Raw genomic sequence first — 57671 nt, forward strand, 5'->3', positions numbered from 1 at the left:
TCGTCAAGAAGCCATCGGCCAGGGTATTGCTGCGCGGAAAATCGCCCTGCCAAATATTGCACCGGTGTTCCCCTCCTGGCTCTAACTCGTCTCCCCAGGCGTAGCGTGCACCGGAAAGACCGCCGCGCGCCATGTACTCCCACTGCGCCTCGGTGGGAAGCGAGCGCCCGGCCCAGGAGCAGTAGGCAAGCGCGTCGAAATGCGAAACGTGGACCACCGGGTGATCCAGCACATCCAGATAAGAACTGTGCGATCCGGCCGGGTTCCGCCAACTCGCCCCGCGCACGTTCAGCCACCACGGCACTCCTGATACCGGGGCGATGACCTCGGCTGCCTCACCCTTAAAAGCCAAGTGAAAGACCGCCGAAGACCCGTACTTTTCCGAGTCGGTGCGGTACCCGGTGTCTTCCGCAAACGCGGCGAACTGCCGGTTGGTGACGGCGTACGCATCCACCGAAAACGGTGACAGCGTGACCTCATGCACCGGGGTTTCGCCGTCGGCCGCGTACCCCTCGCCAAAGGCATCTCCCATGGCAAAGGAGCCCCCCGGGAGATCGATCGACACATGCTCAATACCCGCTCCATGAGCGGGGATGCCCTCGGGCGCGGCATTGGATTCGGGATCGGAGGGACGCTGCGGGGAGCAACAAGACATGGGAAACCTTTAGGAAAAATGGGTACTTCCACCTTTGATAATACGGAACACTTGCGCTATCACCCGCACTCATGGTTTTATTGTGTGAATCGATTAACAGTGACCCCCGTCACATGCAATCCTGCTGAGGTTCTATTGAGTTCACACACCGAAACGGCACCGCCCGCCGCGGCCGCCCCCAACACGTCGACGCCGACGCCCGGGGCCAAGAAGCCGTCCAGAAAGCAACGCAAGTCCGGCGCTCAGGCCGTGAAACTCCCATTCAAGGTCCGTTGGGCCAAGGACTGGCAAATGGTGCTCATGATGGTGCCGGGCGTCCTCTTCCTACTTTTCTTCTTCTACATCCCGATCCTGGGCAACGTGATCGCCTTCCAGGACTATCAGCCGTTCCTCGGCATCGGCGGCAGCGAATTCGTCGGCCTGCAAAACTTCATTAGCCTGTATGACAACCCGGACTTCTGGAACGCCTTCTGGAACACCCTGAAGCTCGCCGCGGTCCAACTGCTCTTCTTTTTCCCGATCCCGCTGATCCTGGCAATCATCGTCGACTCGCTGGTCTCCAACAAGGTCCGCCGCACCTTCCAATCCATCGCCTATCTGCCGCACTTTTTGTCCTGGGTGCTCGTGATCACCCTGTTCCAGCAAATGCTCGGCGGCGCGGGATTCGTCAATAACACCCTGGAAGCGATGGGCACCGGCCCCATCCCCTTCATGACCAACCCGGACACCTTCCCGCTACTGGTGGTCGCACAGTTGATTTGGAAGGACGCCGGCTGGGCGATGATCATCTTCCTTGCGGCTCTCGCCAGCGTGGACGTCAACCTCTACGAAGCCGCCGCCGCGGACGGCGCGGGCCGCTGGCGCCGGCTCTGGCACATCACGCTTCCGGCGCTGCGCACCGTCATCATCTTGCTTTTGATCCTGCGCATTGGCGACATCTTGAGCGTCGGTTTTGAGCAACTCATTTTGCAACGCGACAACGTGGGCGCCGGTGCCGCCGAAGTGTTGGACACCTTCACCTATTACGCCGGCGTGTTGGGCGGCGATTGGAGCGCCGGTGCCGCCGCAGGCCTGGCTAAGGGCGTCGTCGGAGCGCTGCTCATTTGGGGCGCAAACACCCTGGCCCACCGCTTCGGCGAACCCGGTATCTTCCAAAGGAAGGCGAGCTAACCATGTCATCCACCGTTCTCAAGTCCGGGCTGCTGCGCCGATCCCAGCGCCCCATCTGGCGGGAGAAAGCCTCCCCGCTCTACCAGTTCATCAAGTTCCTGGTGCTCGGCGGGTTCGCGATATCCATCATCGTCCCGATCCTGTTGGTGGTCTCCACCTCGCTGGCGGACCAGGAACAGCTCAACGCCGCAGGCGGTTACGTGCTGTGGCCCGAGCGCCCCACTTTCCAGGCCTATGAGACGATCTTCTCCGGCAACCTGATGTTCCGGGCGATCTGGGTCAGTGTGGTCGTCACGGTCGGCGGCACGCTCATCGCGCTCTTCACCACCGTCACCATGGCCTACGCAACGAGCCGCCCGGTGCTCTTTGGCCGCCCGGTCCTCCTGGCCGTACTCTTCACACTGCTCTTTGCCCCGGGCCTCATCCCGATGTACCTGATGGTGCGGGAGCTCGGCCTGCTGGACAGCCTGTGGTCGCTGATCCTGCCCGGCGCGCTCAGCGCCTTCAACTTCGTTGTCATGCGCGCCTTTTTCATGAATATCCCCAAGGAACTCATTGAATCCGCGCGAATCGATGGGGCGAATGATTTCACTATTTTGTGGCGCATAGTCTTGCCGCTGTCCAAGGCGGTCATCGCCGTCGTAGGTCTTTTCTATGCGGTGGGATTCTGGAACGCCTTCTTCAACGCGCTCCTGTACATCAATGACACCGCGAAGTGGCCGATCCAGGTGATGCTGCGTACCTACGTTCTGCAGGGCACCTCGCTGACCGCGGACCAGCTCGGTATCGCGCAAGCGGCGCCCTCCCAAGCCATTCAGATGGCCGTGGTGGTGGTGGCGCTGGTGCCGATCGCGCTGGTCTACCCCTTCCTGCAACGTCACTTCAACAAGGGCGTCATCACCGGCGCCGTCAAGGGCTAAGCCCTGCACACCCAAGGAGAAACAATGTCCACATCAACCAGCTTCAGCCGCAGATCGTTCCTGGGATTCACCGGGCTTTCGGTAGCAAGCGTCGCGACCCTCACCGCCTGCGGCGGCGGGTCAAGCAACAATGGGGGAGCGGCCGCCAGCGCCGACGTGAAGCTCCCCACCTACAAGGAATTCACCGGGGTCACCCCGGACCTGCCGGGCAACGCCGAGGGCCTGGTGCCGGGGTTCTTGAAGTTCCCCTCCGAACTGGTCGCCTCCACCACCGAGAAACCGGCAAAGGGGCCGATCAGCGGGCTGTCCGAAACCTTCACCACCCCGCCGCCAGCCATGAATGACAACCCGTTCTGGCAGCGCCTCAACGAGGCGCTGGGCGGCGAGTTCAACCTGACCATCGGCACCGACCCCGGCTACCCGGAAAAGTTCGCCACCATCCTGGCCAGCAATGACCTGCCAGACATGATGTGGCTGCCGCCAAACCAGGGCATCCCGAACGTCGGTCCCATGCTGGAGGCCAAATTCCAGGACCTCACCGAGTACTTGAGCGGCGATGCCGTGCTGGAGTACCCGAATCTGGCCGCGCTCAAGCCCGCGTCCTGGAAGACCGCTGTGGTCAACGGCAAGATTTGGGGCGCGCCGATCCCCAGCACGCCCTTTGGCCAGGTCATGATCGGCAATCCGAAGTATTGGGAACCCCTCGGCGGCTTCCAATGCAAAAACGCGCAGGAGTTCTATGACAAGTGCGTCGAGTTCGGCAAGCGCCCCAACTCCTATGCCCTGCAGCCCGCATACATCAACATCCTGCACATGGCGACCGAGTGGTACGGCGCGCCAAACGGCTGGAGGGTCAATGAGGACCGCACCCTGACCAGTATTTATGAGACCGACGCGTACAAGCAGGGCCTGGACCTGTGCGCCCGGCTGTTCGCGGCCGGATGCTTCCACCCAGACACCAACATGTCTGAGGCCAACACCGGGCCCTATGCCGCAAACGGTACGCTCGGTGCCGAGGTGGTCGCCGGCCCTACCGGCGCGGCCAAGTACCGTCTGCAATTCCCGGACCTCTTCATGGACACGATGATCCCCTTTGGCGCCGAGTCCGGCATCACCCCGTCCTATGACATGGGTTACGGCACCGTCGGCTTCACGCCCTTCAAGAAGGCGGACGAGTCCAAGATTCGCGAACTGCTCGCGGTGATCAATTGGCTTTCCTCGCCCTTTGGCACCAAGGAATGGTTGCAAAAGGGTTATGGCACCGAAGGCAAGGACTTCGAATTCGATTCCTCCGGCGCGCCGCAGCTGACCGAGTCCGGCCGCACCAACGCGCCCGGGCTGACCGGCGCGCTGGGAATCATGGCATCGCCCGAATCGGTACTCTTCAGCGCGATCCCCCAAGACACGCAGTCGATTTACGACACCTCGAAAGAGTTGCTCAAGAACGCCAAGCGCAACCCGACCAACGGTTTGTACTCGGACACCAACTCCAAGGTGGGCCCGAAGATCCGCCAAAACCTCTACGACAAAGTCACCGACATCATCACCGGCCGCGCCCCGGTCAGCGACATCGACGCGGCCGTCAAGCGCTACTTCAACGATGGCGGCGAGAAGATCCGGCAGGAGTTCCAGGAGGCACTGCCCTCGGACACCCCAGTAGGCTAATCGCAAGAGAATCCGCACTACACGGGGCGCAGAGAATAGCGATGAAAAAGCACGACGGCGATGACACTCACCCGGGTGCCGGGGAACCAACCCCGGCGCCCGTGGTGACTGCGCCACACAATGGGGAAGGCCGCAACGGGACAACCCGTAACGGGGCAAGCGCGAACGGGGCAACGGCGAAGCCGGTGTCTATCCCCGGCTCCAAGTCCGGGCGGCCCACCATGAAAATGGTGGCGGAGGCCGCGGGGGTGTCCACGGCCACGGTGTCCTATGTGTTTTCCGGGCGTCCGGGCAGCAGCAAGAAGGATTATGGCGTCGCCGAAGAAACACGCAAGCGCGTCACCGAGGCGGCCGAGGCGTTGGGCTACCAAACCAACCTGGCGGCCAGGGCGGTGCGCACGGGGCGTAGCGACCTGATCCTGTTGCGCCTGATCATGCTTGCCGACCCGTGGGCGCTGGAAATCGCGCAAAGCGCCTATCAGCGCTTTGCCGATGAGGAGAAAACGGTGCTGGTGCTCCCGGACGGCGATTGGCGAATCCCGCTGGAACAGCACCAGATCGATGTCGCCTTCATCGACGGTCTGAGAGATCGTGAAGCAGAGGCCCCGGTGTTGACCGATTTGGGTGCGAAGGGCAGACGCATCATCGTGTTTGACGAAAGGGTGGAACCGGACGGCTTTGACGTGGTGCGCTCCGACGCGATACCGGGGGCGCGCCTGCTCCTGGATTACCTGCTGGAAAAGTATCCGACCGTCGCCGCACTGGACGGTAGCAATAATCCCGAGGGGGGCCGTCTGCGCGTGTACTTGGATGCCGTGCGCAAGCGCGGGCAAGAGCCGGTGTGGGTGGGCGTCTCGCCGCGAGATGAGGCGGCTGCCTTCCGGGGAGCGATCGAGCTGTTGACGCGCCCGGATCGGCCGCGTGCGATCTATGCCACCGCGGACTACCTGGCCATTGCCGTGATTCACGCCGCACATTACTTGGGGCTGTCGGTGCCCGGGGATGTCGCGGTGGCCGGGCTCGGCAACACCACCGCCGGGGAGGAGCTCACCCCGTCGCTCACTTCGGCTGGACCCGAACGCTTCGTCGAGAAGGTGATTGATCGATTCCACGAACTAGCCACCGACGCCGATGCGCAGCCGGGAAAACTGTTGGACTTCCCCTGGCGGGTCTTTGAACGCGATTCGGCTTAAATACGCCGGCCAGGGCAGCCAGGCCCGTACCCGGCGTCACACCGACCTGAATATATGTGAAATGAGGAGCACGAGAAATGACAACACTTAAAGTCGGCATTCTGGGATACGGCATGCGCGCGGGGCTGTCCCGCAGCGTGAACGCCCCCGGCAATGACGCCGAAATCGCGATGATTTGTGAGATTAGCGAGCGCGGCAAGGCTGACGCCGCCAAGGCATACCCGTCAGTCCCGATCACCGAGAGCACCGATGAGTTCTTCGCCGCTGTGGATGCGGTCATGGTTCTCCTACCGGATAACTTGCACGCCGAGTATTCCATCAAGGCGCTCAACGCCGGGGTCGCGGTGTTCTGCGAAAAACCGCTCGCCACCACGGTGGAAGACGCCGACGCCGTGTTGCGCGCCGCCTATGAGTCCGGTTCCAAGCTCTATGTCGGCCACAATATGCGTCACATGCCGGTCGTCACCGCGATGCGGGAGATCATCCAATCGGGCCGGATTGGGGAGGTCAAGGCGGTATGGTGCCGTCACTTTGTCGGTCACGGCGGCGACTTCTACTTCAAGGACTGGCACGCCGATCGGTCCAAGTCCACGTCCCTGCTTTTGCAAAAGGGCGCACACGATATCGACGTCATTCACTGGCTCGCCGGCGCCTACACCAATCGCGTCTCCGGGATGGGTGAGCTCAGCGTGTACGGCGACCTGCCCCGCGGCGGCCAGCCCGAGGGCGCGCGCATGTTTGACTGGTACAGCCTGGACAACTGGCCGCCCACCGAGCAGGACGGTTTCAACGATGTGGTGGACGTCGAAGACATCTCCCAGGTGAACATGCGTTTGGACGGCGGCATCCTCGCCTCCTACGAACAGTGCCACTTCACCCCGGACTATTGGCGCAATTACACGGTCATCGGCACCAAGGGTCGCATTGAAAACTATGGTGACGGCTCCGGCGACACGATCGGGCTGTGGAACAAGCGCCACGCCGGGTTCGCCCAGCCGGACGAGGTGATCGAGGTTCCCGAAGCCGAAGGCGGTCACGGCGGCGCCGACCCGCGCCTGGTCGCAGAGTTCATCCGCTTTGTCCGCGAAGGCGGCGCGACAAACACCTCCCCGATCGCGGCCCGCCAGGCCGTAGCCGTGGGTGTCCTGGCCGCTGACTCCATTCGCACCGACCAGGGTGCCCGCGAGGTGCCCGCGCTTCCCGAAGAACTCGTCGCATACTTCGAGCAGGGTCAACCAGCCCGGGAGAACGCATGAGCGCGCAGCCCAATATTCTGCTGATCATTTCCGACGATCACGGTTACGCCGACCGCAGCGCCACCGGCAACGCCCCGGATGCGCACACCCCTGGCTTGGACCGGCTCGCCGCGCGCAGCACCGAATTCACCAATGCCTATGTCAGCGCGCCGATTTGCTCGCCCTCGCGCGCCGGGCTCATTGCCGGGGCGTACCAAAAACGCTGGGGCGCGGGCTGGTTCGGGACATCCGAGTTCCCGCCCGAGGACTACCGGGTGTTGCCCGAGCACCTGAAAAACCTTGGCTACCGCACCGGATATTTCGGGAAGGTGCATTACGGTTCGGAGAAACCCGGAGACCGCGCCTGCCCGGATCAACACGGTTTCGATGAGAGCTACTACGGTCTCGCCGGCATGCAAACCGGACGCCTGAACTACCTGCATCACGGCGAGGCGGCGGAAGAAAAGTATGGGGAAGCCTCCCGGTACATGGCGGTGCTGCCCATGATCGAAAACGGCACCGAGGTGCCGCTGGAAGGGTTTCTCACCGATGAACTTGCCGGGCGCACCCGGGATTTCATCACCGAGAGCGTGGAGAACGACGGCGATGCCCCCTTCTTCGCGATGCTCGCCTTTAACGCGGTGCACAATTTTTGTTGGCAGCTTCCCGAAGAGGAGTTGCGGGCGCGTGGGCTTCCGGCAAAGTCCGATTGGTTCCCGCCGGGTAGCGAGCTCAATGAAAGCGGCGAAGGCTACGAGGAGTGGTACCAGGAAGCGATTTCGCCGAACCTGGAGCACGGCCGCGAGTACTACCTCGCGCAACTGGAGCTCATGGACCGGCAGATCGGGCTGACGCTGGATCATCTGGACGAGTTGGGTGTTGCCGAGAATACGATCGTCATTTACCTCACCGACAACGGCGGCTCGACCTGCAACTACGGCAATAACGCGCCGCTAGCCGGAACCAAATACACGCTCTGGGAGGGCGGGATCCGGGTGCCTTTCCTGGTGAGCTGGCCCGGCGGCGGCGTCCCGGAAGGGGCCACCAACGATTCGCTGACCATCAGCCTGGACATCCTGCCGTCCCTGGTGGCGGCGGCCGGAGGAGAGATTCCCCACACCACTGACGGAACGGATCTGCTGAAGCGGGCGCGTGGGGAAGAATCCGGGGCCGGACGCACCCTGCACTGGGACACCGAATGGCAGTGGGCCGTTCGCGACGGTGACTGGAAACTCACCTGGGTCGAGGACAAGGACGGCGGCTGGTCGGACCAGATTCGCACCTACGAGCACGCCGACGCGGGCCGCGGTCTCCGACTCTTCAACCTCGCACAGGATCCTGGCGAATCGGATAACCTCGTTGAGGCGGAACCGGAGAAGGCCGCCGAACTATTGGACAAGCAACGCGGCTGGCTCCTCGAGGTGGCGGGCCCTGGCGCGAGGCTTCCCGAAACGAAACTTGAGGTATAAAACTCCATGAAGGCGTTGTTCAAGCCAAACCCGGGACCCGGGTTTGAATTGGTTGATCGGCCGGAGCCAACACCGGGCCCCGATGACGTAAAAATCCGAGTACTCACTACCGGTATCTGCGGTACCGACCTGCACCTCTTGGAATGGGATAAATCGGCACAGTCGATGGCTCAGGCGCCAATGATCGCCGGACACGAGTTCTATGGCGAAGTTGTCGAGGTCGGCTCCGATGTGCGCAAGGTCAAGGTCGGGGACCGGGTCTCCGGCGAGGGGCACATTGTGTGCGGGGTGTGCCGCAATTGCCGCGCCGGGCGCCGCCAAATGTGCATTCACACCAGTTCGGTCGGTGTGCAGCGAGACGGCGCCTTCGCCGAATTTGTGGTCATCCCGGAAACCAATACCTGGGTCCATCACGGTGACATTTCGCCGGAGCTGGGCGCCATTTTCGATCCCTTTGGCAACGCCGTGCACACTGCGCTCGCCTTCCCTCTCCTCGGCGAAGACGTGTTGATTACCGGAGCCGGTCCCATTGGCCTCATGGCGATTGCCGTGGCGCGTCACGCCGGTGCCCGTAAGATCGCCATTACCGATGTTTCGCCGACCCGTTTGCGCATGGCAGAGGACCTGGGCGTCGACGCGGCAATCGACGTCTCGCAGAGCCGGATTGCCGAGGTGCAAAAAGAACTCGGCATGGTGGAAGGCTTCGATGTCGGGCTGGAAATGTCCGGCCACCCCACCGCGCTTGGCGAAATGATTGAGAACATGAACCACGGCGGCAACATTGCGATTCTCGGTTTGCCCACCGGAGACATTTCCATCGACTGGGCGAAGGTTGTCACGCATATGCTGACGCTCAAGGGCATTTATGGCCGGGAAATGTATGAAACCTGGTACGCCATGAGCGCGATGCTGGGCTCGAATCCGGCGCTGCGCACCGCGATTTCCAGCATTGTCACCGACGTGTTCCCGGCCGCCGAGTGGGAGCAGGCGTTTAGCGCGGCCAAGAGCGCCGGTCGGGGTAAGGTCGTTTTGGATTGGAGCAAGGTATAGACATGTTTGGCGAGATGAAAACGCAGTTGCAAGAAGAACTGCAAGAGATAAAAGACTCCGGACTGTACAAGGCAGAGCGCGCCATCACCACGGCGCAGGCTGGCCACATTAAGGCGACCTCGGACCTCTCTGGCAACACCGCAGCCGAAGAGGTGCTGAACTTCTGCGCTAACAATTACCTGGGTCTCGCCGACCACCCCGAGATCATCGCCGCGGCAAAGCAGGGCTTGGATGAGCGCGGCTTTGGTATGGCCTCGGTGCGTTTCATTTGCGGCACTCAAGACATCCACAAGGAACTCGAGTCCCGGGTCTCCCGGTTCTTAGGAACCGAAGACACGATCCTCTTCTCTTCCTGTTTTGACGCAAACGGCGGCGTCTTCGAGTCCTTGTTTACCAAGGATGATGCGATCATTTCCGATGCGCTCAATCACGCCTCGATCATTGACGGGATTCGGTTGTCCAAAGCGGCCCGCTACCGCTACAAGAACCGGGACATGGCAGATCTTCGCGCCCAGTTGGAGGCCGCACGGGATGCGGGCGCCCGCCGCACTGTCATTGTGACGGACGGCGTATTCTCCATGGACGGGTACCTGGCACCTCTGCAAGAGATCTGCGATCTCGCCGAGGAGTTTGGCGCACTGGTCATGGTGGATGACTCGCACGCGGTTGGCTTTATGGGGGAGAGCGGCGCCGGTACGCCGGAGCACGCCGGGGTCTCGGATCGCGTGGACATCTATACCGGTACCTTCGGCAAGGCGCTCGGCGGCGCTTCCGGCGGGTATGTCTCCGGGCGTGGCGAAATCGTCGAGATGCTCCGCCAGCGCGCACGCCCGTACCTGTTCTCCAACTCGCTCGCCCCGGCCATTGTGGAGGCCACCATGAAGGCGTTGGATCTGGTGGAAAACGCCGGCGAATTGCGTGAGAAGCTCTTTGCCAATGCCGAACGGTTCCGCACCGGCATGAGCGAGGCCGGGTTCGAGCTCCTCGATGGCGAGCACGCCATTGTCCCGGTCATGTTCGGCGACGCCGTGGTGGCCAGCAAGGTTGCCGACGCCATGCTAGAAAACGGCGTGTACGTCACGGCATTCAGTTTCCCCGTGGTGCCGCGCGGTGAAGCGCGTATCCGAGTGCAACTCTCTGCCGCGCACACGCCCGAAGACATCGACCGGTGCGTTGCCGCGTTTAGCGAATCGCGGCGCCAAGTTGAGAGCGCAACGGCATAGCGTCCTCGACTCCCAACGATTCCAACAGCACAAGCGCCGCTCCCACGAGCGGCGCTTGTGCGTTCTCGACCTGAATTGCGGGGCGGGTAGCGAGTTCTGCGCGTACCCGCTGGCCCACCGGGGAAGACGGGTCCAAGATGCTGCCCGCCAGTACCACGGTCAAATGTTCGGTGGATTCTCGATTCGCGCGTTGCACCACGCTGTCCAAAGTGATCAGCAACTCCCTGGCGGCTCGCTCCACGATATCGAGCGCAATCGGGTCCCCGTCTTCGGCGGTGCTCATGACCATCGGCGCCACTCTCGCCAAGGAGACCGGGCGGTCTCGATACACTTCGGTGAGCAGTTCTCGATACACCGTCGGGCGGTCGGGGGACAGCGTACCCACCAGGACGGCCGCCAAATTCTGGGTGAGCGCCGTGGGCTGGCCGCGGCCGAGCAGATCGTTCACCGCGGCCCGCAACCCCTCTTGCGCAAGCCAGAACCCGGAACCGTAATCGCCGACAAGCCAACCGGCGCCGTCGCTAAAGTCCACGATGTCCCAGTTGTCGACAGCGCTGGCCACCGCGCCGGTTCCGGAGGCGAGCACCACTCCGGTGCGGTTCATGGTGCCGGACACGTATGCGGCCAGCATGTCGGAGCGAAACGATACCGTCCTGGCGAGTCCCTCGCGCTCCAATATGTCTGCGACCGAACGGTTCAGACCGCCATGCGCGGCCCCGGCCATGGCAAGTAGCGCCGTCTCTGCAAGAAGCTGAGGATCGGCGCTGGAGTTCTCGCCATCGGATCTCGCCGCGCGCCCAAGGGCCTGGCGAGCCGCGAGGAGGATATTGTGCGCAGCGGCTTCTGCTCCCACCGCGTTGGGGTTCCCGCCTGCAGCCTTGCCAAAACCGAGAACTGCCCCGCCGTCGGTGACGGCGAGGCAGCGGGTGTTGGTGCCGCCTACGTCAAAGGCTAAATGTGTGCGCACCTGGACCTTTCCTGACGCTAGCGGCTGGTTCCTTGAGAGACGGATCCTTGAAGCTGACGCTGGAAAATGATGTACACAATCAGGATCGGCACCACGGTAATCACGAGCGCCGCAAAGAGCGCACCGTAATTGATGTTGTAACCGGCCGTCCCCAAGAACGCGCCGAGAGCCTGGGCCAACACCCGGTTCTCCGGCGCCGCCGGATTCAGTGTGACCGCCAACAGGTACTGATTCCACAGTCCCAGGAAGTTGAAGATCGCAATCGAAGCCAGCCCGGGGCGCGCCATCGGCAACATGACCTGGAAGAAAGTGCGCCAGTTTCCAGCGCCGTCCAATTGTGCGGCTTCGGAGAGCTCAAAGGGAAGCTGCTTGAAGAACGCGTACAAGAAGAAGACGGTAAACGGCAGCGCGAAAGCCACGTAGGCCACGACCAAACCGTACGGTGCCGGAATGATGCTATTCGCTCCAATGATCCCGGTGCGCTGCATGATGAGGTTCAGCGGCACCACGGCGAGGATGACCGGGAAGGTCAGCCCGGCAAGCATGGCCCAGTAGATCAATTGCGAGCCTCGGAATCTAAACCGGGCCAGCACGTAGGAACACATCGATCCCAAGAGCATCACCAGGAAGAGCGCTAGTCCCACCACACCAATGGTGTTGATGAACGCGCTACCGATGTCGGTGCGGTCCCAGGCGCTGACGTAGTTGTCGAAGTTCCAGTTCGCGGGAAGCGAGAATGGGGACTGGAAAATTTCGGAACTCGTCTTGAACGAGCTCATCACCATCCACAGCATGGGCAGGATGACAATGATGGACCAAATGATCAACAAAATGTGCGCGACGGTGGCGAAGGCCTTGTCGCCGGCGGTGTTCTTCGGCCCCTTGTTCTCGGCCGGGTAGCCGCGCCGCGAGGTGCGGGTGGATTCGGCGGTTGTCGTACTCATACCAGGTTGCTTCCTTTAGATCCGCCGGTCAGTTTATTGATGAGTGCCACGAGCCCGGCAAAGGCGAGAGTCAAGAGAGCCAACACCACTCCCATGGCACAGGCAATGCCAAACTGGCCCTTCCCGAAGCCGACATCAATGAGGCGCTGCGCCATGACCTCGGTCGCGTACTCGGGCCCACCGGTCGGATTCAGCGCGGCCATAAAGACGTATGCATCCAGCGCGAAAATGCCGATGTAAATTGCGGCCGTCTGCACGTTGTCGCGGATGAGCGGCAAGGTCACATTGAAAAGCATGCGGACCCGCCCGGCGCCGTCAATGCGGGCCGCCTCATACAGTTCGGCCGGAATGCTCTTAATGGCGGCGATGAAAAGCAACATGTAGAACCCGACCATGGACCACACCATGACGAAGATTGATGCGCCCATCGCGGTGTTGCCGTTACCAAGCCAATTGAATCCGGCGAAGTTTTCCAGACCGAGCGAGGTCAGGATGCCGTTGAGCAAACCGTTGTTGGGCTGGTAAATCTGGCCCCACAAGATTGCGATGGCAATGGCTGGAACCGCATAGGGGAAGAAGGAGACAATGCGGTAGAAGCTAGACCCCTTCAGTCCGCGCACTTGACCCTTGCTGCTGCCGCCCACGGTAATGAGCGTGGCCAGAATCAGCGCCAACACGATCGTGACAATCGGCAAGACGATCGCCAAGAGAATGTTGTTGCCCAGCGCCTTCATGAACACCTGGTCACTGAAAATGCGTGCGTAGTTATCTAATCCCACAGGTTCAACTGCAGGGTTGAAACCGCTCCAGTTCGTGAAGGAGTAGTAGATGGCCTGCGCAAACGGGGAGACCACAAAGAGCAAAAAGAGAATAAGTGGAAGGCCCAAAAACACGGCAAAGAAGCTGATGTTGTCAAAGGTCCACTTGGGCTTTTTGCGCCGGGCCGGAGCTTTGCCCTCCGTGCCCGGCGCAATGCCTGGTTGTACAGCGGTCACTTGACCTCGACCTTGTTAATGCTGGAATCGTTGGCAATCTTGTCGAACATGTCCTGGGACCGGTTGATGACATCGTCGACCGACGCCTTGCCGTCCAGGAAGGAGTTCCACAACACCAGGGTGTCCGCGTTGGTGCCGTATAGACCCGTGAACTTAATGTTGAACACGTTCTCGCCGGCGGTATTGAGCATGGACATCATCGACTTGAGCGCCGAGGAGCCAAAGCCATCTTCGGGGACGGTGTCCTTGACGATGGTGGGGCTCTTGATCTTTTCGGCGAAGTTGGTCGCCGCGTCCTTGGAGAGCATGACGCGCATGAACTCCTTGCCGCCGGCCAGGTTCTTGGCCTGGCTGGGCAACAGGAACGGCTCGCCCGCGCTCGCGTGAATCGCGTCTGGTAGCTTCGCGTCGGAGGAGACGATCGGCGCCGCAACAACCTGCATCTCGAAACCGGACTTGGTCTGGTCCTTCATTTCGTTCTCGATCCAGGAACCCGAAGGGTAAAGAATCGCGTCCTGGTTATTGGACCACTGTGCCTGCGCCTGGGTGAAGCCGGTGCCCGAACCTCCGGGAACAAAGTAGCCCTTGTCCACGCATTCCTTCATCTTCTCCAGCACGGCCTTAATGGCCGGATTCTTCCAGGCGTTTGGCTTCAGGTTCTCCAACTCCAGGCGAAGCTCGTCACCGGCCTGCTTGATCGCGGAGGTAATGAGCAACTCGTTGTAGTAGGAGGCTGCTTCCTTGCCCCAGACAAAGAGCTTCTTGCCTTTGCTGTCCGCTTGTGCGCCAAGCTCGATGACCTCGTCCCAGGTGGTCGGCGGTGTCCAGCCGTTCTCGTCAAAGAGCGACTTGGAGTACCAGAGCCCGAACACCGCCATGACGTAGTTGATCTGCGCGTACTTGTCACCGAGTAGACCGGAGTCAATGGCCCCTGGGTACAGGGTGTCCTTGATGACGGTGCCTTCCAGGTTCTTCGCGTTGAAGACCTCCATGACGTCACTGAGCTGATCCACAATGATGTTGTTGCCAATGGACTTAGCGCCGGAGTTGTCAAAGCAATCCGGCGGGTTCTGCTGGCTGAAGCGCGGCTGTAGCTCGCCCGAGATGTCGTTTGACGGGCTCACCTTCGCCTTGGTGTTGAGGTTCTTGTTCATCAGGTTCGCGGCAAACTCCGCGTATTCGGTGCCGTAACCGCCGTCAAACACCACAATGTCAACGGAGGAGCCTTCGGCCACGCCGAAGGGGTTCGCGTCAGAGACGGTCCCGGTTTGCTGTGCGCCGCCACCGGTTCCGCCACCTCCGGCAGCACAGGAGGCGAGCGAGGCGCCCATGGGTGCCAGGACGGCGGCAGCAAGGGTTCCGCGCAAGAACACGCGGCGATCGAGTGATTTTTTCTCCAGGTTCATGATTGCCTTCCTTCAAGGTTCATCTGGATGAGTGGGGAAGGATCGGCACCCGGTGCAAGAGCGCATGAGCGCGGTGCAAACCGCAGCACGGGTCAACCTTGACCCGATGACACTCATTTCGCCTCATATGAGAATCCTCGCCATATCCCCATGGTGAAAATTTGTTTCTTACCAATGGCTGGTTTTAGCAAACTATTCTTAGAGTGTGATCTGTGTCAAGTGACCTGGCCGCTTGGTTACCCATTCGCAACCTTCCCGATGTGGCCAGACCTCAGACGTTGACAATGTGTGATCTAGGCAATATTTTTCAAGATAAGCCTCCCACTGAGAAAGTTGTTTTCAATGTCGACCACGCCGGAACCGCAACCCGCGGCACCCAAGCCAGCTGGCGCCGTCGAACATCATATTCGAGCCGAACTTCCCAACCTCTCCGTTGCCCTCGCCAGCGTGGGCCGCTGGCTATTGGAGAACCTTGATGCGCCCTTGCGGATGAGCATCGTGGAACTTGCACACGCCGCACACACCAGCCCCTCCACCATCACCCGCTTTTGCCGTCAGATCGGCTTCGAGGGCTACGGCAAATTGAAGGTCGCGCTCGCGGCGGATCTCGGTCGGAGCTCCGCCACGGATTCCTGGGCAAGCGCTGTCGCCCAGGAAATCGACACCGAGCAACCGCTCGGCGAGATGTTCGCCGACCTCATGCGGCATCACCTGGAAACCCTGCAAAACACCGCGCGCCAAGTCGACCTCGAGGTGGTCGCTAGGGTCGCCGAGGCGTGCGCCAAAGCTCGGCACATCGACCTCTACGGCATTGGCGGCAGCGCCTTGATCGCCCGCGAATTGCAAGAGCGGCTGTATCGCATCGGGTTGACCGCGTATGTGTGGGAGGAATCGCACATCGGGGTGACGAGCGCGGCGCTCCTGGACGAACATTGCGTCGCGATTGCGGTGTCCTCGAGCGGCCGCACCCGCGAAGTGGTGGACATGGTGAGCCGTGCGGCCGCGGCCGGGGCGCTCACCGTGGCGGTCACCCATCATCCAAACTCGATCGTGGCCGATGTGTGTGACTACACCATCAGCACCGTGGTGGCCGGGAACTTCATGGAGCCCTACGGGCTGAGCTTCCGCCACGCGCAGTACCTTTTGGCCGACATCCTCTACTTGGCCATTGCGCGCGAGAACATGAAACGCACCTCGCGGGCGCTCGAGGTCACGGCACAGGCCGTCGCGCATCTGCGATACCCGGAAAACAAGGGGAGCGACGCCGAAGTGGTGCGTCTGCGCAGCCCCCATCAGGCAGCAAAACCGAGGGAGAAACAATAATCGTGCTCACCGCAACGGAGTTTTATGACCAGGTCACCTCGCGCCTAGCGGCGTTGATGGAGCCGGGCCCGCAAGCCGAGATTGACCGCGCTGTCCAGCTTCTGGTGGAGGGGCTGGATGCCGGAGGCGTGCTGCATGCCTTTGGCACCGGCCACTCCGAGGCGTTCGCCATGGAGATTGCCGGGCGCGCGGGCGGCCTGATCCCCACCACGAAAACCTCCTTGCGGGACCTCGTCATCTTCCTCGGCTACGACGCCGACGGACTGACTGAATCAGACCTGGAACGCCGGCCCGGTATCGCTGCCGAGCTCTATGAACTCGCACGCCCGAACCCCGCGGACGTCTTCTTGATCGCCTCCAATTCCGGGGTGAACAACTCCATTATCGACATGGCGCTCGTGGCCAAGGAGCATGGACACAAGCTCATTGCCGTGACCTCCCTGGAGCACACTCAGGCGGTCACCCCGAAGCACGCCTCGGGAAAGCGGCTCGCAGACATTGCCGACGTTGTCATCGACAACCGGGCCCCCTACGGGGACGCCACCCTCGATGCGGGCAACGGCGTGAAAGTCGGCGCCGTGTCCTCGATTACGGCGGCGTTTATCGCCCAATTGCTCACGCTCGGAGTGGTGCGCGCCTTTACCGAACGCGGAGACGTGGCACCGACCTACATTTCCGCCAACATTCCCGAGGGCGATGCGCACAACCGGGCACTGGAGGAAAAATACGCGGGCCGGCTTCGCCGCAGCAAAAACCCCGCCTAGGCACGCAAATACGCGAGCACCGCGCGCACGCGACGCGAACTCTGGGCTAGGTCAGAAGACAGTTCCAGCTTTGTGAAGATCTGATTGATGTTCTTGGCAACCGCCTTGGGCGTGACCACCATGGCCAGGGCAATCGCCTCGTTGGATTCGCCCTTGGCCATCAAGGTGAGCGTCTCTAACTCGCGTGGCGAAAGCCGTGCCAACTTGTTTTCGTGCCGCTGCGCCGCCAACATTTGATCCACCACCTCGGGATCCATGACGGTCGCACCCGAGGCAACGTGGCGCAAAGTGCCCACAAACCCGGCCGCGTCGAAAACCCGATCCTTGAGCAGGTAACCCAGCCCTCCGCCGTCGTTCTTCTCCATCAATTCATCCACGTACAGCCGCTCCACGTACTGCGAGAGCAGCACGATCGGCTGCGCGGGGTCGGCGCGCCGGATGCGCAGGGCCGCTTGCAAACCCTCGTCGCGGTGCCCGGGCGGGAGCCGAATGTCCAGGAGCATGAGGTCGGGGCGGTGCTCGGCGTGCGCGTCGAGAATCCCCGGTCCGTCCTCAACCGCGGCGACCACCTCTACGCCGTGCGCGCCGAGCAGCTGGGTTAGACCCTCGCGCAAGAGGAACTGATCCTCGGCAATCACGACTCGCATGACACTCATTCTAGGCAAGTGTGGTGCCTGCACCACTGCGGCAGGAGGTGCCCGCTTGGCAGAGTAGTGGAAGAATAGCCGTACCGAAGGGGTGTCAAGATGCTGGCTCGCTGTGTCCGTTGGTGGGTGAGAGAGAATCCACCGGTTGCTGTGTTGCGCCTGGTGCGCAGTTTCTTCATGGCGGTGGGGAACGCGATTTTGATTCCGTTTTCCATCTGGATTTTTGTCTGGCTGATTGCGCCGCCGCTGACCTTGGTCTCGCTCGCGTTGATGGGCCCGTGGCTCACGCTGCTGCGCGCGAATGCGAACCTGCAGCGCGAGGTGACCTCCCGTGATACTGGGAACGCCGTGGAGGCGTTTTACAAACCTGTCTCGCCCACGCAGCATCCGCTTGCCGCGATCACCCGGCTGAAGGACTCGGTGGTTTTCCGGGACATGTCCTGGGTGTGGATCAACGGGCTCGCGGGGCTCGTGATGCTCGCGATTCCCATGAACATTCTCGGTTGGAGCGCGGTCGGGGTCATTGGCGGACTGTTTTTCGGTGGCGGGCTTGCGGCGTTTTTCTGGGGTGTGCTCGGCCTGGGGCTGGGCGTCTGGGCGACTCCGTTTTTCCTGCGCGTCCACAATGAGATGGCGCGTAGTGCGCTGACCGGTGGTCAGGCCGCCCGATTGCGCCGCCGGTTGCAGGACATGAAAGCGTCCCGCGACGATGCGAGCAGCCTGCAAGCCGCCGAAATTCAGCGTATTGAACGGGACTTGCATGACGGCGCCCAGGCCCGGCTCGTCGCGACCGGCATGACGCTTTCCACCGCCGAAGCACTCTTGAAAACTGACCCGGATGCCGCCGCCAAGATCATTGCCGAGGCGAAGCTTTCCACCCAGCAGGCGCTCGCCGACATGCGCAACGTGGTTCGCGGAATCTACCCGCCGGTGCTGGCAGACCGCGGTCTGGTCGAAGCATTGCGCTCGATGGCCGCATCAACCCCGATCACCACCACGGTCCGTTCCAACTTTGAAGCGCCGTTGGCCGCGCCCTTGGAGTCCGCCCTGTACTTCGCGACGCAAGAGGCCGTCACGAATGCCGTCAAGCACTCGGGCGCCAACCGGATCACCGTCACGCTCAACGCCGACGAGGGCGACGGCTCCCTCATGATCACCGTATTCGACAACGGTCACGGGGGAGCGGATGAGTCCCGCGGTTCCGGACTTCAAGGCGTACGACGGCGGATGCGAACCTTTGACGGTCGGCTCGCCGTGGATTCACCCGAGTTTGGGCCCACCGTGGTCGCCATCACCGCGCCGCTGGCTTACGATCGCGAGGCGCGACCCGCACGTTTTTAGGGTTGTTTTGACAATGTAGGGCCGTATACGCCCCTACATTGTCAAAACAACCCTACGAGGACGCGAGTGAGAGCTCTAACCGAGGGTGAACGCGCGCTCGCGCACCAGTTCAACCGCTTGCTCGATTTCGGGCGCCAAGTAGCGGTCGGTGCCCGGCCCCTCGACGCGCTCGCGCAACGTGTGGCGAGCCGCGGAGATGGTGGGCGAACTCTGTGAGGCGTTCACACCGCCGTCGCGCATGTCCAGGCCGCGCGCGGCGGTCAAGATTTCAATGGCGAGTACGCGCATGAGCCCGTCGATGGCCCGGCGCAGTTTGAGCCCGGCAGACCACCCCATCGAGACGTGATCCTCTTGCATGGCCGAGGACGGGATGGAGTCCACCGAGGCGGGGTTGGCCAGGCGCTTGAGCTCGGAGACGATGCCGGCCTGGGTGTACTGGGCGATCATGTGGCCGGAGTCGACGCCCGGATCGTCGGCGAGGAACGGCGGCAGCCCGTGGTTGCGCGCCTTGTCCAGGAATCGGTCGGTGCGCCGCTCGCTCATGGAAGCGACATCGGCCACCGCGATGGCAAGGAAGTCCAGCACGTAGCCGACCGGCGCGCCGTGGAAGTTGCCGTTGGACTCCACGCGGCCGTCCACGGTGACGACGGGGTTGTCGATGGCAGAGGCCATTTCAATGGCGGCCACGCTCGCGGCGTGATCGACTGTGGCGCGCGCCGCACCGTGCACCTGGGGAGCACAGCGCAATGAATAGGCGTCCTGCACTCGGGTGAATTCTCCGCTCTTGCGCTGGGTAATTAGTCCGGAACCGGACAGCGCGTTGCGCATATTCGCGGCGGAGGCGATCTGACCCGGGTGCGGGCGCAAGGCGTGCAGGTCCTCGGCAAAGACGGCGTCGGTCCCTTGCAAGCCCTCAACGCTCATCGCGGCCGCGAGATCGGCAACATCCAAGAGATAGCCCAGGTCATCGATGGCCATCACGAGCATGCCGAGCATTCCGTCGGTGCCATTGACGAGCGCGAGGCCCTCCTTCTCGCGCAGTTCGATCGGGGCAATCCCGGCGGCGGCCAGCGCGTCGGCCGCGGGCATTTCGGTGCCGTTCGCGTCCCGGACCGTGCCCTCGCCCATGAGCGCGAGCGCGCAGTGGGAGAGCGGGGCGAGGTCGCCGGAGCACCCGAGCGACCCGTATTCGCCAATGATCGGGGTGATCCCGACGTTGAGCATCGCGGCATAGGCCTCAACGACCTCACGGCGCACACCCGTGCGGCCGGTCGCGAGCGTGGACAGCCGGTTCAGCATGAGCCCGCGCACCACCTCGCGCGGCACTTCCTGCCCGGAACTGGCCGCATGGGAGCGGATGAGCGAGCGCTGCAACTGGGCGCGCATGTCCACCGGAATTTGTTTGCTGGCCAGCGCGCCGAACCCGGTCGAGACTCCGTAGTGCGGGAGCGTGTCATCGGCGAGGGCGTCAATCACCTCGCGCGAGCGTTCCACCGCGGCGAGTGACTCGTCGCTGAGCGCGATGGGCTCGTTGCCGCGCACCACGGCGATAAATTCTTCCGGAGCGAGGGCTCCCGTGCCGAGTTCAACGGCCATTCTGCATCAGATCCTTGCCAAAGAGTGAAATAAACGTTTTACTTAGTGAAACGCATTGTGGGCCGGTTGGCAAGAGCGCGGGGCAGGATATGGCTCTGGCGCGCCGATCGCACGCAAAAAGTTGGCGCAGATCACCGAAGTTGTACGGGATCTCGCCCACTTTTGTTAATCTGCGTCAACTTTGCTAGGGAAGATGGAAGGGAGGGGCCGTGAACGAGGCAACGTCCGGCACGCGCACCGCCGAGCGCGTCCTCGCGCTGCTTGCCGCCGTGTGCATGCACGGCAGCATTTCGCTCGCCGACGCTGCGCGCGAAACGGACCTTTCCGCCTCCACGGCCTTGCGCCTCTTGCGCACCTTGGAGTCCCAAGGCTTTATCGTGAAGCACGACGACGCCTACCGCCCTGGCATTCGCATCTTGCAGTTGGGCGCGGCTGCTTTGGGCCACGAGCAACTCATCAATATCGCCCAGCCCGCCTTGGAAGCGATGGTCGCCGAGACCGGGGAAACCGCATATTTGAGCGTCAAAGCCAACTCGGACGAAGCCGTGTACCTGGCCATGCAAGAAGGCACACACTCGGTGCGACACACCGGCTGGGTCGGCAAGACCGTCCCGCTCAAGGGCACGGCCGTCGGCGGGGCATTGCGCTGGCAACCCCGCGGACAGGCGAGCGGCGGGGACCTGCCGGGACACGTCGTCGTACTGGATGGTTATGAGCCGGACACCACCTCCATTGCCGCCCCCATTGTGGCCGGGAACGCCGTGGTCGCGGCGCTCAGTATCGTGGGGCCGACGTATCGGATGAGCGCCATGCGTGCGGAGGAGATTGGACAGACTTTGGCCGAACAGGCAAGCCAACTACTAGCGGAGGAACTCACATGACACCGACGACTCACGACCCGTCCCGCTACTCGGACGGTAATACGATCAGGGCACCGCGCGGTACGGATATCTCGGCCAAGAGCTGGCAGACCGAAGCGCCGTTGCGCATGCTCATGAACAATCTGGACCCGGAAGTGGCCGAGCGTCCCGAGGACCTGGTGGTGTACGGCGGGACCGGGCGCGCCGCGCGCTCCTGGGAAGCCTATGATGCGATTGTCGCCTCGCTCAAAGACCTGGAAAAGGATGAGACGCTTCTTGTCCAGTCCGGTAAGCCGGTCGGGATCATGCGCACGCACGAGTGGGCGCCGCGGGTGCTCTTGGCGAACTCGAACCTGGTGGGGGACTGGGCAACGTGGCCCGAGTTCCGCAAGCTCGAGGCCGAGGGGCTCATGATGTACGGGCAGATGACCGCCGGCTCCTGGATCTACATCGGCACGCAGGGCATTTTGCAGGGGACCTATGAGACGTTTGCCGCTGTCGCGAACAAGCGGTTCAACGGCACGCTCGCCGGGACAATTACGCTCACCGGCGGGTGCGGCGGCATGGGTGGAGCGCAGCCGCTGGCGGTGACGCTCAACGGCGGCGTCGTCATCATCGTCGATGTGGACCGCTCCCGCTTGGAGCGCCGCCAGTCCAAGCGCTACTTGGACGTGGTCGCTACCGATCTGGATGACGCGGTGGCCCAAGCCAACGCCGCCAAGGCCGAGGGCCGTGCGCTATCCATCGGCGTCGAGGGCAATGCGGCGGACGTGTTTGCCGAACTGCTCCAGCGGCATCGATCCGGCGAGATTGCGATCGACATTGTGACCGATCAGACCAGCGCGCATGATCCGCTGAGCTACCTGCCAAGCGAATACACCGTCGATCAGTGGGAGGCCGAAGCGCAGGCGGACCCCGAAGGTTTCACCAAGAAGGCGCAGAACTCGATGGCGCGCCAGGTGGAGGCGATGGTCGGGTTCCAGGATGCGGGGGCCGAGGTTTTCGACTACGGCAACTCGATTCGCGACGAGGCGCGCAAGGGCGGCTTTGGCGCCGCGTTTGCGTTCCCCGGTTTTGTGCCGGCCTATATCCGCCCGCTGTTTTGCGAAGGGCTTGGGCCGTTCCGTTGGGTCGCGCTCTCGGGGGATCCGAAAGACATCGAGGTCACCGATGCGGCCCTCAAAGAGCTCTTCGCCGACAATGACCATTTGGTGCGCTGGCTGGACGCCGCCGGGGAGTACGTGGAATTTGAGGGTCTCCCGGCGCGCATTTGCTGGCTGGGATACGGCGATCGCGCCAAGGCGGGGAAGCTCTTCAACGATTTGGTGCGGGACGGGAAGGTGTCGGCGCCGATCGTGATTGGCCGCGACCACTTGGATTCCGGCTCGGTCGCCTCGCCCTACCGCGAGACCGAAGCGATGGCGGACGGTTCGGACGCGATTGCCGACTGGCCGCTCTTGAACGCGCTTATCAACACCTCCTCCGGGGCGACTTGGGTGTCCATCCATCATGGCGGGGGCGTCGGCATTGGCCGCTCCATCCACGCGGGCCAAGTGTCCGTTGCCGACGGCACCGATCTGGCCGCCGAAAAGCTGGAGCGGCTCTTGACCAATGACCCGGGCATGGGCGTCATCCGGCACGTGGACGCGGGCTACGAGCGCGCCCGCGAAGTCGCATCCGAGCGGGGCGTGCGCGTCCCGATGCCGGAGGGCTGACATGTCCTCCACCCTGATCACGAACATTGGCGAGTTGACGACGGTCACCTCGGAGACTCTGCGCGATGCCGCGCTGGTGGTTGACGGCGGCACCATTGCGTGGATCGGTGCGGCGAGCGCGGCCCCCGCGGCGGACGAGATGTACGACGGCGATGGGCTGGCAGTTCTGCCAGGCTGGGTTGATAGCCACACCCACATGGTGTTCGACGGCGACCGCGCCGAAGAGTTTGTGACACGTATGGCCGGCGGGGAATATGCCGCCGGTGGCATTAACGTGACGGTGGCGGCAACCAGGGCGGCCGGTGCCGAGCGGTTGCGGAAGCTCGTGTCGTCGCGGGTGAGCGCGGCGGCCGCTCAAGGGACCACGTTCCTGGAAACCAAAACCGGGTACGGGCTGGATGTCGCCACCGAACTGCTCAGTGGCGAGGTGGCTAGTGAATATGCCGATACCGTGACATATTTGGGCGCGCATGTGGTGCCAACCGGCATGGACGCGGACGAATATGTTGATCTGGTGATCGGTCCCATGTTGGACGCGGTCCGTCCGTACGTCCAGTGGATTGATGTGTTTTGCGAGCGCGGCGCTTTTGACGAAGAACAGTCCCGCAGCATCCTCCAAGCTGGAAAAGATGCCGGGTTGGGAATACGTGTACACGCGAATCAATTGGGAGAAGGAGCGGGTGTGCAACTGGCCGTGGAAATGGGGGCGGCCAGTGCAGACCACCTGAACTACCTGAACGATCGCGATTATGAGTCGCTTCGGTCAAGCTGGGACGGGTGGAGCACGGATGGCGCGGCTGGTGTACCCGGTACCGTCGCTACCGTGCTCCCTGCCTGCGATCTCTCAACCAGGGCACCACTCGCTCCGGCTCGGCAGCTCCTGGATGCAGGGATACCGGTAGCCATCGCGAGCAATTGCAATCCCGGGACGTCCTACACCTCATCCATGCCGTTCAACGTCGCGACCGCGGTGCTGCAGTACCGGCTCACCATCGAGGAAGCGGTGCGCGCGGCGACCTACACACCGGCTGTGGCGCTCGGTCGGCACGCCCCGGTAAGTACCGCGGAAGGCGAGGTGCCCGCGGTGGGGAGCATCGCCGTCGGACATCAGGCCGATATTCAAGTGTTGGATGCGCCCTCGATCGCGCACCTGGCCTATCGGCCCGGAATGCCGCTCACCAAACGGGTCATGAAAAAAGGTGAGTGGATTCTCTAGCAGAGGCTTGACTCTGACACAGTGAGAGGGCGGTAACTGGATTCATGTTGATCTCAGATTTTGCTCGACTTGGGCAGGTGTCGGTGCGGATGCTGCGCCATTACGATCAGGTGGGGTTACTGACCCCGAGTCAGGTTGACCCCTTTACCGGCTACCGTTCCTACGCGCCCGAGCAGTTGCATCACCTCAATCGACTCGTCGCTCTGAAAGATCTTGGCTTCAATTTGGAGCAGGTCAAACGCCTGTTGGGCCAGGATATTGACGTAGACGAACTGCGCGGCATGTTGCAATTGCGGCGTGCCGAATTGGAGGAAGAAGCTCGCGCCATCGACACCAGGCTGACAGCGGTCGAGTCACGGCTGAGAATGATGGAAAAGGATAAGAACACCATGAGTGGTGAATTTGTTACCAAAACCGTTCCAGCGCTGCGCCTCGTGGCGGTGCAGGACTCGCTTCGGCCCGAGGAAATGGGCGAGCGGATTGCGCCGATGTTTGATCGGGTCGCCGCCGGAATTTCCTCCGTGTGCGGGAGCCTCAAGACCCCGGTAGCCGTGTATTCACAGGGGGAAGATCGGTTGATGGAGGTTACCGTCGGCTACGACTACGAGGGGGATGCACCTGAGGGCACCCAGGTGGTCAACCTTGCGGAAGAGTTCGCCGTGTGCGGCGTCCATCTGGGTGCCATGGATCGGATTCGCGAGTCCTGGCAGCAACTGGACAAGTGGGCCCTCGAAAACGGGTACCAATTTGCCGGGCCGTGCCGTGAACTCTACGTGCGCGCGGAGTCCGAGGACCAGCAGGACTGGGTCACCGAGTTACAGCAACCCGTGTCCCGCTGAGCACCGTAGGTAGCTTATCCGAGCGCCTGGAGCAGACGCTTGGTCCACTCGAAGGTAGCCGGAGTCACCGAGTTGTCTCCGGCTGCCTTCCAGTCGCGGTCTACTGCGTAGGAGAAGATTCCGCCCTTGGTGGCCCCGTTTGGTTGCCATTGCGCGTATTGGTAGGCCCGGCTGGATTCAAACGGGGCGTTGGTGTCGCCCCAGTAGGCACCGTTTTCCTCATAAAAGCTGAAGCCGATCAGGTACTTGCTAGCGGGAATGTACGGAGCAAACGTATCCCAGGTGCTTTGGAGGCCAGAGATACTGCGGCCGTAAGACTGCTCCAGCAGGTAGTCAATGTCGGCGGCAACGTTGCGGAAGAGCGCGTTGGAACCGGACTGATTCGTGTCCAGGATGAGTAACTTGTCTGAACCGAGCTTTGCTCGGAGCGCCTTCATGACACCGGTAGCGCGCTGCAAGTCTTCACCGCTGATCTGTTGCTCGATGTCAAAGTCGAGCCCGTCGATGTTATATGCGGTGACGTTCTCAGCGATGAGCTTGTCGGCGAGTTGGTTGTAGCCGGTGGCGTCATTGCTGTACGCGCTATTGATGAGCGAGCGGAAATCCTTGGTCATCACGACTTTGGTGCCCTGTGCGTGCAGGGCGGGGACGTAACTGTTCTTGAGCGTGCTCCAGTAGGGGCTCTCTGGGGGAGTGTAGTCCGGGAAGACGAAGGCGACGTCGACTCCGGCGGGGATGTCGGACATGGCGGTGCCGCCGTTGCCCATGACGGTGACGTCCCGCCAGGTTCGGTAGTAGGTCATCATGAGGCCGCCGCCGGCCTCGAGTTGTTCGGTGCTACCTGCCGTTTGCGTCGGTTGTGCCGGGCGCTGCGCGGCCGAAGCCGCGCTGGCAAACATGAGCGGTGCCAGGAGTGCGCCGATCGTCACGGCGATCAGTGCTCTCAGTGGTGCATTGCGGGACATCGTGGGGAGTCCTTTCATTATGGGTCACTGCGTTGGCTGAGATTCCGCCAGACCGGCGGGGCGCACATTCGCGCCATTGCTTAATCGGTTTAGCGGATTTCGACAATGTAGCAGGAAGTGATGTGGCTCACAATAGGGGTGGTTCGAAAATCTTGGGATGGCCCGGCCCGCCCGCATTGTCATGATCGCGCATGATCGAATAGCATAGTTTTGAATCATCATCGATCACACCGGATCAATCGCACTACGCTTCGTGAGGACGGATCATGGCCACTGCCGGCGCGCATATGGAAGAAGAATTGCTTTCCCAACCGGACATCTGGGAGCGAGCAATCGAGCAAGCGAACCAAGAGGGCCCGGTGGTTCCGGACGGCGCGCGCGTTGCCGTCGTGGGTTGCGGTACGTCCTGGTTCATGGCGCAGGCCTTTGCCGATGCCCGCGAAAAGGCGGGCAAGGGCGTCACCGACGCCTTTGCCGCTTCCGAGGCGCCCGTTGCCACGACTCCGGCGCTACGCGACACCGACTACGTCTTGGCGATCACTCGCTCGGGCACCACTACCGAAGTGCTGGAACTGCTGGATGAATTAGGCGGGACAATCCCCACCGTGGCGATCATTGGCGATGTGACTTCCCCCATTAAGGACAAGGCAGACCGCGTTATCGGCTTGCCATACGCTGACGAAGAGTCCGTGGTCCAGACCCGTTTCGCCACGGCCGCGCTCAGCTACCTCCTGACGTCGATCGGCATCGACGTGAGCGAGGCCGCCGAGAGCGCGCGCGGCGTTCTGGCCGAAGAAGTCTCCCAGGATCTCATTGACGCCGAACAGTTCACCTTCCTGGGCCACAACTGGACCGTAGGGCTGGCCAATGAAGCGGCGCTGAAGATGCGCGAGGCCGTGCAGGGCTGGACCGAGTCCTACCCCGCGAAGGAATACCGCCACGGACCGATTTCCATTGCCGCGCCCGGCCGGGTCACCTGGATGCTGGGCGAGGCGCCGGAGGGTCTGGATGCGGATGTCGCGAAGACCGGGGCGCTCTACCTGGACCGCGGTAACCACCCCTTGGCCGAACTCGCGTTTATTCATAAGGTCGCTCTCGAGCGTGCGCGTGCCGCCGGGTTGGACCCGGACGTGCCACGTAACCTCACCCGTTCGGTCATCCTGGACGACTAATCCATGTCCCCTTCCGCGCAAGGCATTCTCGCCCTCGATGTGGGCGGCACCGACGTCAAGGTCGCACTGTTCACGCTCCCGTTTGATAGCGTCCCGGCGCCCCGGGATGTGCGGCGCGTGCCCACCGCGAAGTCCGAATCCGATCCGGGAGGCGCGCTCTTGGCCCAGGTCGCCCAGTTGCGCGAGGAGTATGCTCTCGCGCACCCCGACGTCGCGATCGTTGCGGTGGGCATGTCCGTGCCGGGCATTGTGGATGAGAGCGCGGGGATCGGCATTTTTTCGGCGAACCTCGGCTGGCGCGACTATTCCTTTGCGGACGCGGCCAACCGGTTGCTCGGGTTGCCTTTTGCGCTGGGGCACGACGTCGCATCCGCCTCGGACGCGGAAGTCCAGTTGGGTGCCGCCAGGGGTGTGCAGAATGTTGTCGTGGTGCCGATTGGCACCGGGATTGCCGCGGGAGTTTTTGCCGACGGCAAGCGCGTGCGAGGCGGCGGGTACGCGGGCGAACTGGGACACGTGTTGGTGCCTGGCGGGGAGAAATGTTTCTGCGGCGCGACCGGCTGCTTGGAGACTCTCGCTTCGGCCGCCGGAATCGCGCGTCGCTATGTGCGTCTCGCCGAGTTTGATGGGGACGGCACTGGTAGCGATGACACTGGTAGCGACGACACTGGGACGGGCGGCGGGCCGGCCGAAATCGGTGCCAAGGACGTGCTTGAGCGCAAGGACGCCGGCGACATTATTGCCGCCCGAGTGTGGCAGGACGCGGTGGATGCACTGGCGTGGGTTTTCGCCTCGCTCGTGACGAGTCTGGGGACTCAAGTGTTTGTGATTGGCGGCGGGCTCTCGGGGGCCGGGCCGAAATTGACCGAGCCGATTGCGCGCGCCCTGGACGAGTTGCTTTCCTTCCAACCGCGCCCGGAAATACGGATTGCCGAACTGGGCCCCGATGCCGGTCTGATTGGGTCCGCGTTGCACGCCCGGGAGAAGCTGGCTGCCGTTCTCGATGAGGGCACTGGCTTTGACGCGCGGACTGGGGGAGCGAACCCGTGACGGATACACCCGGATCTCACGCCGATGCGGCGGCGCCCACAGTTCTCACCCTCACGCTGAACCCCGCCATTGACGTCACCTATACCGTTCCGGAATTGCACATTGGCGGCACCACTCGGGTCCCTGCTCCCGAGCGTCGAGCCGGCGGCAAGGGGCTCAACGTATCCCGTGTCGCGGTGCAAACCGGGGCGAAATCGCAGGCGATTGCCCGTATCGGTGCGGAGGACGAACCGTTTTTCCGGGATGAACTCGAGGCGGCCGGGATCGGTGCCACACTTATCCCGCATCCGGGGGTCACGCGATCCACCGTGGCAATTGTCGAACAAGAATCCGGCCGCACCACCATCATGAACGAGCCCGGGGCCGACATCGACTCGATCCAATGGCGCGCGGTGGCCGAGGCACTGGTGGAGAACCTAGACGGAGCTCGCACCAGTGGCGCTACCGTGCTCGTGGTTTCCGGCAGTTTGCCGCACGGTCTCCCCGCGGACTTCATTCCCGGCATCATCCAGCTCGCGGCCGGTGCAAACGTGCCGACCATTATCGACACCTCCGGAGACACCCTTTTGACGGCCCGCGGCGCGAGCCTCATCAAGCCCAACGCCGAGGAGCTTCTCGCCGCGACTGGCGCGCGGACCTTGGAAGAAGGCATCGACCGTTGCTTTGCAAGCGGCATTGGCGCCGTGCTGCTGAGCATGGGCGAAGACGGGGCGCGGCTGTATCGGAGTGGCAATTCGGGCTACGTCGCGGGACGCCTTGCCGAGCCCCTTTCGGGAAACCCGACCGGTGCCGGGGACGCGGCGGTCGCCGCCGCGGCGCAAGTTCTCGCCACGGGCGGCAGCGATGAAGAGCTTGTGCGTCGCGCCTGCGCGTACTCGGCCGCCGCGGTGTTGGCCCCGCTCGCCGGAGACGTCGATTCCTCCTGGCCAGAAATTTACGAGAACGTCATCCTCACAACTCAGGAAAGAGGCAACCCATGACCCTGGTGACCACCCGAGAACTGATGAGCAACGCCGTCGAACATCACTATGGCCAAGGTGCGTTCAACGTACTGCACTTGGAGACCGTGGAGGGCCTCATTGCCGGTGCGGAGGCGGCCGGGCTGCCGCTGATTCTGCAGATTTCGGAGAACTGCGTGAAGTTTCACGGCGGCCTGCGCCCGATCGCCGAGGCGACGCTTGCCGCCGCGGAGGAAGCCGGCGTGGACCTTGCGGTCCACTTGGATCACGCGGAAGATCTGGAGTTGGCAAAAGCCGCGGTGGACCTGGGTTTCGGGTCGATTATGTACGACGGCGCGCGGTTGCCTTTCGCGCAAAACGTTGCCTCGACCGCGAAAATCGCGGCGTACGCGCACGGTTCAGGCGTATATGTGGAGGCGGAGCTCGGCGAGGTGGGCGGCAAGGACGGCGCGCACGCGCCTGGTGTGCGGACCGATCCGGGGGAGGCCGAGCGGTTTGTGGCCGACACCGGGGTAGACGCGCTTGCTGTCGCGGTGGGTAGCTCGCACGCGATGCAGGAGCGCAGCGCTGCGTTGGATTTGGAGTTGATTGGGCGGCTGGCCGAGGCGGTGCCGGTGCCGTTGGTGTTGCATGGGTCCTCCGGCGTGCCCGATGACGTTTTGGTTGCGGGGATTCAGGCGGGGATGCGGAAGATCAATGTGTCCACGCACTTGAATGGGTTCTTTACTCGGGCTGTGCGCGAGTTCCTGGATGCGAACCCGAACGTGGTGGACTCGCGGAAGTACATGGCCGCCGGGCGGGATGCTCTGGCGCCGGAGGTCGCGCGATTGCTGACGTTGTTCCGGTCGGCGGGAGACTCCTGAGCCGGTGGATGGGGGTGCAGCGGTGGAAGAGGCGCGACTGTTGAGTCAGAGCGAGCGGCTGAGTTCGATCCTGGATCGGCTGGCTGCGGTCGGGCAGGTTCAGGTGGATGAGTTGGTCGCTTCCATGGGGATTTCGGCGGCGACTGCACGGCGAGACTTGGATTCCTTGGCGCAGCGCCGGTTGGTGACGCGCACGCGCGGCGGGGCTGTGGCGGGAGCAGTCAGCTATGACTTGCCGACGCGATATTCGCACGATGCTCGGCTGGACGAGAAGCTCACGATTGCCGAAATTGCCAGCGACTTGGTGTCGGTGGGTGATGTGGTGGGCCTGTCCGGGGGGACCACGTGCACGCACATCGCTAAGACGTTGAGCGCGCGTGAGGACCTGAATGAGCCGGGCGATCAGGTGACGCTGACCGTGGTGACGAATGCCATTAATATTGCAGCGCAATTGGCGGTTCGAAAGAATTTTCAGGTGATGGTTCCGGGAGGGATGGTCAACCGTTTGAGCTACGAGTTGGTGGGGGAATTTGCGGAACCCGTTTTGAACAATGTTGCCCTGGATATTGCGTTTATTGGTGTGAACGGCATTGAGCCTGGATTGGGCGGCACCGTCAAAGACGCGGCAGAGGCGCGGATGAACGCTTTGCTAGCATCGCGGGCGAAACGGGCTTATGTGGTGGCAGATACCGCGAAGCTCGGAGAACGGTATTTTGCAAGGATTGACGCGAGGTTCGCGGGGTGGATTCGCGAGGATGGGGTACGGAAACTGCCCTAAGCTGAGGAAAGTTATCCACAGTTGAAAAATTTTTAAAGAATTTTCCGAAGTTATCCACATTTGGGGTTTTTCGGGTGCTCAATGTCAGTGCCGGGTTATAGCGTGGTGTTATGACGTTTCCTATGGCACAGACAGAGCTCGGGGTCCGCACCAGTGCGGTCACCCGGCTCGCCTCTGGCATGGAAAAGCTCATGGACGAGTTTCAACAGGAACTTCGGAATCCTCTCGGGGCGGAGCCCACAGTTCCGGCATCACCATCCGCGTCGGCCGCGGCCAGTGACGCGCACACCCCGGATGCGTTCAAGCGCGAGGCTTTGGGTGCTGCGAAGTTGTTGGAGCGTGCTCAGGTGCAGGTAGAGGCCGCGATGCACCTGGCCGCGGGTGTCGCGTTGAGCGTGGAGGCGGAGGAACAAGAACGACTCCTGGACCTTCCCCTGGATGAGAAGATCGGACGGAACAAAGGACGTCGCGGTTCGGGGCGAGGGAAACATCAGGACGCGTTCACCGTCACTCCACCTACCAACGCAAACATTAACGCGGGTACGGGCCCATTGGCTGCGGCCAACCCCACGGGCACTGACTCCTCCAGCACTGCTAACTCGAGCACCGGCGCTGACTCGTCGAGCACGAGTGCCGGTCCGGCATCCGGTACTGCGACTGGGTTTCCGCGGGGTTCGGCGTTTATCCCGGGTTTTAGCAGTCATGATGTGGCCGACAGTGAGGTCGAGTTCCCCAAGGTGTGGTGTGGTGTCAGCGTCAAGGCGATGGACGAAGCGCTCTGGGGGCTCGGCAGTGAGTTGGCGTTGTTGTGGGGTCGCAGCGAGTTCGTGACCACCGGGATGCTCCTCGACACCGCGACACTGTCCCGGCTCCCGAAACTCGAAGCACGATTCATCACAGGAATGTTGAACAGCCGGTTAGTGAAAACCGCGGTGAAACATTGTGTCGGGCTGACCGATGAGCAAGCCGCTAGTTATGACGCTCGCCTGCATGAGTTTATTTTCCCCGTGAAATATGATGTGACCGGCCAATACCCCGTCAGATCCGCGAATGATGTGGCGAAGTTCGCGGAGGTGACCCGGAACCGGTTACACGCTGAGCCACTGGCGGTGCGGGCGCGGCGGGAGATGAAGCACCGGTACGTGGCGATCAGCAACGAGTCGAACGGCATGTGCTCCATCAGTGGGTTGTTGCCGGCGACAGCGGCGCACCGGTTCATGAACACCCTCACCGATTTCGCGATCACCGCCAAAACCCAGCACGACACCCGTACATTGAAACAACTGATCGCCGATGTCTTCACCGACCTGATCACCCATAATTACAACCAGTCGTACCCGAACACCCCACCCAACCCCACGGGGACCAGTGGCGCTGGCCCAGACGCGAGCCCGAGCACTGGCTCCACTGGCGGGACTGAGCGGACGAGTGGGCCCGGAACCGATTCTGGATCTGCGTCCGGAACCGATTCTGGGCCGGCGGCGGGAACCGGGTCTTGGCAACCACGCGATCAAGAACCAGCGGACGCTGGTCCGGGCGGTTCGGCACCGACTGAGCGACTCTCCTACGACTCGATCCATGACTTGTTCAACCACACCACCACGCCTGAAACCGGGTTCCAGGGGACCAGTGCGCCCGATTCTGGAAATGGTTCGGCACCTAGCAACGACTGGGTGCGTGAGGACTGTTACTCGGTCGACCCCGACGGCGTCATCCACGAGCGAGGGGATGAAACTGAGTCCACCGTCCCGGTCATGGACACGGAAATCGGCACAGATGGCACTGTGGGGTTGCGGTCGGGGTTGCGCGGTGAAGCGAAAATCTTTGTGACGATCCCGGCCACGTCGTTGGCGGGGTTGGATGAGCAGGATGGGATGCTCTCCGGGTACGGTCCCATCACCGCCGACGCGATCCGGGAGCTCGCCGGAACCGCACACACCCTGTACCGGATGTTCGTTGATCCAGACACGTGCAGGCCGCTCGCGTTGGGCCGCTCAAGTTACCGGGTAGACACCCAGTTGCGTGAATTCCTGCAACTGCGTTCGGACACCTGCCAGTTCCCCGGCTGTGGGGTGAATGCCCGTCGTACCGACGCCGACCACATCACCGAATGGGAGACCGGCGGGGAAACGAACCCGGAGAATCTGCAGTTGTTGTGTCGAAAACACCACAACCTCAAAACCCACCACGGCTGGCAAGCCAAAGTCATCGACCCCGAAACCAACACGATCCAATGGACCTCACCGCTCGGCAACACCTACATCACCGAACCGAGCGGCATCTACACCTCGGAGACCGGTGCTTGCCCGGACGCCCATCACCGTTCGGACAGCTCCGACGCTGGCACCGGCGCAGGGAATGGCGCGAGGACTGATACTGGCTCGTCTCGCGATCCGTGGGGCATGACCCCCGAAGAAAACGCCACCACCGACTTCTCGGACGCGCCTTTCTAACCCGCGGTCACGCTCAACAAGGCACATTCAGTAGGACCCGATTAGCCGATCCGATCCAGAATCGTCGTCCCAGGTTCGGCGGATTCCCACTGGGTAAACGGCTCTTCCATCTCCCATAAGTGGCCGGGCGCGCCGGGCTCCCCGAAGAGCCGCTTGACCGCGCCATTTGACGGGTTGTTGAGCGACTCAAAGTACTCGACCGTCCAGCCAAACCAGCGCATGCAAAACAGCCGCATCGTCAACCCGTGCGTCACCAAAACCACGTTTCGCGGCACCGTCCCATTCGTCAGGCCGCGCTGCAACTGGTCAATGAACGAACTCACCCTGTCATACACATCCGCCCCGGACTCGCCGTCACGAAACCGGTAAAAGAAATGCCCATAGGCATTGCGCAATTTCTTTTGCGCCTCGATATTGGACGGGTCCTGAAAATTCGCCCAATCCTGCTCGCGCAACTTCGGCTCCTCGATCACCCGCTCTGCCCGGTCGCCAATGTCCAGTCCGGCCAGGGTCTGATGCGCCCGCAAATACGGCGACACGTACACCCGCACAGCACCAGTAGCACCGTCGACACCGGCACTCCCGTCCAGTTGCGCGCGCAATACCTCGCCCGCATCCCGAGCTTGCGCCGCACCCGCATCGGTCAGCGGAATGCGGTAGTCCGGCACCCGCTCATAAATATCCGTATCGATATTCGCCTCGGACTCGCCGTGCCGCACCAAAAACACATTGGCCAATTCGCTCATGCCTCCCAGCCTATCCGGCGCGCCACCAGCAACACCGTGCATGATGGAGACATGCAGAACCCGCTCGCCACCAGGGCCAGCGCCCGCGCGCAATTGCTCATCGTCCTGGCGCTTTCCCTCGGCCAGTCCGCCGTCTACTCGCTCGTGCAACTCGCCGACAAGATGAGCCAAGGCCCGCTCAGCGAACAAACAACCTCGATGAACCAGCCGCGCAACAACCGCGAACTATTCGACGCCCTGTACCGGCTCCTCGACATCGGTTTCGCACTCGTCCCGGTCGCGCTCGTCATCTACTTCGTCTGCATCAACAACCGGACCACACTCCGCGGCGCCCTGAACCGCTTCGGTGTCAACGCGAACCGCCCGCTTTTCGACCTCGGCACCGGAATCGGCCTCTACCTGATCCTCGGAATCGGCACCCTCGGCGTGTACGCCGCCGGCCGCGCCCTCAACCTCACCACGGCGCTCGTCCCCTCATCCGCCGCAGAATACTGGTGGACGGTCCCGATCCTGATCCTCGCCGCGCTCAAAAACGGCATCCTCGAACAGTTCGTCATGATCGGCTTCTTCTTCGACCGCACCCGCGCCCTCGGCTGGTCCCCGGCGGCCACCATCATCACGAGCGCACTCATCCGCGGCGCCTACCACTCCTACCAGGGCATCGGCCCGATGATCGGCAACATTGCCATGGGTCTCATCTTCGGCTGGTTCTACCAGCGCACCGGCCGCCTCACACCAATGATCATCGCCCACGCCCTCCTCGACGTGAGCGCTTTTGTCGGTTTTGCCCTGGTTTCCGGTTTCCTGGGCTTTGGCTCTTAGCTTTCGCCGCCGGTTTTTTCCTCGCGACCTTCTCGCTCACTTCGGGCTGGCGCGAACTGCGCTCGGTCCGCCCGCGCACCACACCGATAAACGCCTCAAACAGCTCCTCGTTCGCTGCCTTCGCCGCATGCGAAAACGCGAGCCCCACCGGATACCGCGGCCCATCGGCCAGCACCCGGGATACCGCGTCTTTCCTTGCGTAGAGGCGCGCCAAAGAATGAGGAACGACGGCGATCACCGCACCAGATGCCGCGGTCGCCATAATCTGTTCAACGGTCAAATCAGCATCAGAGCCCGCATCCGGGGGAGACGCCCCGGCCGCATCAAAACGGGTCGCCAGCCGTGCTTCGCCAGCAATGTCGGCGAGCTCCAGCTCCTCAAAGGCGGCAATCTCGTGATCCCGGTTCGCCACCACCACGGACACTTCCTCATACAGGGGAATTACGGCGGTGTCTTCGCTCGAATCATCCAGGGGCAACCGGGCAAAGAAAAAGTCCACCGGCGCGTCCACGCACTCGCCGCCAGCCCCGAAAATTTCTTGGCCAGCCGCCGCATCGGTGAGCCAGGAGAATGAGGCGGCATCGCCGTCGTACCTCAGCGCTTTTAAGGTGACCTCCGGATACCGGGCGCGCCACCGCTGGAACCATTTTCCCGGGTTGACGCCGGCCGCATAGAGGACGGTGAGGGTGTCGCGGGTGTTCACATTCCCAGCTTAGTGGGCTAGATCGTGACGTCGCCGCGTTCGGTCTTGAACGTGCAGGAGAGGATGCCGGGCATGCCGTTCGGGGCAACCCAGTCGACCGCGACGTCATCCAGCGGGTCGGTGACGTCGGTGCCGAGCCAGTCGGTCACGCGCTCGGCCGACCCGGCAATGGTCAGGGATTCCAAGTCGATGGTGGTGGGGCTCGCGTTGGAGGGGTGCAGGCTCGGATCGCCCTCCCACTTGAGCATGTACGGCACCTGCGGGTCCGCGATCAGGCCCTTGATGCCGATTTGCTCCCACACGAGTTCGCGGCCGTCCGGGAACTTGCGGTTTCCGGGGACCGATTTGCGGCCAAGGCGCTCCTCGAAGGGGGAGAGGTCATCGACCGCGACGCACCAACCCATCCAGCCGCCGCCGAGTTCGCTGCGCGCGCGCACCGCCTGGCCGAAGGGGGCCTTGTCGCTCGCGGGGTGATCAAGGACCTCGACCACTTCCAGGTACTGGCGATCGGTCAGCGGGAAAATCATATTTCGGGTCCCAAAACGGGGATGAATACCGCCCTTGACCGGCTCCATGCCGAGCTTCTCGGCGATCCTCTCGCTGGTGGCTTGAAGGCCGTCCGGCTCACTGGCAAAGGAAACATGATCTAACCGCATGGCCTAATCTTGGCAGGTTGTTTCGCGTTGCTCAGCTTAGGCTGACCTAAGTAAAAATGTGGCCTAAGTCACAGTATTCTGTGTGCTCTTTTTCGCCGGTAGGTGTCACACAGTTTCACAATCTTGACCGTCGAGGAGCCGTTGCGCTCTGCTAGTGATAGGTCACGAGTCCTAGCGAAAAGCCCCGGCTTGCTAGGCGGCAACCCTCCTTACGCGGTGGGGTGCCCCGGGTGAAGACCCGGTCCGCCAGCATCCGCCAGCGGGCAAGCGCGACTCGGGAGCCCCACATTGAGTACCGAAATTTTGTCCGCGGCACACCGCCGCCCCCGCATTGCCGAGCGCATCTCGCTGCCCTACGCGGTCACGCATCCAGCAGCAGCCGAGGTGCAGGTAGTAAACATTGGCGATCTACACCTGGAAAACGGCGAACTGCTTCCCGAAACCCAACTCGCCTACGAGACATGGGGACGGCTCAATGCTCGCGCGGACAACGCGATCCTGGTCCAGCATGCCTTGACCGGAAGCTCCCATGCCGCCACCGGAGCAAACGGGGCGAAGGGCTGGTGGGACACCTTCATCGGTCCGGGCAAAGCTTTGGACACCAACACCTACTTCGTGGTGGCCGCCAATATTCTGGGCGGCTGTTACGGATCCACTGGACCAGGTTCTCGGCGCCCCGAGGGCTGGGGGCCGGCCCGCGACGGGTTGACCCAGTGGTTTGGGCAACGCCGCGAGTGGGGTTCGCAGTTCCCGTTCCTCACCCTCCGCGACACCGTCCGCGCCGAATCCCGCTTGGCCGACGCGCTCGGAATTAGCCGCTGGCACACCGTCATCGGCGGTTCCATGGGCGGCGCCCGCGCCTTAGAGTGGGCGGTGACCTATCCCGAGCGGGTGGCCCGAGTCGCCGTCATTGCCGCGTCTGCCTCGAGCACGGCAGAACAGATCGCGCTCGCGCGCACACAGGTCGAGGCGATTCGCCTGGACCCACAGTTTTATGGCGGGGACTACTACCCGGGCCCGCAACCGCGCACCGGGCTCTCGCTGGCGCGGAAGATCGCGCACGTGTCCTACCGCAGCGAGTCCGAACTGGGCGCGCGCTTTGGCCGGGGCGCACAACCGGGGGAGCGCACCCTGGGCGCCCGCCTGCAATTGGGGCGGGGACGCTACCAGGTGGAAAGCTACCTGGACCATCAGGGCGAAACCCTGGTGGATCGTTTTGACGCGAACAGCTATATCGCGCTCACCGAGGCGCTCATGAGCCACGACATTGGCCGCGGGCGCGGCGGTATCCAGGCGGCGCTTGGCCGGGTGGGCGCGGAGGTTTTTTTGGCCTACGTGGACTCGGATCGCCTGTACCTGCCGGAGCAGACGTTGGCGCTAGCCGACGGGCTGAACCGCGCGCGCGGCGTTGCCGATTCGGGCGATGACACGCGGCGCGTCAGCGCCCACCGGATCACTTCGGCCAAGGGCCACGACGGCTTCCTCACCGACATTGCCCAGCTCGAAGCCCCGTTTGCGCGCTTTCTCGCTTAGGAATCCTCGGCGATCGGGTACACCGGTGCTGGCTCGGGACGCTTGGGCGTAATCCCATCGCCGGAAGACTGATGCCGCAATCGCCGCAGCACCCACGGTGCCAAGTGCTGGCGCGCCCAGACTAAATCCTCGGCGGCCGCCTCGCGCCAGGACTTAGCTGGCAGCGGTGCCACCTCCAGTGCCTCCAGTTGGTGCGGAACATTGAGCGTATCCAGCACCATCATCGCAATCGTGTGGTGCCCAAGCGGCGAAAAATGCAGCCGGTCATCTGCCCACATCTGTTGTTGCCGCAGCTCGCGCACCGCCCACATGTCCGCGATGATCGCATCGTGCTGCTTGGCCACCATGTGCAGATTCTCGTTATAAATCGCGGTCTTGGCGCGCACATTGCCAATCGACAGCGAATCCCCGGTGTCCGGCCCGGTAAAAAGCACGACGGCGGCACCCGACTTTGCGAGCTTGGCTAACCCGGTTTCCAACTCGGCAGCAATCACATCCGGGTCCGAGCCGGGCCGGATGACGTCATTGCCGCCGGCGGAGATCGTGATGAGATCGGGTTTGAGCGAGAGCGCCTGATCAATCTGCTCATCCAAAATTTGGCGAAGCACCCGGCCGCGAATGGCCAGGTTCGCGTAGGCGAAATCCTGAAGCCCCACGCTCAGTTGCTCGGCAACGCGATCCGCCCAGCCGCGGTGTCCGCCTGGTACCCGGTCATCCGGGTCGCCGATGCCTTCGGTGAACGAATCCCCGATCGCTACGTAGCGGTTCCAGGGGTGCGGGTTGTACTCGTCAGTAACTTTGTTCACGTTACTAGTGTGCCCACAAATCATTTGAGCGAAAAATTGGCAACCGGACACTTAAGCAATCCTGGGCGTCAACGCTGTGACAGGATGAGCATATGGCTCTTGAAGACACTCCTGCATTTGGCGAACCCGTGACCGTTTTCAACCGCGAGGAGAGCGAAAGATCCGGCACCCCGCTTCTGGTTCTCTTGCACGGGATTGGCGCGCATGAGCGCGATTTATGGCCGATCGTGGATCTGCTACCGGCCGAGTACACGGTCGCGTCGCTGCGCGCACCGCTGGCGTACGGCCCGGGATTCTCCTGGTTTGACCTGACCATCACCCCGGACGCGAAATCCTATGATTCCGCCGGTGTGCTGCGCAGCCTGCACTGGCTTTCCGGCTGGATCGACGGTATGCGGTCCAAGCATTCCTCGGTGAGCCTGCTCGGTTTCTCCCAGGGCATGGCCATGGCAACCGGCCTGTTGCGCATGAACCCCAGCGGCTATGCGGCAACGGTGGGGCTCTCCGGTTTTGTGACCGACCCCAACTCCGGCCCGGATTCACCCTTCAAGGACGCCGAGCTCGCCGACATTAAACCGCCGTATTTTTGGGGACGAGATCAAGCGGACCCGGTCGTCTTCCCGCAATGGGTCGAGGAAACCAACACCTGGCTCCAAGCCCACGTCAACCTCACGAAGGTGCTCTACACCGGCATGGGCCACGGCATTAACGCCCAAGAGATTGGCCACGTCAGTGAATTCCTGAAAAGCACGCTTCCCGGCAAGGGCTAGTGCTCCGCCCGCACCATCACGCTTCCGGCACCTAGCACCGTCACGGTTTGCCCCGGGCGGACCTGCTTGCCGCGTTGCGTCACGACCTCGCCATCAACCTGAACCTGGCCCTCGGCAATGACCGCCTTGGCCTCAACCCCGTCCTCGACCAGGTTCGCGAGCTTGAGCACTTGCCCTAGCCGGATGGTGTCGTCACGAATTTCAATTTCCTCCATGACACCCATCTTTGCGTACTGGGAGCCAAAACGCTTCAGGCAAAAAACGCTTTACCGAAATAGTCTCCGGGCTCTTTCAATCCCGGCGGCACGGCAAAGACCCCTGAGCCGATGTGCCGAATATATTCACTCAGCCGGTCATGCCGGCCCAACTTGTTTTGCAAGCTCACAAACTGCGAAACCGCTCGCTGATAGCTGATGAACATGAGCCCGGCGCTCAACCGGCCCACCGCGTCCATGCCGTCGGTGTAGTTGTACCCGCGCCGCAGGATCTTGACCCCATTGTTTTCCTCTGCCGAGGCCAAACGCATGTGCGCCCTGGGATCGATGACCGGTTTGCCATCGGCCATTGCCTGAAAATCCGGGGTGTCCTTCTCCGCCGTTCCGGTCAGCGGCGCACCCTCGAGCTTGGTCCGGCCAAAAATACGCTGCTGGTCGCCGATCGGGTCCTGATCCCAGGTCTCGATCAGCATTTGAATCTTGCGTGCCACCAGGAAGGACCCGCCGCGCAGCCATTCGGGTGCTTCTGCCCCGCACCACACATGCTTTTCAAAGTCGGCCGCATCGGTGATGTTCCGCGTACCGTCCTTGAACCCCATCAAGTTTCTCGGGGTCGACTGCCCGGCGCCGGCCGACGCCCGGCCAAACCCGAGCGCGGTCCAGGACAGTGTGAAGACACCCTGCCCGAGCCGCGCGAGGTTCCGCACCGCGTGATACGCCACTTGCGGGTCATCCGCGCACGACTGCACGCACACCTCGCCGCCGGTGAGTCCGGGCTGTAGCGCGTCGCCCGGGAACGCGGGCAACTCAAACTCGGCCGGTTTGAATTTCTGCAACCCGAGCGCATCAAAAAACCGCGGACCAAACCCGAGCGTCAACGTCAGATTCGCGGCCGGCAAATCGGTTGCCTCACCCGTGTCCGGCGGGATCGCATCGGTGCGCTCCGGTTCGATCCGACCAATGGCCGCGCCCTGGCTCATCCGCTGCATCGCCGCCGACCAGCGCGCCAGCACTCGCTGCACCGCAGCCGGATCCGCGGAACTCAATCCAAAAGAGGCAAACACCAGGTTGCGTTGCGGGGGCGTGGCAATACCCGCTTGGTGCTCACCATAAAAGGGTACGACGGCGTTGCCTCCGCCCGCAGGCGCCTGGCCTTCCTGAGCGCGCGAGGTCGAAGCAAAAACCGTGGCGGCACCGGCGAGGGCACCGGCGGCCGCACTGCCCAATCCGGTGCCGATGAGTGCGCGGCGGGAAAACCGCCCCGCGGGTTCGCTACCACGGTTTGCCTCGGTGTTCTCACTCATCGGGCGGTCGCAACCTTTTCGGCAATACGGGCCATGGGCGCTTGCAAGCTCTGGATGGTCGCGGTCAGTTCGGCGCCGTCGCTCGCCCGCAACTGTGGGGTGTACCGCTGGTAGCCGCCGAGTTCCGACGAATCCTTGTAACCATCCAGCGTGGTCTTGACCTTTTCAAACTCGGCGTCAATGGTCTTGGTCAGGGGTTCATCAATCTTCGTGAGCGCCGGGCGCAAGTAGACGAAAGCTTGCTCCGCCCCCTCCACGTTTGCCGCGAAATCCACCAGGTCAATTTGGCTGAAGATCTCCTCTTCTCCGGTGATCTTGGAATTCTGAATCTCTTCCAATAAACCCGAAGCACCGCTCGCCAAGTCCTCCGGCTGGTAGCTCAGATTCTTGGTCTCGTTCAGAAGTTTTTCGACATCCGTGACCAACTGGGCGGCGTTCTTCTTTGTCGCATCGGTGATCTTCTTGGTGGTAAAGATGTCCTTTTCAATCGTGTGGAAGCCGGTCCAGGTTTCCCCTTCGGCAAGGTCGGCTTCGCGCAGGTCGATTGCGGGGTCGAGGTCTGGGAAGCTCTCGGCCACCGGTTCAATGCGCTCATAGAACGGGCGCGCGGCGGCATACGCTTGCTCGGCGGCAGCGACATCGCCGGAGTCGACGGCCGCTTGTAGCTCTTTGACCGCCGCCACAGCAGATTCGGTCTGGGCGCTCACGTATTCCGCGTAGCCTTTCGCCCCCTCGTCCAGGAGCCCCGCGATGGAACTATCGGCGGCGACCTTGCGCTCACCGGTCACGGTGAAATCGACGCTCTCCGGGCTCGCCCCGGGGCAGTAGATCTGGTACGTGCCCGGGTCCAAGGTGACGGTGAACGTGCCGCCGGTCAGCCCGGGTGCGATGTTCTCCCGCTCGCCGAGGATGCGCTTTTCGCTCAACAGTTCCACTTCGCTCAGGGCCGTGGAGTCCTTGTTCTCGGTGCTGAAGGTGACCGGTCCGGATTCGGCGCTCGCAAAGTCGGGGACGCACTGGTCGCTGCCGTCCTTGAGTTGCATCGTGACCTTGACTTGGGAGGCGCCCTCCGTCACCGGCGCCTTATCCCCGGACGCGTTAGCCCCGCCACCGGTGGTTTCGGCGTTTGCTCCGGCGGAACAGCCCGCCAAGAGCAGGGCGGCCAGAGGAACTGTGGCGAGGGCGAGGGAACGGGGGCGAACAGACATGGACATGGGTCAGCTTTCATTCAAAGGGGGAGTGGGTGTGATGGGGGTGTGGTGCCTTGTACCGGGCAGGGCGAGCTTTATTGTCGGGACACGTCGGAGCGTCGCGCCCGCCGTGCGGCAAGCAATGCGGCCAGTGCGCTGAGCGCCAGGCCGCCAGGCACCACGAACAGCCACAACGGTGATTCGGTCTTGATATCTCGGGTGGTGTTGACCCACTCGAGCGCTTCGGCGGTGGCCGCATCGGTGCTGTGCCAATCCTTACTGGGCACTGAGTCGCTCGCGCTGTCCGCCCCGGCAAGTTGCCCCATGACGCTCACCGTTTTCGGAGCCGCGAGGCCGCCGCCAGACAGTGCCAGCGTGGTGGGGTGGGTGGACTGCGCTCGAATGAGCTGTCCCTCGACAACCCACGCTTGCGTCACCTCTTGGCAGCTCAGGGTTGCTTTGAAGGGGCCCGGTGTGCGCGCACTATTCAAACCCAGCGGCAACCGTCCGCCATTGGCATCCGCGATCTGATCGAGGCTCACCCTCGCTGTGCTGGTCTCGTTCACACCGGCACACTCCGAAGGTGGGGCCGAGCCCTCGGAGGGTGCGGGCGCGTACAGCGTCCCGTCGAGTCCCTCCACCTGGGCGCTGCCCTGGGAGATGAGCGGCAGAGCATTCACGGTCTGTACCGGTGAATGGGAGGCCGGCATGGCTTGGCGGGCATCGCCGTCGAACATCAGGGAGGAATCGCGGAAGGAAACCTGTCCGGCATTATCTGTTGCCAGCGGAATGGGGGAGCGGAGGGTCACGGTGAGAGTCGCGGCACCGGCAATCAGGAGGGCAAGCGCCCCAAGCGTTGCGGCCGCGATGCGCAAGGAGCGAACGCGGGTGGCAGCGGGTTGCCCCACGCGGCGCGGCCAGGTGCACGCAAGGAGCACCGGCACTACGTAGAGGAGCCAGACGGTGATGTCGAGTACCCGGACATCGGCAGGAATCCCGAGGATGCCGGAGAACAGCGCGCCGTGGATGCTGCCGTAGGGCATGAGCCAGCTCAGGTCAGCGATTTGGGTTTGCCCGAATTGGAACCACCCGGCAGCGACCGCGCCGCGGAAGGCGTTCACGAGAATCCCGCCGGCGACCAGCACCAGGAAGATCGCGCTGATGGAAAAGAAGCGGCCGAGGTTGATCTTGATGGCGCCGCGGAAAAACAACACGCCGAGAATCACGGCCGCAGCGATGCCGATGACGGCGCCCAAGGTTGCCAAGAGCGGACTGGTCGCGGACTGATAGGCCGCCAGCAGGAAGAAGGAGGTTTCCACTCCTTCTTTGAGCACCGCGAGAAACGCCATGGCGGCCAGTGCGATCGCCGAGCCCTGCCCAAGCGCCTGCGTGGCGGCGGTTTCGAGTTCGCCCTTGAGGTTTTTCGCATGGGTGCGCATCCACAAAATCATGGTGGTGACCATGATCACAGTGAGCGCGCCAATGATCGCTTCAAGGGCCTCTTGCTGCTGCTGCGGGAGTGACTGAGCGGTGAGCTGAAGGACCACCGCAACGCCGATCGACACCGCTATCGCAAGCGCAACACCGGCGGCCATCGGCTTGAGGCTTGAGCCGCGGCGGCGCAAAAAGAGCGCGATGATGCCGACAATGAGCACGGCTTCCAGGCCCTCGCGGAGCCCAATCACCACAGTTGCAAACACAGCGACCTCGGAAAAATGATTAGGTATGCCTTACCAAACTTAAGGCTCGCTTAGAGTATCACCGGATGTGCGCACCAAAGCAACATGACGTCAAGGGAAAAGGAAGGAACGGGCTCAACGGGCGTACACTGCTCAACGTGTCAGCTTCATCCGCCCCTCATGCCTCTCGTCCCGATATGCCCTTCATCGTCGGCATCCCGCTTGCCGTCCTCGGCGGCCTCGCCATGCCGTTGCAGAGCCGTATCAACGGCGCGCTCGGCACCAAGTTGGCTGACGGTCTGGGCGCCGCGCTCGTCAGTTTCGGCGTCGGGCTCGTGTTGATGATTCTGCTGAGCGTCCTCTCGGCGCGCGGACGCGCCGGATTCAAGCGCATCGCCCCGGCGGTTCGTAACGGCGAGTTGCCCTGGTACTACCTCTTGGCCGGCGGCATTGGCGCGTACTTTGTGCTCAGCCAAGGCCTTGTCGCCGGGATTCTCGGGATCGCGCTCTTCACGGTGGCGGCGGTCACCGGCCAGTCCGTCGGGGCGCTCTTTGTGGACCGGGTCGGGCTCTCGCCGGCGGGTAAACGCGCCATCACCCCGATGCGTGTCATCGGCGTTGTGCTGACCATCGCCGCCGTGCTCTGGGCCGTCTCGCCACGCCTTCAGGCCGGGCATGACATCTCATCCTGGCTCATCCCCGTCCTCATGCCCTTGACCGCCGGCATGCTCATGGGAATTCAGCAGGCGTTCAACGGCACGGCCACGATTCATTACGGCACCCCCATCACCACGACCCTCATGAACTTCATTTCCGGTACCGCGATCCTCGCGATCTTTTGGGGCATCAAGGTCGCAGTCAGCGGGCTCGGCAATCCGCTGCCCACCGAATTTTGGTATTACTTGGGCGGCCCGCTCGGCTGCCTCTTCATCGGTCTCGCCGCGATCCTGGTGAAGCACCTTGGCGTACTGCTGACCGGGCTCGGCATGATTGCCGGCCAACTCATCGGCTCGCTCGGGCTCGACCTCTTCTTCCCCACCCCCGGCACCATCGTCGCCCCGGCCACCATTTTCGGCACCCTGCTCACCTTGGTAGCGATCGTGCTCGCCTCGCTCCCGTGGCCCGGAGCGATCAATCCCTTCCGCAGGCGCGGCTAAGTACCCCGCTTACCGGTAACCTAGGAGTACGACGGCGATGATCGCCGTCGTGCTTTTTGCTCACCTTTGCCCCACACCCAGTGGCGCGAAAACCGAAAGGACGCCGTTCATGGCCGCAAAATCAAAACTGGACGCCATCACATCTCTTGCCAAGCGCCGCGGATTTGTTTTTCAGGCCGGTGAAATTTACGGCGGATCGCGCTCGGCCTGGGACTACGGCCCCTTGGGTGTGGAACTCAAGGAAAACATTAAGCAGCAGTGGTGGCAGACCTTTGTGCGCGGCCGCGAGGACATGGTCGGGCTGGATTCCTCGGTCATTCTGCCGCGCGACGTGTGGGTGGCGTCCGGGCACGTTGAGACGTTCACCGATCCGCTCGTCGAGTGCACAAACTGCCACAAGCGGCAGCGCGAGGACCACCTGTTAGAAGCGTTTGAGGCCAAGAAGGGCCGTCCGGCCACCGGCATGGAAGAGATCACCTGCCCCAATTGCGGTGTGACCGGCAAGTGGACCGCGCCGCAACAATTTTCCGGCCTGCTCAAGACCTTCCTCGGGCCGGTGGATAACGAGGAGGGGCTCAGCTACCTGCGCCCGGAAACCGCGCAGGGCATTTTTGTGAATTTCTTGAACGTGGTGACGACCTCGCGGAAGAAGCCGCCCTTTGGCATCGGCCAAATCGGTAAGGCGTTCCGCAACGAGATCACCCCCGGTAACTTCATTTTCCGCACCCGCGAGTTTGAGCAAATGGAAATCGAGTACTTTACCGCGCCCGAAGACGCGGACCGGTTCTTTAAGGATTGGGTGGAGGATTCGTGGAACTGGTTCACCGATCTGGGTATTAATCCGGAGAACATGCGCCGGTTTGACGTCCCCGAAGAGGAGCGGGCGCACTACTCGGCCGGCACCATCGATATTGAGTACCGCTTCGGGTTCCAGGGCAACGAGTGGGGCGAGCTCATGGGTATCGCCAACCGCACCGACTTTGACCTCTCGAGCCACTCGAAAGGTTCGGGAACCGCGCTGCAGTATTTCGACCAGCAGGCCAATAACCGGTACACCCCGTATGTCATTGAGCCCTCCTTCGGGTTGACCCGCTCCATGATGGCGTTCCTGGTGGACGCCTATGAGGAGCAGGAAGTCCCCAACGCCAAGGGCGGCACCGATACGCGCACCGTGTTGCACTTGGATCCGCGCTTGGCGCCGGTCAAGGTTGCCGTGCTGCCGCTCTCGCGCAATGAGGCCTTGAGCCCGAAAGCCCGCGAACTGGCGGCCGATCTGGCCCGGAACTGGAACGTCGAGTTTGACGATGCCGGAGCCATTGGTCGGCGTTACCGCCGCCAGGATGAAATCGGCACCCCCTTCTGTGTGACGGTGGACTTTGACACACTGGAGGACAATGCGGTCACGGTCCGCGAGCGCGATTCCATGGCGCAGGAGCGCGTGGCATTGGATCAAGTGAAGGGCTATTTGGCCGCGAAACTCACCCGCTAGGAGGGGCTCATGGCCGTGGAATACCGCGAGTTTGTGACCGGCGACGCCGAAGAACTCATGCAAGTGTGGGGTGCGCCGGACTCGGTGTTTTCCGCGCGCTTCCGCTCTGAACTGGTGCCTTCTGGGGATTCGCCGTGGATCCGCTCGCTCGTGGCCACCGATGACGGTGTGCCGATTGCCGCCGGGGTCATCTACACCAACGCGATTCACCCGGGGCGCTACCCGGCCTACGTGGAGGTATGGAGCGAGCGTCGGCGCGAGAGCATCGGGTCCGCGCTGTTGGCGGAGCTTCAGGCGCTTGCTGCCGGTGGGCCCTCGGGCGCTTTGGGGTTGACGGCGAAGCTTGCCGAGGGGAGCGCCGCGGTGCCCTTTGCCGCCGCCCGCGGTTTTGACGTGGTGCAAAAGTCCTGGGTGTACGTGCTGGCGCCCAGCTCCATGCCGCAGCCGCAAATCACCGAGGGTGACGGGCCGCAGTTGGAAGAGGCGCTGCTGGGGTCGGTGGAACTGACTGCGCTGGTACAAAAGTTTTACAACGCGGTGCACGCCTCCTGGTCGCCGAGCGATATCAGTGTGGGCCAAGCGCAGGGCCTGTTCTTGGGCGAGGCGTCCGGGGCGAAGGGCGGGATTGTGTACCGCGACGCCCCGGCGAGCGAGGGCGGAAAGATTCAGGCCTTTGCGATCAGTTACGAGCGGGCGCCGAAGTCGCTGGATTTATTGGCCGATGCCGATGCGGTTGACGCTCTTGAGGGCGGGGCGGATGCGGTTCAGCCGGCCGACCTGTTTGTCGGCTACGATCCGGATCTCTCCGACGCCGACGCCGAGACCGCGCTCAGCGCACTTCTGGCACTGGTGTCCTATAAGGACCCGGTACAGATCGAGGTCGATGAGGCCATGACGCCGTTCATGAGCATTGTGGATCGGCTGAATGCGGTGGGAGCGTTGACTCCGGCGGACGCGACGTGCCTGATTGTGGCGTCTTCCGGGTCTGCTGGCGGCCCGAGTTAGACCCATAACGGTTATGGGTCTCCTGGCCGGTGACTTGAGACCCGCTTCGGGCGGCACTAATTGAGAATGAGTGTCAATAGCATTTAGGCTGGGGTCATGGGATCCCACCACGGCTCTGAGGCGCCGCTCACCGAGGAACAGCGGCGCAATCGGTCCAGAGCCCAACGGCTTCTGCTTGCGGTTCTGATCCCGATAGCCCTCGCCACCGCAGTCGGTGCCTGGTTGCTGTGGCCCTCGGCCGATCGCCCCGATTTCCAAATCAAGGACCCGTATGCCACCACGACGGGCATCAGCGTCGATGAGGGAGAAGTGGTACGCACCGATCGCGGGGTGTGCCCGTCCTCTCAGGTTTCCGGAACGGACCCGCAGAGCGTGGACCCGGCGACCCAGCCGCAGTGTTTGATTGCCTACACGCGTCCGGCGGCCGGGGGATTCGATGTTGCGGTGGAAGTCAGCCGGGAAGTCGAAAAGGCGGATGCGCCCGATGTGGGGGACCGGATCAAGTACCTCAATTACGCCGAGGTCGCCGGGCCCGGAGCGTCCGGGTACATGTTCGTGGATTACGTGCGGGATGTGCCCATCATCTTGCTGGCGATCGTGTACGCGTTTGTGGTGGTCGCTGTGGCCAGGTGGCGCGGCTTGCGGGCCATGATTGGACTTTTCGGTGCATATCTTGTGCTGGCGTATTTCATCATTCCGGCCATTATGGAAGGCAAAGATCCGATTCTGGTGGGTCTCGTGGGGTCGATGCTGATCATGATCGGGGCCCTGTACTTTGCGCACGGGTTTTCCGCGCGCACGTCCACGGCGTTACTTGGGACTCTTTTCGGATTGCTCACGATTACCGCGCTGTCCTCATGGGCGATTTCCGCGATTCACCTAACCGGCCTGGGCGATGAGAACACCTATAAACTCATCAATTCCACCGACCAGTTCACCATCAGAAGCGTGATTCTCTGCGGACTCATCATTGCCGGACTGGGCGTACTCAATGACGTAACCATCACCCAGGCTAGCGCTGTATGGGAACTCCATGAGCTTGCCCCGCACGAGTCCGCGCGTCGGCTCTTCGCCGGTGCCATGCGCATCGGCCGGGATCACATTGCCTCCACGGTGTACACGATTGCTTTCGCCTATGCCGGAGCCGCGCTACCCTTGCTCATCATCGTCTCCATGTATGACCCGGGGTTCACCTCCAGCCTTACCGGGGGAGTGCTCGCCGAGGAAGTGGTGCGCACCCTGGTGGGCTCCATTGGCCTGGTGCTGGCGATTCCGGTGACGACGTTCATCGCGGTGCTGGTCGTCAAGGCGGTCTCGCCCCGCGCCAGCGCGCCCAGTGACCTTGCACCCAGTGACCTCGCCGCGCCCACCCGTTCCGGGCGTCACCGCCGCTAACCCCTCCACCGTGTCGCATCCCCGCACCGCACTCCGAGAGCCGCACACAACGCAATTTTTGCGGTAAGGGGATGCGAAACGATGAGAGAATAGACGGGTGCTCACCACCGAATTACCCGCAAGAACGCTGTCTCTGCCCCCGCTCAAGCTCGGCCCGCTGACCATCGATACCCCGGTGGTCCTCGCCCCGATGGCCGGGATCACGAACACCGCGTTCCGCCGTTTATGCCGCGAATTCGGCGGTGGCTTGTACGTCGCGGAAATGGTGACCTCGCGTGCCCTGGTGGAGCGCAACGCGGAGTCGATGCGGATCATCTCGCATGACGAAGATGAGAAGGTGCGCTCGGTACAGCTTTACGGTGTGGAACCGGTCACGGTCGGAGCCGCGGTCCGCATGTTGGTTGAGGAAAACCGCGCGGATCACATCGACCTGAATTTCGGCTGCCCCGTCCCCAAGGTCACCCGGCGCGGCGGCGGCTCGGCGCTCCCGTGGAAGACCGAGCTCTTCACCTCGATTGTGCGCGCAGCCGTCACCGAGGCGAGCCGCGGCAACATTCCGCTCACCATCAAAATGCGTAAGGGTATCGACGAGGACCACTTGACCTACGTCGAAGCCGGGAAGATTGCCCGGGATCTCGGCGTCGCCGCGGTGGCGCTCCACGGGCGTACCGCCGCACAGTTCTACTCGGGGCAGGCGGACTGGAACGCGATCGCCACCCTGCGTGAGGCGCTGCCGGATGTGCCCGTGCTGGGCAACGGGGACATTTGGAGCGCCGAAGACGCCATGGACATGGTGGAGCAGACCGGGGTGGACGGTGTGGTCATTGGCCGCGGCTGCCAGGGACGGCCGTGGCTCTTCGGCGACTTGATGGCCGCCTTCGAGGGCTCCTCTCGCCGCTACCGGCCGAGCCTCGGGACGGTCGCGAACGCCGTGTACCGGCATGCCGAGCTTCTCGTGGAGACCTTTGGCGAGGAGCAAAAGGCACTCCGCGACATCCGCAAACACATGGCCTGGTATTTCAAGGGATACGTGGTCGGTTCCGAGCTTCGCCCCAAACTCGCCATGGTCCCGGACCTCGCAACCCTGCGCGAGCTCTTGGATGAACTCGATTCCGAATCGCCCTACCCGGGTGCCGACGCCGAAGGCCCGCGCGGTCGCGCCGGTTCCCCCAAACGTCCGGCGCTCCCCGAAAATTGGCTTGCCTCCCGCGAACTCGATGCGCAGCAGAAGTCCATGATCTCCGCCGCCGAACTCGATGTTTCCGGGGGCTAGCACGCAGGTTATACACAGGAGCGTTCCGAACGCCTCACCCGCGCAGCACAACAACTAGGATGGCAGGGTGCCCTCTCTCGACTTGCCCGAACAGCCGTTAACCGCCGGATACACCACCGCGGACGAACAGCGCTGGGTCGCCGAGCCCGCCAAAAAGGTGTACCGCACCAACTTTGAACGCGACCGCGCCCGCATCCTGCACTCCTCGGGGCTACGCCGCCTCGGCGCGAAAACCCAGGTCGTCTCCCCGGACACCGATGACTTTGTCCGCACCCGGCTGACCCATTCGCTCGAAGTTGCGCAGATCGGCCGGGAAATCGGCCGCTCCCTCGGCTGCGATCCGGACGTGGTGGACGCCGCCTGCCTCTCCCATGACCTCGGCCACCCGCCCTTCGGTCACAACGGCGAGTCCGCGCTCAATGCGGCCGCCCACAACATTGGCGGCTTTGAAGGAAACGCCCAGACGCTACGGCTGCTCACCCGCTTGGAACCGAAGGTCGTCGCCCCGGACGGCACCCCGGCCGGGCTCAACCTGACCCGCGCGAGCCTGGACGCCGCCAGCAAGTACCCGTGGTCCCGCGAGGACGCGCCCATTATTCACGGCCACCGCACCGGCAAGTTCGGCGTCTACGCGGATGACCTCGACGTCTTTAACTGGGTCCGCGAGGGCGCACCGGAAGGACGTACCTGCATCGAGGCGCAGGTGATGGACCTCTCCGATGACATCTCATATTCGGTACATGACGTCGAGGACGCGATTGTCGCCGGGCACGTCCAGCTCAAGTGGCTCCAGCACGCCGATCACCGCGCTCGCGTGGTCGGCTACACCCAGCAGTGGTACCTGCCGCACACCGATCCGGCCGACATCGAAGCCGCCCTCGCTCGGCTCGAGGACAGTGAAGCGTGGGTCAAGGAATCCGATGGTTCCCGCAAGGCTCTCGCGGCGCTGAAAAACATGACGAGCCAGCTGATCGGTCGGTTCGCCTCCGCGGCGCTGGGCGCCACCCGCGCGATCTACGGCCCCGACCCGCTCACCCGCTACGCCGCTGAGCTCGTGGTCCCCGAGGACACGGCTCTGGAAATTGCGGTCATGAAGGGCCTGGCAACCACCTTCGTCATGACCCGGGACGAGCGCCAGCCCGTGTATGAGCGCCAGCGCGAGATCCTCACCTCCCTCGTCAACCAGTTGTTCACCACGGGCGAGAAATACTTGGAGCCCGCCTTTGCGGCGGATTGGCTTATGGCGTACGACGACGCCGCTCGCCTTCGCGTTGTCATCGACCAGTTGGCGTCCCTCACCGATGTATCGGCCCTCGCTCTGCACGAGCGGCTCATGGGAAGAAACCGTGCACTGTGGTAGTTAGGTGCTGGTGGAGGTGGCATGGCCGGGCTGATTAAACGCGAAGACATCGATGAGGTGCGCCGCCGCACCGACATCAAGGAAGTAGTGGAGTCCTACGTCTCGCTGAAGCGTGCAGGGGTGGGATCCTATAAAGGCTTGTGCCCTTTCCACGACGAACGCAGCCCGAGCTTCAATGTGCGCCCGCAACACGGCACGTATCACTGTTTCGGGTGCGGCGAAGGCGGGGACGTCATCGAATTCTTGATGAAGTTAGACCACACCTCCTTTTCCGAAACGGTGGAAAAGCTTGCCGGGCGCATCGGGTACGAGTTGCACTATGAGGACGGCGGCAGCGGCCCGAGCAAGGAGGAGCACGGGCGACGCCAGCGGCTGTTGGACGCGCACAAAATCGCCGACGAGTTCTTCCAATCCCAACTCGGCTCGCCCGAAGCGCTCGTGGCCCGGCAGTTTTTAGCCGGCCGGGACTTTGACCGCGCCGCCGCCGAACAGTTCAGTGTCGGGTATGCGCCGCAAGGGTGGGACTCGCTCCTGAAAGTGTTGCGCGGACGCGGTTTCCGCGACGACGAGCTCAAACACACCGGCATGTTCTCTCAGGGCTCCGACGGCTCACGCATGTACGACCGTTTCCGCGGCCGGCTGATCTGGCCAATCCGCGACATCACCGGGCAAACCATCGGGTTCGGTGCGCGCAAACTCTATGACGAGGACCAGGGCCCCAAATACCTCAACACTCCCGAGACGCCGCTGTATAAAAAGTCTCAGGTGCTCTACGGAATTGACCTCGCACGCAAGTCCATCACCACTTCCCGGCAGCTGGTGGTCGTCGAGGGGTACACGGACGTCATGGCCGCCCACCTTTCCGGGGTGAGTACCGCAGTCGCCACTTGCGGCACCGCTTTTGGGGCGGACCACATCCGGGTGGCACGGCGCCTCTTAACCGATGACGGTTCCGGCGGGGAAGTGATCTTCACCTTTGACGGCGACGCGGCCGGACAGAAGGCGGCGCTCCGGGCGTTCAAGGAAGACCAGCGTTTCTTGGCGCAAACCTATGTCGCGGTGGAGCCGTCCGGGGCGGACCCGTGCGACTTGCGCAAGTCCGGGGGCCCGGAAGCGGTACGCGGGTTGATCGAGGCGAAGCGCCCGCTCTTTGAATTCGCCATCAAGGCCTCGTTCGCGCAAATGAACTTGGACACCGGCGAGGGGCAGCTCAAGGCGTTGCGCATGGCGGCACCGGTCGTGGCGCAGATCCGCGACTCGAGCCTCCGCCAGGTTTACACCCGGGAACTGTCCAAATGGTTGGGCATGCAGTTTTTGGATCACTCCCAAGTGGAGCGAGCGGTCGCCCACGCGGTGAAATCCGGCGCGAAACCGGAAGTTCCGCCAGAGAATGCCCAGGTTCGCCAAGAACCCGGGGGCCATGAGGGTGAGGCGAGTGTCGCCGTCGTGCCTCAATTTGAAAAGCCGAACATGGCGGACCCCAACGTGCGGCTGGAACATGATGCGCTGGTGGCGTTGCTGCAGTATCCGCATCTGGTGACCGAGCAGCAGTGGGGGCAATTTGTGGCCGCTCCGCTGAGCGTGGAGGCGTTTGCGGCGGTGCAGTCGGCGATGAAGGGCGCGAGCGTGTACCGGGGGAGCGGGACCGATTGGATTGAGCATGTGCGCGCCGGTGTGCCGGATGTGCTGGCCGGGTATGTGACGCGGCTGGCGGTCACGCCGCTGCCCACGAGCGATGAGCGGCGGCTCGGCGATTACCTGCTGGGGCTGCTCAAGAGCCTGATTGCGGCGCGGATGAACCTGGAAAAGGCGCGGATGCTCTCGGAAATGCAGCGGCTGGACGCGGTGGCGGATGCTGCGCGGATCACCGAGCTGAACCGCGAAATCTATCAGCTGGAGTTGCGGCGGCGGACCTTGCGGGAGCAGTCCTCGTAGGGTGTTGGGCGGCGCGGGGCTGTGGGTGCTGTCCGATTTCGGAATCGGCCGCGGATTCTGTTAGAGTTTTATCTGTTGTTTTCCCCCGTAGCTCAATTGGCAGAGCATTCGACTGTTAATCGAAGGGTTACTGGTTCGAGTCCAGTCGGGGGAGCCAACGGCCCCGGAACCCGCGTGATTCCGGGGCTTTTTCTTTGCCTTTTGTGAGTGGCTGGACCCAAAAAAGGTCCCACCGGGAAATAACCACGGCGCCCGCAACGCTACACCAGCCATGAATGTTGACATCTGGTCTGATATTGCCTGCCCTTGGTGCTACATCGGAAAGCGCCGCTTCGAAAAGGCGCTCGCCGATTTCCCGCACAAGGACCAGGTCAACGTCACCTGGCACAGCTTCCAACTCGACCCGAACCTGCCCGAACACTTCGATGGCACCGAGGCCGAATACCTCTCAGCACGCAAAGGCATGCCGATCGAACAGGTCGAGGCCATGTTTGCGCATGTCAAGAGCGAAGCCGCAAAGGAGGGTCTCGCTTATGACTTCGACGCGCTCAAGGTCGCCAATAGCTTCCTGGGGCACCAGTTATTGCATCTGGCCCAAGAAAACGGTCTCGGCAGCGAGGCCAAGGAAGCTCTCCTCTCCGCGCACTTTGAACACGGCAAGGACATTGGCAGTGTGGATGAGCTGGTCGCGATTGCCCAACAGATCGGCATGGACCCGGTAGCGGTTCGCAGCGCCCTCGAGATCAATTCGAAGGCCGAGGAGGTCCGTGAAGACATTGCCCGGGCCGGGCAACTTGGCATTCAGGGCGTCCCGTTCTTCGTGTTCGACATGAGCCTTGCGCTTTTCGGTGCACAACCGGTCGAGGTTTTCCGCCAGGTTCTTGACGAGGCTTGGGCAAAATCGCCGAAATTGCAGATGGCTAACGTGCCCGGAGCGCAATCGGGCACCGCTAACAGCGCCGAAAACCAGGACCCCAACGTCTGCGGCCCCGACGGCTGCACCATCTAAACCAGCCGAACTAGCTGAGCCAGCCAAACCAGCTAGAGCAGCGACCCCTGCGACGCCACCGGCTCCATCAATTCGGGCCCTTGATTCCGCGGGTTCCCCACCGCTTTCCCGACCTCATACCAGGACAGCTCCGGCTGGTTGTCCACGGCGTCCTGCAAAATTGCGGCGACCTCATCGGGCGAATCGATCGAGGGGTCGAGCCACGCATCGCGCAAATTCGGTGGCATGATCACCGGAATGCGGTCATGTAGCCACTGCATCCGTTCCGGCGCGGGCGCGGTAATGATGGTCATCGATGCGCCCCATCGCGAATTGTCCTCATACAAACACGCGAACGTGATCATGGTGTCCGGCAGGTACACAAAATACGGTGTCTTGACCTTGCCCACGGTTTGCCACTCGTAATAACCAAGCGCCGGTCCAAGAGCACGCCGGGACTTGAATGCGTTGCGAAAGGACGGCTTTTCCGCCACTGTCTCCATCCGCGCGTTAAACGTCCGGGAGGCAAAGGACGCTTCTTTCGCCCACGCAGGCAAAAGCCCAAAGCGCGCATCAAAGGACTCGCGCTTGCCGCCCACATCGCGAATGGCCTGCACAATCTGCGTCGGCGCGACATTGAAGAACAGGAAGTCACGCCAATTGGGGCGTTGAAAGAAGTCCGGGTCCAAGGCCAAGATCGCATCGACATGATCCTGCTCGGCCCGCGTCTTTACCGTGACAAACCGTCCGCACATGTTTCCACTTTAAGCCCGGCGCGGCTCAGCCTTTCCCGCTACCCCTCCAGCGCCGGCACCGTCCACGGCCGGATAATCAACCACAAACACGCCGCCGCGGCCACGATACACAGGAACATCACCGAGCCCATCGCCGCCACCGAGATCCCAATCGCCCCCACAATCGGAGACACGATCCCGGACATCCCAAACGTGATCGCGCCCATCAAGGACGCAGCGGTCCCGGCCTGCGCCCCGTTATTAATAAGCGCCAACACCTGGACGCACGGGAAGGTCGCGCCCGCGCCAAGAATGTAAAACCACAACGGCAGCACAACTCCCCAGAGCCCCATCTCGGCGCGATCTAGCACCACAATCAGTCCGGACATGACCAACATCAAGCTGGTCGACATGATCAGCACGCGCGCCACACCGATACGCCGAATGAGCCGCGAGGACGTCTGCACGCCGATCATCACGGCGAGCGAATTGATCGCAAAGAACAGCCCAAAACCAATTTCGGAGAATCCAAATCCTTCCCGGAACAGGAAGGACGCGCTGGAAAGATAGACAAAGAGCGCACCAAAGTTGAATCCACCCAGCAGCACCACGCCCACATAGATTCGGTCGCTCAACACGGCCTTGTACCGCTGCCATGCGGTCACATCGCCCACCGCACGTGCCACCCGGGGCCGCGTCTCGGCAATCAGCGTCCACACCGCCACTGCCATCACCGCACCGTAAATGCTCAAGAACCAGAACACCACCGGCCACGGCGCCACGGCCACAATGACCGAACCCAACAGCGGCGCGATGATCGGCGCCAAACCGGTCACGAGCGCCGAGTAGGAGAGAATCTTCACCAACTGATTGCCGTGAAACAGGTCGCGAATAATCGCCATCGCCACCACGCCGGACCCCGCCGCGCCGATACCTTGCAGCAACCGGAACACGAGCAGCATTGTCACGTCGGTCGAAAGCGCGGCGCCTACCGACGCCACAATGTGCAGGGTCGTGGTGATCTTCAGCGGCAGAATCCGCCCCACCTTATCCGAGAGCGGCCCCATAAATAGCTGCCCGGACGCAAAACCAATAATGGTCGCGGTCAAGGTCAGCTGAATCGCCACATCCGAGACACCCATGGAATCGCGAATCTCCGGGAACGCCGGCAAGTACATGTCGATCGTGAACGGCCCGAGCGCGGTCAGCATCCCCAAAATAATGATCAGCCGGATTTTCTCGGGGCGAGTCATGGCGTTGCCGGGGGAGTCAAAAGAAGTCACACAACATCCTAGAAAGACGCGAAAAAAAGAGGAGTGAGCCAAGAGTGATTGGCGTTCCCCATTCTATCCGATTAGTTCACCGAGGAAACTACCGCACGCGCCCAAGAGGTGTGAAATGATAAAAGTCTAGGAAACTGTGTAGGTTATTCGGTTCAGATTCGGAGTTTGTTTATGAGCACCCCCACGCGAAGTGGAGCACCTAGCCGCCGAACCCCGGCGCTCACGCACCTCACGCAGGACATGGCGCACCTCGCACCGCGCCAGCTGAGTGACGAGATCGCACTGGCGAAACTCGAGCTTCAGGGCACGGCTAAACATTTCGCAATCTCCGGTGTCGCGGGCGTCATCGCGCTCGCCTTCCTCGGTTTGCTCACCATCGCCCTGGTCGTCGCCGCGATCATGGGCCTCGCGACCATCATGGCCCCATGGCTCGCCGCGCTCATCGTTGCCGCCGCGTTCCTTGTCATCATCGGCATTGTCGCCCTGATCGCCTACCTCAACGTAAAGAAGGCGCTCCCGGTCCCGCCCATCGAGGCAATCCGCGGCATCAAATATGACCTCGGAGTCATCCGCGCCGGCAGCAATTTTGATCCGGCCACCTTGGATGAAAAGAAGAACAACGGCGATACCTCCGAAGATTCAGACGGCACCGAAGGTGCCGAAAAAGACGGGGACGAAGAACCCAAAGAGCCGGCACCCACTCGTGAAGAACTGGAGAGCCGCCTCTCCGAACGCCGTGCGCACATGGTTCAGGTTCGCGATGGCCTCGGGCGCAAGCTGGATGTCAAGGCCCAAGCCGAAGACTTGGCGCAGGAGGCCAAGGATCGTGCCGATCATCTCAAGAGCCAAGTCGTTTCCTTCTTCGATTCCGGTTCCAGCGCTCAATCTCGCACCGATGCACAAGAATTTTTGACCGAACGGTGGAAGCCGCTCGCTCTTCTCGGAGCATCGCTCATTGCCATCGTGGTGTGGACCGCAAAACTCTTCAAGTCAAAATAGGATGAGATCAGCGCCGCGCCATCACCGCGGCACCAGGATGTCGAGGAACAACTTGTGGGGAGGTGAATGGTGAAACTCATCGGTGCAGGCGCCCGTGACGGGGTTGAATTGGTAGAACGCAATACGTTCTGGACCATCCCCAATTTCATTACCGTTCTCCGCTTTTGCCTGGTCCCCGTTTTTGTGTGGCTTATCG

At 62.6% G+C, this 57671-nt stretch carries 52 protein-coding genes, 1 tRNA gene and 1 riboswitch (2 of these 54 only partly in view); of the genes, 35 read left to right on the forward strand and 18 right to left on the reverse strand.

The genetic code is table 11. The annotated features are described in order from the left end of the window. Positions 1 to 655, reverse strand: the 5' portion of a protein-coding gene (locus O148_RS0103750) for a formylglycine-generating enzyme family protein (protein WP_051619794.1). The gene continues 332 nt to the left of window position 1, outside the view; 655 of the gene's 987 nt are visible here — the first part of the coding sequence; its start codon is at positions 653 to 655; its stop codon lies off the left edge, out of view. 291 nt (positions 656 to 946) lie between these two features. Between O148_RS0103750 and O148_RS0103755 the strand changes: the two genes are divergently transcribed. From O148_RS0103755 to O148_RS0103790, 8 genes are all read left to right on the forward strand, one after another. After that, on the forward strand, positions 947 to 1825 hold the full coding sequence (locus O148_RS0103755) for an ABC transporter permease (RefSeq protein WP_420805745.1): 879 nt from the start codon (positions 947 to 949) through the stop codon (positions 1823 to 1825). Between the two features lie 2 nt (positions 1826 to 1827). Further along, the gene (locus O148_RS0103760; RefSeq protein WP_051619795.1) at positions 1828 to 2745 is read left to right on the forward strand and encodes a carbohydrate ABC transporter permease; all 918 of its coding nucleotides are present in this window, start codon (positions 1828 to 1830) and stop codon (positions 2743 to 2745) included. Between the two features lie 24 nt (positions 2746 to 2769). Next, the gene (locus tag O148_RS0103765) at positions 2770 to 4410 is read left to right on the forward strand and encodes a type 2 periplasmic-binding domain-containing protein (RefSeq protein ID WP_026529846.1); all 1641 of its coding nucleotides are present in this window, start codon (positions 2770 to 2772) and stop codon (positions 4408 to 4410) included. Positions 4411 to 4451: 41 nt separating this feature from the next. Beyond that, positions 4452 to 5603: a LacI family DNA-binding transcriptional regulator gene (locus O148_RS0103770; protein ID WP_051619796.1), complete on the forward strand. Its 1152-nt coding sequence runs from the start codon at positions 4452 to 4454 to the stop codon at positions 5601 to 5603. Positions 5604 to 5680: 77 nt separating this feature from the next. Then, positions 5681 to 6859 (forward strand): Gfo/Idh/MocA family protein, encoded by a 1179-nt coding sequence (locus tag O148_RS0103775; RefSeq protein WP_026529848.1) that lies wholly within the window; start codon positions 5681 to 5683, stop codon positions 6857 to 6859. Beyond that, on the forward strand, positions 6856 to 8307 hold the full coding sequence (locus tag O148_RS14675) for a sulfatase family protein (RefSeq protein WP_051619797.1): 1452 nt from the start codon (positions 6856 to 6858) through the stop codon (positions 8305 to 8307). Before O148_RS0103775 ends, O148_RS14675 begins: the two co-directional genes overlap by 4 nt. A 6-nt stretch (positions 8308 to 8313) precedes the next feature. After that, a complete protein-coding gene (gene tdh / locus O148_RS0103785; protein ID WP_026529849.1) occupies positions 8314 to 9357 on the forward strand; it encodes an L-threonine 3-dehydrogenase in 1044 nt (347 codons plus the stop codon). 2 nt (positions 9358 to 9359) lie between these two features. After that, positions 9360 to 10580, forward strand: coding sequence for a glycine C-acetyltransferase (locus tag O148_RS0103790; RefSeq protein WP_026529850.1), 1221 nt, complete (start codon positions 9360 to 9362; stop codon positions 10578 to 10580). Here O148_RS0103790 and O148_RS0103795 read toward each other — a convergent pair. From O148_RS0103795 to ngcE, 4 genes are read right to left on the reverse strand one after another with little or no spacing between them, the layout of a single operon-like run. Next, positions 10540 to 11547: an N-acetylglucosamine kinase gene (locus O148_RS0103795; RefSeq protein ID WP_026529851.1), complete on the reverse strand. Its 1008-nt coding sequence runs from the start codon at positions 11545 to 11547 to the stop codon at positions 10540 to 10542. The two genes, O148_RS0103790 and O148_RS0103795, sit on opposite strands and share 41 nt — an antisense overlap. A 17-nt stretch (positions 11548 to 11564) precedes the next feature. Then, on the reverse strand, positions 11565 to 12491 hold the full coding sequence (locus O148_RS0103800; RefSeq protein WP_026529852.1) for a carbohydrate ABC transporter permease: 927 nt from the start codon (positions 12489 to 12491) through the stop codon (positions 11565 to 11567). Further along, the gene (locus O148_RS0103805) at positions 12488 to 13486 is read right to left on the reverse strand and encodes a carbohydrate ABC transporter permease (protein ID WP_026529853.1); all 999 of its coding nucleotides are present in this window, start codon (positions 13484 to 13486) and stop codon (positions 12488 to 12490) included. The genes O148_RS0103800 and O148_RS0103805 overlap by 4 nt, the downstream gene beginning before the upstream one ends. After that, complete coding sequence (gene ngcE, locus O148_RS0103810) at positions 13483 to 14892, reverse strand: N-acetylglucosamine/diacetylchitobiose ABC transporter substrate-binding protein (protein ID WP_026529854.1); 1410 nt, start codon at positions 14890 to 14892, stop codon at positions 13483 to 13485. The genes O148_RS0103805 and ngcE overlap by 4 nt, the downstream gene beginning before the upstream one ends. A gap of 342 nt (positions 14893 to 15234) precedes the next feature. Between ngcE and O148_RS14680 the strand changes: the two genes are divergently transcribed. Beyond that, on the forward strand, positions 15235 to 16215 hold the full coding sequence (locus tag O148_RS14680; RefSeq protein WP_051619798.1) for a MurR/RpiR family transcriptional regulator: 981 nt from the start codon (positions 15235 to 15237) through the stop codon (positions 16213 to 16215). Between the two features lie 2 nt (positions 16216 to 16217). Continuing rightward, positions 16218 to 16979, forward strand: coding sequence for a sugar isomerase domain-containing protein (locus tag O148_RS0103820; protein WP_026529855.1), 762 nt, complete (start codon positions 16218 to 16220; stop codon positions 16977 to 16979). Here the strand turns inward: O148_RS0103820 and O148_RS0103825 are convergent. After that, positions 16976 to 17626, reverse strand: a complete 651-nt coding sequence (locus O148_RS0103825) for a response regulator transcription factor (protein WP_026529856.1) — start codon at positions 17624 to 17626, stop codon at positions 16976 to 16978. The two genes, O148_RS0103820 and O148_RS0103825, sit on opposite strands and share 4 nt — an antisense overlap. Positions 17627 to 17752: 126 nt before the next feature. Between O148_RS0103825 and O148_RS14685 the strand changes: the two genes are divergently transcribed. Then, on the forward strand, positions 17753 to 18967 hold the full coding sequence (locus tag O148_RS14685; protein WP_169737497.1) for a sensor histidine kinase: 1215 nt from the start codon (positions 17753 to 17755) through the stop codon (positions 18965 to 18967). A 75-nt stretch (positions 18968 to 19042) separates the two neighbouring features. Here the strand turns inward: O148_RS14685 and hutH are convergent, their stop codons facing one another. Continuing rightward, positions 19043 to 20563, reverse strand: coding sequence for a histidine ammonia-lyase (hutH, locus tag O148_RS0103835; RefSeq protein ID WP_026529857.1), 1521 nt, complete (start codon positions 20561 to 20563; stop codon positions 19043 to 19045). A 209-nt stretch (positions 20564 to 20772) separates the two neighbouring features. Between hutH and O148_RS0103840 the strand changes: the two genes are divergently transcribed. The 4 genes from O148_RS0103840 to O148_RS0103855 are packed head-to-tail and all read left to right on the forward strand — an operon-like array spanning position 20773 to position 25193. Next, complete coding sequence (locus tag O148_RS0103840) at positions 20773 to 21444, forward strand: IclR family transcriptional regulator (RefSeq protein WP_026529858.1); 672 nt, start codon at positions 20773 to 20775, stop codon at positions 21442 to 21444. Further along, a complete protein-coding gene (gene hutU, locus O148_RS0103845) occupies positions 21441 to 23138 on the forward strand; it encodes a urocanate hydratase (RefSeq protein WP_026529859.1) in 1698 nt (565 codons plus the stop codon). The genes O148_RS0103840 and hutU overlap by 4 nt, the downstream gene beginning before the upstream one ends. Before the next feature lies 1 nt (position 23139). After that, positions 23140 to 24354: an imidazolonepropionase gene (gene hutI, locus O148_RS0103850; protein WP_026529860.1), complete on the forward strand. Its 1215-nt coding sequence runs from the start codon at positions 23140 to 23142 to the stop codon at positions 24352 to 24354. Between the two features lie 44 nt (positions 24355 to 24398). Next, positions 24399 to 25193, forward strand: a complete 795-nt coding sequence (locus O148_RS0103855) for a MerR family transcriptional regulator (protein ID WP_026529861.1) — start codon at positions 24399 to 24401, stop codon at positions 25191 to 25193. Positions 25194 to 25207: 14 nt separating this feature from the next. Here O148_RS0103855 and O148_RS14690 read toward each other — a convergent pair whose 3' ends face one another. Continuing rightward, positions 25208 to 26158, reverse strand: coding sequence for an EndoS/ChiA family endoglycosidase (locus tag O148_RS14690; protein WP_051619800.1), 951 nt, complete (start codon positions 26156 to 26158; stop codon positions 25208 to 25210). Positions 26159 to 26424: 266 nt separating this feature from the next. Between O148_RS14690 and O148_RS0103865 the strand changes: the two genes are divergently transcribed. From O148_RS0103865 to O148_RS14710, 6 genes are all read left to right on the forward strand, one after another. Beyond that, complete coding sequence (locus O148_RS0103865; RefSeq protein WP_026529862.1) at positions 26425 to 27330, forward strand: SIS domain-containing protein; 906 nt, start codon at positions 26425 to 26427, stop codon at positions 27328 to 27330. Positions 27331 to 27333: 3 nt separating this feature from the next. Beyond that, positions 27334 to 28380, forward strand: coding sequence for an ROK family protein (locus tag O148_RS14695; protein ID WP_051619801.1), 1047 nt, complete (start codon positions 27334 to 27336; stop codon positions 28378 to 28380). Beyond that, positions 28377 to 29360, forward strand: coding sequence for a 1-phosphofructokinase family hexose kinase (locus O148_RS14700; protein WP_051619802.1), 984 nt, complete (start codon positions 28377 to 28379; stop codon positions 29358 to 29360). Before O148_RS14695 ends, O148_RS14700 begins: the two co-directional genes overlap by 4 nt. Continuing rightward, complete coding sequence (locus O148_RS0103880) at positions 29357 to 30202, forward strand: class II fructose-bisphosphate aldolase (protein ID WP_026529863.1); 846 nt, start codon at positions 29357 to 29359, stop codon at positions 30200 to 30202. Before O148_RS14700 ends, O148_RS0103880 begins: the two co-directional genes overlap by 4 nt. A gap of 40 nt (positions 30203 to 30242) precedes the next feature. Continuing rightward, positions 30243 to 30980 carry a DeoR/GlpR family DNA-binding transcription regulator gene (locus tag O148_RS14705; protein ID WP_051619823.1) on the forward strand — a complete coding sequence of 246 codons (738 nt, stop codon included), beginning with the start codon at positions 30243 to 30245 and terminating at the stop codon, positions 30978 to 30980. A gap of 122 nt (positions 30981 to 31102) precedes the next feature. Next, on the forward strand, positions 31103 to 33433 hold the full coding sequence (locus tag O148_RS14710) for an HNH endonuclease signature motif containing protein (protein ID WP_035744734.1): 2331 nt from the start codon (positions 31103 to 31105) through the stop codon (positions 33431 to 33433). A 41-nt stretch (positions 33434 to 33474) separates the two neighbouring features. Here O148_RS14710 and O148_RS0103895 read toward each other — a convergent pair whose 3' ends face one another. Next, positions 33475 to 34179 carry a histidine phosphatase family protein gene (locus O148_RS0103895; protein WP_026529864.1) on the reverse strand — a complete coding sequence of 235 codons (705 nt, stop codon included), beginning with the start codon at positions 34177 to 34179 and terminating at the stop codon, positions 33475 to 33477. A 51-nt stretch (positions 34180 to 34230) separates the two neighbouring features. On the opposite strand from O148_RS0103895, the gene O148_RS0103900 reads away from it, so the two are divergent. After that, complete coding sequence (locus tag O148_RS0103900) at positions 34231 to 35001, forward strand: CPBP family intramembrane glutamic endopeptidase (RefSeq protein ID WP_035744736.1); 771 nt, start codon at positions 34231 to 34233, stop codon at positions 34999 to 35001. Here O148_RS0103900 and O148_RS14715 read toward each other — a convergent pair. Next, on the reverse strand, positions 34922 to 35704 hold the full coding sequence (locus O148_RS14715) for a LysR family transcriptional regulator substrate-binding protein (RefSeq protein ID WP_051619803.1): 783 nt from the start codon (positions 35702 to 35704) through the stop codon (positions 34922 to 34924). The two genes, O148_RS0103900 and O148_RS14715, sit on opposite strands and share 80 nt — an antisense overlap. 17 nt (positions 35705 to 35721) lie before the next feature. Next, on the reverse strand, positions 35722 to 36360 hold the full coding sequence (locus O148_RS0103910; RefSeq protein ID WP_026529866.1) for a VOC family protein: 639 nt from the start codon (positions 36358 to 36360) through the stop codon (positions 35722 to 35724). Positions 36361 to 36520: 160 nt separating this feature from the next. Then, a riboswitch (SAM riboswitch) is annotated at positions 36521 to 36636 on the forward strand. 66 nt (positions 36637 to 36702) lie between these two features. Here O148_RS0103910 and metX point away from each other — a divergent pair. Continuing rightward, positions 36703 to 37893: a homoserine O-acetyltransferase MetX gene (gene metX / locus O148_RS0103915; RefSeq protein ID WP_026529867.1), complete on the forward strand. Its 1191-nt coding sequence runs from the start codon at positions 36703 to 36705 to the stop codon at positions 37891 to 37893. Here the strand turns inward: metX and O148_RS14720 are convergent. Next, entirely contained in the window at positions 37890 to 38699 is an 810-nt protein-coding gene (locus tag O148_RS14720) for an SGNH/GDSL hydrolase family protein (RefSeq protein WP_035744738.1), read from the reverse strand. The genes metX and O148_RS14720 overlap by 4 nt on opposite strands. Before the next feature lie 92 nt (positions 38700 to 38791). Between O148_RS14720 and O148_RS0103925 the strand changes: the two genes are divergently transcribed. Then, the gene (locus tag O148_RS0103925; protein ID WP_026529868.1) at positions 38792 to 39469 is read left to right on the forward strand and encodes an alpha/beta hydrolase; all 678 of its coding nucleotides are present in this window, start codon (positions 38792 to 38794) and stop codon (positions 39467 to 39469) included. Here O148_RS0103925 and O148_RS0103930 read toward each other — a convergent pair. The 4 genes from O148_RS0103930 to O148_RS14725 form a co-directional block, all read right to left on the reverse strand. Further along, positions 39466 to 39684 carry an RNA-binding S4 domain-containing protein gene (locus tag O148_RS0103930; protein ID WP_026529869.1) on the reverse strand — a complete coding sequence of 73 codons (219 nt, stop codon included), beginning with the start codon at positions 39682 to 39684 and terminating at the stop codon, positions 39466 to 39468. The two genes, O148_RS0103925 and O148_RS0103930, sit on opposite strands and share 4 nt — an antisense overlap. A 35-nt stretch (positions 39685 to 39719) precedes the next feature. Further along, positions 39720 to 40988: a Dyp-type peroxidase gene (locus O148_RS0103935; protein WP_035744741.1), complete on the reverse strand. Its 1269-nt coding sequence runs from the start codon at positions 40986 to 40988 to the stop codon at positions 39720 to 39722. Beyond that, positions 40985 to 42202 carry an iron uptake system protein EfeO gene (gene efeO, locus O148_RS0103940; protein ID WP_026529871.1) on the reverse strand — a complete coding sequence of 406 codons (1218 nt, stop codon included), beginning with the start codon at positions 42200 to 42202 and terminating at the stop codon, positions 40985 to 40987. Before efeO ends, O148_RS0103935 begins: the two co-directional genes overlap by 4 nt. Positions 42203 to 42273: 71 nt before the next feature. Beyond that, positions 42274 to 43878 (reverse strand): FTR1 family iron permease, encoded by a 1605-nt coding sequence (locus O148_RS14725; RefSeq protein ID WP_051619804.1) that lies wholly within the window; start codon positions 43876 to 43878, stop codon positions 42274 to 42276. Between the two features lie 176 nt (positions 43879 to 44054). Between O148_RS14725 and O148_RS0103950 the strand changes: the two genes are divergently transcribed. The 9 genes from O148_RS0103950 (at position 44055) to O148_RS0103990 (ending at position 54480) form a co-directional block, all read left to right on the forward strand. Then, positions 44055 to 45014: a DMT family transporter gene (locus O148_RS0103950; RefSeq protein ID WP_026529872.1), complete on the forward strand. Its 960-nt coding sequence runs from the start codon at positions 44055 to 44057 to the stop codon at positions 45012 to 45014. 109 nt (positions 45015 to 45123) lie between these two features. Further along, the gene (locus O148_RS0103955) at positions 45124 to 46503 is read left to right on the forward strand and encodes a glycine--tRNA ligase (RefSeq protein ID WP_026529873.1); all 1380 of its coding nucleotides are present in this window, start codon (positions 45124 to 45126) and stop codon (positions 46501 to 46503) included. Positions 46504 to 46512: 9 nt separating this feature from the next. Next, complete coding sequence (locus O148_RS14730) at positions 46513 to 47508, forward strand: hypothetical protein (protein WP_035744744.1); 996 nt, start codon at positions 46513 to 46515, stop codon at positions 47506 to 47508. 96 nt (positions 47509 to 47604) lie between these two features. Continuing rightward, on the forward strand, positions 47605 to 48903 hold the full coding sequence (locus tag O148_RS14735; RefSeq protein WP_051619805.1) for a YibE/F family protein: 1299 nt from the start codon (positions 47605 to 47607) through the stop codon (positions 48901 to 48903). 97 nt (positions 48904 to 49000) lie between these two features. After that, positions 49001 to 50176, forward strand: coding sequence for a tRNA dihydrouridine synthase DusB (gene dusB, locus O148_RS0103970; RefSeq protein WP_026529874.1), 1176 nt, complete (start codon positions 49001 to 49003; stop codon positions 50174 to 50176). A 67-nt stretch (positions 50177 to 50243) separates the two neighbouring features. Then, the gene (locus tag O148_RS0103975) at positions 50244 to 51536 is read left to right on the forward strand and encodes a deoxyguanosinetriphosphate triphosphohydrolase (RefSeq protein WP_084157028.1); all 1293 of its coding nucleotides are present in this window, start codon (positions 50244 to 50246) and stop codon (positions 51534 to 51536) included. 21 nt (positions 51537 to 51557) lie between these two features. Then, entirely contained in the window at positions 51558 to 53471 is a 1914-nt protein-coding gene (dnaG, locus tag O148_RS0103980) for a DNA primase (protein ID WP_026529876.1), read from the forward strand. An 81-nt stretch (positions 53472 to 53552) separates the two neighbouring features. Further along, a tRNA-Asn gene (locus tag O148_RS0103985) sits at positions 53553 to 53628 on the forward strand. 114 nt (positions 53629 to 53742) lie between these two features. Beyond that, positions 53743 to 54480, forward strand: a complete 738-nt coding sequence (locus O148_RS0103990) for a DsbA family oxidoreductase (RefSeq protein ID WP_026529877.1) — start codon at positions 53743 to 53745, stop codon at positions 54478 to 54480. A gap of 32 nt (positions 54481 to 54512) precedes the next feature. On the opposite strand, the gene O148_RS14740 is transcribed toward O148_RS0103990, so the two are convergent. Both O148_RS14740 and O148_RS0104000 read right to left on the reverse strand, forming a co-directional pair. Further along, positions 54513 to 55214 (reverse strand): SOS response-associated peptidase, encoded by a 702-nt coding sequence (locus tag O148_RS14740; RefSeq protein WP_035744746.1) that lies wholly within the window; start codon positions 55212 to 55214, stop codon positions 54513 to 54515. Positions 55215 to 55252: 38 nt separating this feature from the next. Continuing rightward, the gene (locus O148_RS0104000; protein ID WP_026529878.1) at positions 55253 to 56476 is read right to left on the reverse strand and encodes a multidrug effflux MFS transporter; all 1224 of its coding nucleotides are present in this window, start codon (positions 56474 to 56476) and stop codon (positions 55253 to 55255) included. 171 nt (positions 56477 to 56647) lie between these two features. On the opposite strand from O148_RS0104000, the gene O148_RS14745 reads away from it, so the two are divergent. Together O148_RS14745 and O148_RS0104010 are read left to right on the forward strand one after the other, a co-directional pair. Beyond that, complete coding sequence (locus tag O148_RS14745) at positions 56648 to 57475, forward strand: phage holin family protein (protein WP_084157030.1); 828 nt, start codon at positions 56648 to 56650, stop codon at positions 57473 to 57475. 66 nt (positions 57476 to 57541) lie between these two features. Next, positions 57542 to 57671, forward strand: the start of a protein-coding gene (locus O148_RS0104010) for a CDP-alcohol phosphatidyltransferase family protein (protein ID WP_338035371.1). 479 nt of this gene lie beyond the right edge of the window; only the first 130 of its 609 coding nucleotides appear in the window; the start codon lies at positions 57542 to 57544; its stop codon lies off the right edge, out of view.

It is taken from the genome of Haematomicrobium sanguinis DSM 21259, assembly GCF_000688395.1.
GTDB classification, from domain to species: Bacteria; Actinomycetota; Actinomycetes; order Actinomycetales; family Micrococcaceae; genus Haematomicrobium; species Haematomicrobium sanguinis.

Excerpts from the sequence above, each read along its gene's own strand:
- O148_RS0103755 (WP_420805745.1), top strand. The coding sequence starts at position 947 with ATGGTGCTCATGATGGTGCCGGGCGTCCTCTTCCTACTTTTCTTCTTC.
- O148_RS0103760 (WP_051619795.1), top strand. The coding sequence starts at position 1,828 with ATGTCATCCACCGTTCTCAAGTCCGGGCTGCTGCGCCGATCCCAGCGC.
- O148_RS0103765 (WP_026529846.1), top strand. The coding sequence starts at position 2,770 with ATGTCCACATCAACCAGCTTCAGCCGCAGATCGTTCCTGGGATTCACC.
- O148_RS0103770 (WP_051619796.1), top strand. The coding sequence starts at position 4,452 with ATGAAAAAGCACGACGGCGATGACACTCACCCGGGTGCCGGGGAACCA.
- O148_RS0103775 (WP_026529848.1), top strand. The coding sequence starts at position 5,681 with ATGACAACACTTAAAGTCGGCATTCTGGGATACGGCATGCGCGCGGGG.
- O148_RS14675 (WP_051619797.1), top strand. The coding sequence starts at position 6,856 with ATGAGCGCGCAGCCCAATATTCTGCTGATCATTTCCGACGATCACGGT.
- tdh (WP_026529849.1), top strand. The coding sequence starts at position 8,314 with ATGAAGGCGTTGTTCAAGCCAAACCCGGGACCCGGGTTTGAATTGGTT.
- O148_RS0103790 (WP_026529850.1), top strand. The coding sequence starts at position 9,360 with ATGTTTGGCGAGATGAAAACGCAGTTGCAAGAAGAACTGCAAGAGATA.
- O148_RS0103800 (WP_026529852.1), bottom strand. The coding sequence starts at position 12,491 with ATGAGTACGACAACCGCCGAATCCACCCGCACCTCGCGGCGCGGCTAC.
- ngcE (WP_026529854.1), bottom strand. The coding sequence starts at position 14,892 with ATGAACCTGGAGAAAAAATCACTCGATCGCCGCGTGTTCTTGCGCGGA.
- O148_RS14680 (WP_051619798.1), top strand. The coding sequence starts at position 15,235 with ATGTCGACCACGCCGGAACCGCAACCCGCGGCACCCAAGCCAGCTGGC.
- O148_RS0103825 (WP_026529856.1), bottom strand. The coding sequence starts at position 17,626 with ATGCGAGTCGTGATTGCCGAGGATCAGTTCCTCTTGCGCGAGGGTCTA.
- hutH (WP_026529857.1), bottom strand. The coding sequence starts at position 20,563 with ATGGCCGTTGAACTCGGCACGGGAGCCCTCGCTCCGGAAGAATTTATC.
- hutU (WP_026529859.1), top strand. The coding sequence starts at position 21,441 with ATGACACCGACGACTCACGACCCGTCCCGCTACTCGGACGGTAATACG.
- hutI (WP_026529860.1), top strand. The coding sequence starts at position 23,140 with ATGTCCTCCACCCTGATCACGAACATTGGCGAGTTGACGACGGTCACC.
- O148_RS0103855 (WP_026529861.1), top strand. The coding sequence starts at position 24,399 with ATGTTGATCTCAGATTTTGCTCGACTTGGGCAGGTGTCGGTGCGGATG.
- O148_RS14690 (WP_051619800.1), bottom strand. The coding sequence starts at position 26,158 with ATGTCCCGCAATGCACCACTGAGAGCACTGATCGCCGTGACGATCGGC.
- O148_RS0103865 (WP_026529862.1), top strand. The coding sequence starts at position 26,425 with ATGGCCACTGCCGGCGCGCATATGGAAGAAGAATTGCTTTCCCAACCG.
- O148_RS14695 (WP_051619801.1), top strand. The coding sequence starts at position 27,334 with ATGTCCCCTTCCGCGCAAGGCATTCTCGCCCTCGATGTGGGCGGCACC.
- O148_RS0103880 (WP_026529863.1), top strand. The coding sequence starts at position 29,357 with ATGACCCTGGTGACCACCCGAGAACTGATGAGCAACGCCGTCGAACAT.
- O148_RS14710 (WP_035744734.1), top strand. The coding sequence starts at position 31,103 with ATGGCACAGACAGAGCTCGGGGTCCGCACCAGTGCGGTCACCCGGCTC.
- O148_RS0103895 (WP_026529864.1), bottom strand. The coding sequence starts at position 34,179 with ATGAGCGAATTGGCCAATGTGTTTTTGGTGCGGCACGGCGAGTCCGAG.
- O148_RS0103900 (WP_035744736.1), top strand. The coding sequence starts at position 34,231 with ATGCAGAACCCGCTCGCCACCAGGGCCAGCGCCCGCGCGCAATTGCTC.
- O148_RS0103910 (WP_026529866.1), bottom strand. The coding sequence starts at position 36,360 with ATGCGGTTAGATCATGTTTCCTTTGCCAGTGAGCCGGACGGCCTTCAA.
- O148_RS0103925 (WP_026529868.1), top strand. The coding sequence starts at position 38,792 with ATGGCTCTTGAAGACACTCCTGCATTTGGCGAACCCGTGACCGTTTTC.
- O148_RS0103930 (WP_026529869.1), bottom strand. The coding sequence starts at position 39,684 with ATGGAGGAAATTGAAATTCGTGACGACACCATCCGGCTAGGGCAAGTG.
- O148_RS0103935 (WP_035744741.1), bottom strand. The coding sequence starts at position 40,988 with ATGAGTGAGAACACCGAGGCAAACCGTGGTAGCGAACCCGCGGGGCGG.
- efeO (WP_026529871.1), bottom strand. The coding sequence starts at position 42,202 with ATGTCCATGTCTGTTCGCCCCCGTTCCCTCGCCCTCGCCACAGTTCCT.
- O148_RS0103950 (WP_026529872.1), top strand. The coding sequence starts at position 44,055 with ATGCCCTTCATCGTCGGCATCCCGCTTGCCGTCCTCGGCGGCCTCGCC.
- O148_RS0103955 (WP_026529873.1), top strand. The coding sequence starts at position 45,124 with ATGGCCGCAAAATCAAAACTGGACGCCATCACATCTCTTGCCAAGCGC.
- O148_RS14730 (WP_035744744.1), top strand. The coding sequence starts at position 46,513 with ATGGCCGTGGAATACCGCGAGTTTGTGACCGGCGACGCCGAAGAACTC.
- O148_RS14735 (WP_051619805.1), top strand. The coding sequence starts at position 47,605 with ATGGGATCCCACCACGGCTCTGAGGCGCCGCTCACCGAGGAACAGCGG.
- dnaG (WP_026529876.1), top strand. The coding sequence starts at position 51,558 with ATGGCCGGGCTGATTAAACGCGAAGACATCGATGAGGTGCGCCGCCGC.
- O148_RS0103990 (WP_026529877.1), top strand. The coding sequence starts at position 53,743 with ATGAATGTTGACATCTGGTCTGATATTGCCTGCCCTTGGTGCTACATC.
- O148_RS14740 (WP_035744746.1), bottom strand. The coding sequence starts at position 55,214 with ATGTGCGGACGGTTTGTCACGGTAAAGACGCGGGCCGAGCAGGATCAT.
- O148_RS14745 (WP_084157030.1), top strand. The coding sequence starts at position 56,648 with ATGAGCACCCCCACGCGAAGTGGAGCACCTAGCCGCCGAACCCCGGCG.